Below are 57,671 nucleotides of genomic sequence, written 5' to 3' on the forward strand. Positions count from 1 at the left end.
TGGCGGCGACGCAGGTCAGCAGCCAGGTCAGCTCGGGGATCTCGGGGATATCCGACTGGCGGTAGAAGGTGACCTTGTCCGGGTCCAGGCCGCCGGCCAGCCAGGTGGCGGCGATTTCCAGGCGCGAGCGCTGGATGCGCAGCGGATCGTCGCACTTGATCAGGGCGTGGTAGTCGGCAAGGAAGTAGAACGAGTCGGCACCAGGCTGCTGGCTGGCGAGGATGGCCGGGCGGATGGCGCCGGCGTAGTTGCCCAGGTGCGGGGTGCCGGTGGTGGTGATACCGGTGAGGATGCGCGTGGTCATGGGTGTTCGCTTATTCAGGCTTGGCTCAGTTCGAAAGGCGCGGCAGCAGCAGATCCTTCAGATCGGTCAGCTTGCCATGGAAGAAGTGTCCGCATTCTGCCACTTTCAGCAGCTCATGGGGGCGCGACAGGGCGTCGGACCAGTCGTATACCAACTGTGGGTCGACGACTTCGTCGGTATCGGGTTGCACGATGGTCAGGGGAGCACGCTCGGGCAGCGGGAACTGCTCCGTCAGGCGCATCACCGCCGGGGCGATCATGAACAGGTGCTGCAGCGCAACGCCCCCGGCCTCCAGGCGGCCGGCCAGGCTGGTGGCGACGAAGCCACCGAAGGAGAAGCCCATCAGCACCAGCGGCAGCTCGGGATGCTGTTCACGCAGCCAGGCGGCAACCGCCTCGGCGTCAGCTACCTCGCCCGCGCCCATGTCGTGGCTGCCGGCGCTCTGGCCGACACCGCGGTAATTGAAACGCAAGGTCACATAACCCGCATCGCGGGCCGTGCGCTGCAGGGTCGAGACCACCTTGTTGAGCATGGTGCCGCCCTGGACCGGGTTGGGGTGGCAGATCAGCACCGCGCCACGGGCATCGGCCACGTCCAGGTACAAGGCTTCCAGCTGGCCGCAGGGGCCATCGATGAACAAGGGGGTTTCGCGGATAAGCAAGGCACTACTCCGTGACCTCGAGGAGGGTCGACTCGTCTAGCTGAGGAATTCTGTTCTGATTTGCGATCGCTCGCGGTATACAGCGCAGGTCTGAGCCGTTAACGTAAAGCAAAGCCGTTTATAGAGGAAGGACTCGTGGAACACTCGCTCCTTGTTTGGTTGCTGCCGACACTGGCCCTGGCTGTCGGCGTCGTCGTCGGTTTCGCGCTGGCCCGCCTGCTGCCCAATGCGGCACCGAGCAACACCCAACGCCAGCTGGATGACATCCAGCAGCGCTTCGACAATTACCAGAACGAAGTGGTCACCCACTTCAACAGCACCGCGTCGCTGGTACAGCGACTCACGCAGAGCTACCAGGACGTGCAGGATCACCTGGCCGACGGCGCCAACCGCCTGGCGCTCGACGAGCTGACCCGCCAGCGCCTGCTGGCCGCGCTGCACTCGGAAGCGGCGCAAGCGCCGCGTGATCGCCTGACGCCGCCGAAGGACACCGCCGAAGTGCCGCGCGACTATGCACCAAAGGCACCGAACTCGCCGGGCATGCTCGATGAGAGCTACGGCCTCAAGCGCTGATTCGCCGACATGAACAAGGCCTCGCAAGAGGCCTTTTTTGTGGGCGCGATTTTCCGGAAATACACCGTCTGTAGGAGCCAGCTTTACTGGCGAAGCAGGCAACGCGCTACTGACAGGCAAGGCTGCGCCTTGCATTCGCCGGCAAGCCGGCTCCTACAGGTATTGCGTGATCATCGATACCAGGACGCCGCATCTGTGAGGTGACATACCGCCTGTAGGAGCCAGCCTTGCTGGCGAACCATGCAACGCGATACTGGCAGGCAAGGCTACGCCTTGCATTCGCCGGCAAGACCGGCTCCTACAGGTTTTGCGTGATCCGCGATACCAGGGCGCCGCATCTGTGAAGTGACATACCGTCTGTAGGAGCCAGCTTTGCTGGCGAGGCAGGCAACGCGGTACTGACAGGCAAGGCTGCGCCTTGCATTCGCCGGCAAGCCGGCTCCTACAGGTATTGCGTGATCAGCGATTCCAGGGTGCCTCATCACTTCCGATCGGATAGCGCGCCCTGGCCTGGGCCAGCACCTCTGCCGACAACACGCCTTGCCGCACCAGGCTGTACAACGCCGCCATGACCACCGCATAGCGATCCACCTCAAAAAAGCGCCGCAGTTGCTGTCGCGTATCGCTGCGCCCGAAGCCATCGGTGCCCAGGGTGATATAGGGGGCCTCGACATACTCGGCAATCAGTTGCGGCCAGGCACGCACATAGTCACTGGCGGCGATCACCGGGGCATCCCCTGCCAGACAACGCCGCAGATGACTGTCCTCCTCCCCGCCAGTCATGGCCTGCCTTCGCGCATCCCGAGCTTCACGCGCGAGTTCGCTGAAACTTGTGACACTGAATACCTCGCTATCAATCTGCCACTCCGTCGCCAGCAACTCGCTGGCAGCGATCACTTCACGCAGGATCGCGCCCGATCCCAGCAATAGAACCCGCCCACGAGGTTTAAGGGCCTGCTGTACGACATAACGGTACATACCTAACAGCACATCGCCATGCATCGCCTCCGGCAGCGAGGGTTGTGGATAGTTTTCATTCATCACCGCCACGTAATGGAACTCGTCACATTGCTCCACCAGCATCCGCCGCGCTGCATGGTCGAGGATTACCGCCAGCTCACCGGCGAAACACGGATCCCAAGCCCGGCAATTGGGCACCATGGCGGCCATGACCAAGCTGGAGCCGTCCTGGTGCTGCAACCCTTCTCCGCCGAGCGTGGTACGCCCGGCAGTGGCGCCCAGCAACAGGCCGCGGGCGCGCTGGTCGGCGGCGGCCCAGATCAAGTCGCCGACCCGCTGGAAACCGAACATCGAGTAATAGATGTACACCGGCAGCATCGGCTCGCCGTGTACTGCGTAGGACGTCGCCGCCGCGACCCAGGACGAGATCGCCCCCGCCTCGGTGATGCCCTCCTCCAGCAACTGGCCGTCGCGCGCTTCCTTGTAGGCCAGCAACGAGCCGGCATCCTCGGGCTCGTAACATTGGCCTGCCGGCGAGTAGATACCGATCTGGCGGAACAGACTGGCCATGCCGAACGTACGTGCCTCGTCGGCGACGATCGGCACCACTCGCGGTCCAAGCCCCGGCACCTTCAGCCAATGGCCCAGCAAACGCACGGCGGCCATGGTGGTGGACATTTCCTTGCCATCGGCATGAAGGGCGAAGCCGGCGAATGCCTCAAGGCACGGCACCGGCAAGCTGGCGCAATCGCTGCGCCTGACCGGTAGCGGCCCACCCAACGCGGCGCGGCGCTGGCGCAGGTAGATCATTTCGGCGCTGTCTTCGGCCGGACGGTAGAAGCGCAGTTGCTCTACCGCCTCGTCGGACAACGGCAGGTGGAATCGATCTCGGAATGCCCGCAGCGCCTGCACATCCAGCTTCTTGGCCTGGTGGGCGGTCATTCGCGACTCACCCGCGCTGCTCATGCCGTAGCCTTTCTTGGTCTTGGCCAGGATCACCGTCGGCCGGCCCTTGCAGGCCTTGGCCGCAGCATAGGCGGCATGCAGCTTGCGAAAGTCATGGCCACCGCGTTTAAGAGTGTTGATCTCCTCGGTGCTCATGTGCGCGACCAGGCGCTGCAGCGCAGGGTCCTGATTGAAGAAGTGTTCCAGGTTGTAGCTGCCATCCTTGGCACCGAGGGTCTGGAATTGCCCGTCGGGTGTCGCTGCCAGCTGGCGCAACAACGCGTGCTCGTGGTCACGGGCGAACAACGCATCCCACTCCGAGCCCCACAACACCTTGATCACGTTCCAGCCGGCGCCGCTGAACAGCGCTTCGAGTTCCTGGATGATCTGGCCGTTGCCGCGTACCGGGCCATCCAGGCGTTGCAGGTTGCAGTTGACGATGAAGGTGAGGTTGTCAAGGCCTTCGCGAGCCGCCAGGGTGAGCCCTGCGGTCGACTCCGGCTCATCCATCTCGCCATCGCCGAACACGCCCCACACATGTCGACCCGACGTGTCGAGCAGGCCCCTATGCTGCAGGTAGCGCATGAAGCGGGCCTGGTAGATCGCATTGAGCGGGCCGATCCCCATGGATCCGGTTGGGAACTGCCAGAAGTCGGGCATCAACCAAGGGTGCGGGTAAGAGCACAGGCCATTGCCTGCGACTTCCTGTCGGTAGTTGGCCAGTTGCTGCTCGGTGAGCCGCCCTTCGAGGAAGGCGCGGGCGTAAATACCCGGCGCCGAATGTGGCTGGAAGAACACCAGGTCGCCCGTGCGCCGCTCGCCGCCGCTTTCGCCCCGAAAGAAGTGCTGGAAGCCCACTTCGAAAATTTCTGCTGCCGAGGCGTAGCTGGCGATATGCCCGCCCAGATCGCCATAGGCATGGTTGGCCCGCACCACCATGGCCAGGGCATTCCAGCGCAGGATGCCGGTGATGCGCTCGTCCAGTTCAAGATCACCGGGGTAGGCGCCCTGCTGCTCCACCGGCAAGGTGTTGCGGTAGGCGGAAAATGCCTGGGCCTCGCGCTCCAGCCCCAGTTCCAAGGCATGGGCCTGCAGTCGCTGCAATAAATAGCGCGCCCGCGCCGGGCCGCAATGGGCCAGGGTGGACTCCAGGGCTTGGCACCACTCGGCGGTTTCCACCGGGTCGTTGTCCAGGTTCACATCATGAGCGGTCAACGGCTCGTTCGGGTTCATCATTGCAACCATTGCGCAGGCCTCGTCCGTGGCGGTTCAGGCACAAGCCTTCAGGGCCTGGTCGATATCGGCCAGCAGGTCGTCGACGTCTTCGAGGCCCACCGACAACCGCACCAACCCTTCCGAGATGCCATGGTGCGCCCGCTCCTGCGGCGTATAGCTGGAGTGAGTCATGCTCGCCGGATGCTGGGCCAGCGACTCGGCGTCGCCCAGGCTCACCGCCCGGCTGAACAGCTGCAGCGCATTCATGAAGCGCCGCCCCGCCTCTATGCCACCCTTGAGCTCGAAGGCGATCATCCCGCCCGGCAGGCGCATCTGCCGCTGGGCCAGGGCATACTGGGCGAAGGATGGCAGCCCTGGATAGTTGATCAGTTCCACCTGCGGTTGCCGCGCCAGGTGCTCGGCCACCTGTTGTGCGTTGGCGCAATGGCGGTCCATGCGCAGGGCCAGGGTCTTTATGCCACGCATCAGCAGCGACGCGTCGTGGGGCGAGAGCACCGCGCCGGTCATGTCCTTGAGGCCTTCGAGGCGGATCCGGTCGATCAACGCCTTGCGCCCCACCACCAGCCCGGCGGTGATATCGCCATGCCCGGAGAGGTACTTGGTGGCCGAGTGCACGACCAGGTCGGCGCCAAGTTCCAGCGGCCGCTGCAGATAGGGCGTGCAGTAAGTATTGTCGACCACGATGTTCAGGTCATGGCCACGCGTCGCGTCGGCCACGGCGGCGATATCCACCAACTGCATGTTGGGGTTCGCCGGGGTTTCAAAATAAATCATCCGGGTTTTCGGGGTGAGCGCGGCTTTCAGCGCCTGCAGGTCGTTGAGGTCGACATGGCGGATCTTCACCCCGAATTCGCCGATGCCGTGGTGCAGGTAGGCGAAGGTGCAGCCATACAGCGTTCGGCCGACGATCAGTTCGTCGCCCGGGCGTAGCAGGGTCCATAGCGTGGAGGTGATGGCGCCCATGCCCGAGGCCAGGGCCAGCCCGGCTTCGCCCCCTTCGAGCGAGGCCATGCGTTGCTCCAGCAGAGCCAGCGTGGGGTTGGAGATGCGGCTGTAGAAGTGTCCGCCCTCTTCACCAGCAAAGCAGGCAGCGCCGTATTCGACGGTGGGAAACGCGTAGGTGGCAGTCTGGTAGACCGGTGGCACCAGCGCGCCGCCGTGTGACAGCGGGTCATAGCCATGGTGGATGGCCCGCGTGGAAAAACCGGTGTTGTTATTGGAGTCGCGCATGGCAACAGCCTCGGGTGGTTTGTTATAAGCTTATGCCACTGGGCTGGCGCAATTTTTCCAAACTAGCCCACCGTTCCTTGTGGTTTTTGAAAGAAAAACAATAAAAATCGAACCGGGAGGGCAAAACATGCCTTCGACCCTAGACCGTACCGACCGCGCCCTGCTGGCCGCCCTGCAGGACAACGCCCGCCTCACCGTTTCCGAACTCGCCGACCAGGTTGCCCTGACCACTTCGCCCTGCTGGCGACGGGTCAAGCTGCTGGAGGACAACGGCTACATCACTGGTTACCAGGCCATTCTCTCGCCCAAGTCGCTGGGTTTTGGCGTGACCGCTTTCGTCAGCATCATGATGGACTCGCACACCAAGGAGATGGCCCTGGCGTTCGAGCGCCGGCTGATGGAGATCCCCGAGATCGTGTCTTGCCACAACGTGTCAGGGCGCTATGACTTTCTGCTGGAAATCCTGGCGCGGGACCTGGAGTCGTTTGGGGAATTCACCCGGGAGGTGCTGCAGCGACTTCCTGGGGTGAAGGAGATCTATTCGAGCTTTTCGTACAAGGCGGTGAAGGAGCGGCGGGTGATTCCGGTGTCCGAGAAACATATCTAGGGCAGTTGTGGGAGCAACTGTCTTGTGCTGGCGGCACGGGCCCTTTCGCCGGCAAAGCCGGCTCCTACAGGTTTGGCGCTGATACCGCTGCACAGAAATGAAAAACCCCGCCGAGGCGGGGTTTTTCACATCAGGCCAGCGATCAGATCGCACCGCGCTGGCGCAGTACATCCAGCACCAACTTGACGCCTTCATCAACACTCAGCGACTGGGTATCGATCACCAGGTCGGCGTCCAGCGGCACATCGAACGGGAAGCTCTCGCCTGGGATGTTGTCGCCACCGGCTGCATACAAGCCCTGCGGATCGCGCTCGCGGCAGGCCAGCGGCGATGCCTGGACGTAGACGGTAATCAGACGCTCCTTGCCGATCAGCGCCTTGGCCTGTTCGCGGCCTTCGGCATCCGGGGCGACGAAGGCAGCCAGGGTGAGCAGGCCGGCTTCGTTGAACTGACGCGCCACATGGGCGGCACGGCGCCAGTTCTCGGTGCGCCCGGCACGGTCCTGCGGCAGGCCCTTGTTCAGGTCGTGGCGCAGGTTCTGGCCGTCAAGCACGTAGACCGCGCGGCCCATGTCGAACAGCTTGCGCTCCACGGCATAGGCCAGGGTGCTCTTGCCGGCGCCGGACAGGCCGCTGAACAGCACGGTGGCCGGCTGCTGGCCGAAACGCAGGGCACGCTCCTCGGTGGCGACGTGGGCCAGCTTGCCATGCTGGCCGGTGCTGCCGTGCGGCAGTACCGGCGGCGCGATGATCATGCCGGCACCCACGGTACCGTTGGTCAGGCGGTCGATGACGATGAACGCGCCAGTGGTGCGGTTGCTGTCGTAACCGTCCAGGGCGATGGCGCTGTCCAGCGCGACCTTGACCCGGCCGATCTCGTTGAGCTGCAACGCGCTGGCGGCGCCCTGCTCAAGGGTGTTCACATCCACTTTGTGGGTGATGCTGGCGATCGAGCCCGGCACATAGCTGGTGGCGCGCTTGATGTCGTACTTCTTGCCCGGAAGCATCGGCTCCTCGGCCATCCACACCAGCATGGCGTCGAACTGGTCGGTTACCGCCGGGACGTTGTCGGCATGCACCAGCAAGTCGCCACGGGAGATGTCGATCTCGTCTTCCATGGTCAGTGTGACCGCCTGGCCAGGGCCGGCGTTCTCCAGTTCACCTTCGTAAGTGACGATGGACTTGACCCGGCTGCTCTTACCCGACGGCAGCACGACGATTTCGTCGCCCTTGTGCACCACGCCACCGGCGATGGTGCCGGCGAAGCCGCGGAAGTTCAGGTTCGGGCGGTTGACGTACTGCACCGGGAAACGCAGGTCAGTGACGTTGCGGTCGGCAGCGATCTCGACGGTCTCGAGAATCTCCATCAGCGCAGGGCCCGTGTACCACGGCGAACGCTCGCTGCGGTTGACCACGTTGTCGCCCTTGAGCGCCGACATGGGCACGAAGTGCAGGCTCGACGGCTTGAGGTTGATGCCCTCGGCGAACTTCAGGTAGTCAGCCTTGATCGACTCGAAGACCTGCTCGTCGAAGCCCTTGAGGTCCATCTTGTTGACCGCGACGACGATGTGCTTGATGCCCAGCAACGAGGCGATGTAGCTGTGTCGACGGGTTTGCGTCTGCACGCCGTAGCGGGCATCGACCAGGATGATCGCCAGGTCGCAGGTCGAGGCGCCGGTGGCCATGTTGCGGGTGTACTGCTCGTGGCCCGGCGTGTCGGCGATGATGAACTTGCGCTTGGCGGTGGAGAAGTAGCGGTAGGCGACATCGATGGTGATGCCCTGCTCGCGCTCGGCCTGCAGGCCGTCGACCAGCAGCGCCAGGTCGACCTCTTCACCGGTGGTGCCGGATTTCTTCGAGTCGCGGGTGATGGCCTCGAGGTGGTCTTCGTAGATCATCTTCGAGTCGTGCAGCAGGCGCCCGATCAGGGTGCTCTTGCCGTCGTCCACGTTGCCGCAGGTGAGGAAACGCAGCAGTTCTTTGCGCTCATGCTGAGCCAGATAAGCGAGGATGTCTTCGCTGATCAAATCGGATTGGTGCGACATGGAGTAACCCTGAAAATTAGAAGTAGCCCTGACGTTTCTTGTCTTCCATGGAACCGGCGCCATCGTGGTCGATGACTCGGCCCTGGCGCTCGGAAGTGCGCGTCAGGAGCATTTCCTGAATGATGTCGGTCAGCGTTTCGGCTTCCGACTCGACAGCCCCCGTCAACGGGTAGCAGCCAAGGGTGCGGAAGCGCACTTTCTTCTTGACGATGCGCGCCTTCTCCTCGTCGCTGAGGTGCTCGAGGATGCGCTCGTCGTCGATCATGATCAGGGTGCCGTTCTTCTCGATCACTTCACGCTCGGCGGCGAAGTACAGCGGCACGATCGGGATGCCTTCGAGGTAGATGTACTGCCAGATGTCCAGCTCGGTCCAGTTCGACAGCGGGAACACGCGGATCGACTCGCCCTTGTTGACCTTGCCGTTGTAGATGTTCCACAGCTCCGGGCGCTGGTTCTTCGGGTCCCAGCGGTGCTTGCTGTCACGGAACGAGTAGACGCGCTCTTTGGCCCGCGACTTCTCTTCGTCGCGGCGCGCGCCACCGAAGGCGGCGTCGAAGCCATGCTTGTCCAGCGCCTGCTTCAGGCCCTGGGTCTTCATGATGTCGGTGTGCTTGGAGCTGCCATGGGTGAAGGGGTTGATGCCCTGCGCCACCCCTTCCGGGTTGACGTGGGTGATCAGCTCCAGGCCCATCTCTTCGACCATCTTGTCGCGGAAGCGGTACATCTCCTGGAACTTCCACTGGGTGTCGACGTGCATTACCGGGAACGGCAGCTTGCCCGGGAAGAACGCCTTGCGCGCCAGGTGCAGCATGACCGCGGAATCCTTGCCGATCGAGTACAGCATCACCGGGTTGTCGAACTCGGCGGCCACCTCGCGGATGATGTGGATGCTCTCCGCCTCCAGCTGTTTCAAGTGCGTCAGATTGTCGACCATGGCTACTCACGAAAAACGATCTTATGGACGGCCTGCGGGCCGTGTTCGAGCGAGCCACTTTATCACAGCGCCTGATTCTATTTAGGAGGCTGCCTAGATCGAAAAGGTCTAATGATATGACTGGGGGTTTGGGGCTTTGCGGCCGGTTCGCCGGCAAGCCGGCTCCTACAGGTACGGTACAAATCCCGTAGGAGCCGGCTTGCCGGCGAACTGCCCCAGACCGTCAGATCGGGTTCGGGCAATCGATGAACAGGTGCTCGACCGCGAACCGCCGCGCCAGGTAATCGCCCAGCGCCTGCACGCCATAGCGCTCGGTGGCGTGGTGCCCGGCAGCGATGAAACTGATGCCGTTCTCGCGGGCGCTGTGGAAGGTTTGCTCGGATGCCTCACCACTGATGAACAGGTCGACGCCGGCGGCGATGGCAGTGTCGATGTAGCCCTGCCCACCCCCGGTGCACCACCCCACCCGGCGAATCATCCGCTCGCCCTCGACCACCAGCGGCTCACGCCCGAGCGCCTCCTGCACGCGGCGTGCGAAGTCGCGCGCCGACAGCGGTTCGGCCAGTGAACCGACCAGGCCAACCACCTTGGGGTTGTTCGGGTCCAGTGGCCCCTCGACGGTGATGTCCAGCTGGCGCGCCAGCTGCACGTTGTTGCCCACCTCCGGGTGCACGTCCAGCGGCAGGTGGTAGGCCAGCAGGCTGATGTCGTGCTTGAGCAGGGTCTTCAGGCGGCGTTGCTTGATACCGGTAATGCACGGGTTCTCGCCTTTCCAGAAGTAGCCGTGGTGCACCAGCACCAGGTCGGCGTCGGCCTCCACGGCGGCGTCCAGCAGCGCCTGGCTGGCGGTGACGCCACTGACGATGCGGCTGACCTGGGGGCGGCCCTCGACTTGCAGGCCATTGGGGCAGTAGTCCTGGATCTTCGCGCTGGCCAGGTAGCGCTCGGCTTCCTCGACCAGGGTATTGAGGGCGACGGCCATGAAAAATCTCCTCGGATTCGGCGTTGCGGCTGGGCGCGAGGCCCTATAATGGCCGCCATTATGGGCCGTCGCCGGTTTCGGGGAAACCGGCGGCAGTTGCCTGGGGGCAGCCATTCGCGGTTTAAGCACGCACCGCGATTCCAGCCGTCGCCGATCGACTTTTTCAGGTGTATGATCGCGCGCGCTCGCCCCCGGGTCGTACTGACATGGCCCCCGCCCTACTCCCAGGATTCATTCATGTTCAAGGCTCTGCGTTACTTCGGCTGGCCCCTGCTCACCGGTGTGCTGATCGCGATGCTGATCATCCAGCGCTTCCCGCAATGGGTCGGCCTGCCCAGCCAGGACGTCAACCTGCAGCAGGCGCCGCAGACCTCGCGGATCATGCAGGGCCCGGTCTCCTATGCCGACGCCGTGACCCTCGCCGCCCCGGCAGTGGTCAACCTGTACACCACCAAGGTGGTGAACAAGAGCGCCCACCCGCTGTTCGAGGACCCGCAGTTCCGCCGCTTCTTCGGCGACAACCTGCCCAAACAGCGGCGCTGGGAGTCGAGCCTGGGTTCGGCGGTGATCATGAGCCCTGAAGGCTACCTGCTGACCAACAACCACGTCACCAGCGGCGCCGACCAGATCGTCGTGGCGCTCAAGGACGGCCGCGAAACCCTGGCGCGGGTGATCGGCAGCGACCCGGAAACCGACCTGGCAGTGCTGAAGATCGACCTGAAGAACCTGCCGGCGATCACCATCGGCCGCTCCGACAGCATCCATATCGGCGATGTCTGCCTGGCCATCGGCAACCCGTTCGGCGTCGGCCAGACCGTGACCATGGGCATCATCAGCGCCACCGGCCGCAACCAGCTGGGCCTGAACAACTACGAGGACTTCATCCAGACCGACGCGGCGATCAACCCTGGCAACTCCGGTGGCGCGCTGGTGGACGCCAACGGCAACCTGGTGGGTATCAACACGGCGATCTTCTCCAAGTCCGGCGGCTCCCAGGGCATCGGTTTCGCCATCCCGATCAAGCTGGCGCTGGAGGTGATGAAGTCGATCGTCGAGCATGGCCAGGTGATCCGTGGCTGGCTGGGCATCGAGGTGCAACCGCTGAGCCAGGAACTGGCCGAGTCGTTCGGCATGCAGGGTCACCCAGGCATCGTCGTGGCCGGGATCTTCCGTGACGGGCCGGCGGCGCGCGCGGGGCTGCAACTGGGTGACGTGATCCTGAGCATCAATGGCGAGCCGGCCGGCGACGGGCGCAAGTCGATGAACCAGGTGGCGCGAATCAAGCCCAACGAGAAGATCACCATCGAGGTGGTGCGTAACGGGCAGCAGTTGAAGCTGGTCGCCGAGGTGGGGCTGCGGCCGCCACCGGCGCCGGTGGCCACCAAAGAAGAGAATTGAAACCTGGGTTCGCCGGCAAGCCGGCTCCTACAATCCCGTAGGAGCCGGCTTGCCGGCGAACCTCTGTCACATCAATGCAGGATCTGGCTCAGGAACAGCTTGGTCCGATCACTGCGCGGCCGGTCGAAGAAATCATCCGGCGCGGCCTGCTCGACGATCTCGCCCTTGTCCATGAAGATCACCCGGTTCGCCACGGTCCGGGCAAAGCCCATTTCGTGGGTTACGCAGAGCATGGTCATGCCGTCCTCGGCCAGGCTGACCATGGTGTCGAGCACCTCCTTGACCATTTCCGGGTCCAGCGCCGACGTGGGTTCGTCGAACAGCATGATCTTCGGTTTCATGCACAGCGCCCGGGCAATCGCCACGCGCTGCTGCTGACCACCGGACAACTGCCCCGGGTACTTGTGCGCCTGCTCCGGAATGCGCACGCGTTCGAGAAAGTGCATGGCAATTTCCTCGGCCTTGCGCCGCGGCATCTTGCGCACCCACATCGGTGCCAGGGTGCAGTTCTCGAGAATGCTCAAGTGGGGGAACAGGTTGAAGTGCTGGAACACCATGCCCACCTCGCGGCGGATCGCCTCGATCTGCTTGAGGTCGTTGGTCAGCTCCACGCCATCGACGACGATGCGCCCCTGCTGGTGCTCCTCAAGGCGGTTGAGGCAACGGATGGTGGTCGACTTGCCCGAGCCGGACGGCCCGCACAGCACGATACGCTCGCCCTGACGCACGTTCAGGTTGATGTCCTTGAGCACATGGAACTGGCCATACCACTTGTTTACGCCCTGCATCTGGATGATGCCTTCGGGGCCAGCAGGCTGCTTGATCGCTTCACTCATTTCGAAACTCCTAACGCTTGTGGCCAGTGTCCAGCTTGCGCTCCAGGTGCATGGAGTAGCGGGACATACCGAAACAGAAAATCCAGAACACCAGGGCGGCGAACACGTAGCCCTCGGTGGCCATGCCCAGCCAGGTCGGGTCGGCCGCCGCCTGCTTGACGCTGTTGAGCAGGTCGAACAGGCCGATGATGATCACCAGGCTGGTGTCCTTGAACAGGGCGATGAAGGTGTTGACGATGCCGGGGATCACCAGCTTGAGCGCCTGGGGCAGGATCACCAGGCCCATCGCCCGCCAGTAGCCCAGGCCCATGGCCGCGGCGGCTTCGTACTGGCCCTTGGGGATGGCCTGCAGGCCGCCACGCACCACTTCGGCGATGTACGCCGACTGGAACAGGATCACGCCGATCATTGCCCGCAGCAGCTTGTCGAAGCTCATGCCTTCGGGCAGGAACAGCGGCAGCATCACCGACGACATGAACAGCACGGTGATCAACGGCACGCCGCGCCAGAACTCGATGAAGGTGACGCAGACCACCTTCACCGCCGGCATGTTCGAACGCCGCCCCAGTGCCAGCAGGATGCCCAGCGGCAGCGCGCCGACGATACCGACGGTGGCGATCACCAGGGTGAGCATCAGGCCGCCCCACTGGCTGGTCTGGACCGTGGCCAGGCCCAGGTAGCCGCCGTGCAGCAGGGTGTAGGCGAGCACCGGGTACAGGACCAGGAAGCCCAGGCCATACACGGCCTTGCGCGGGAAGCGCTTGATGAACAACGGTGCGGCGCCGAGCACGGCGAGCCAAACGGTCAGGTCGACACGCCAGCGCAGCTCCGTCGGGTAGTAGCCGTACATGAACTGGCCGAAACGCTGCTGGATGAACACCCAGCAGGCGCCTTCCTTGGTGCAGTCGGCGCGGGTGGTGCCGACCCAGTTGGCGTCGATGAACGCCCACTGCACCAGCGGTGGCACGATCAGCCACACCAGGTACAGGGCGAACAGCGTCAGCAGCGTGTTGAGCCAGCTGGAAAACAGGTTGGCCCGCATCCAGGCGAGCACGCCAACGGTCTTCACCGGTGGCGGCATGTCGGGTTTGAAAACATGGGCTGTCACGGAAGTACCCTCACCGCTCGATCAGCGCAATGCGCTTGTTGTACCAGTTCATCAGCAGCGAAATGCTGATGCTGATGGCGAGATAGACGCTCATGGTGATGGCGATCACCTCGATGGCCTGGCCGGTCTGGTTGAGCACGGTACCGGCGAACAGCGAGACCATTTCCGGGTAGCCGATACCGGCCGCCAGCGACGAGTTCTTCGCCAGGTTCAGGTACTGGCTGGTCAGCGGCGGAATGATCACCCGCAGCGCCTGGGGGATGATCACCTTGCGCAGCGTCGGGCCTTCGCGCAGGCCGAGCGAACGGGCCGCCTCGGTCTGGCCGTGGCTGACCGAGCGAATGCCGGAGCGCACGATCTCGGCGATGAACGCCGCGGTGTAGATGGTCAGCGCCAGGGTCAGCGCCAGCAGCTCGGGGATCAGCACCCAGCCACCGACGAAGTTGAAGCCCTTGAGCTGCGGCACCTCCCAGTGCACCGGGCTGCCGAACAGCAGCGCGCACACGCCGGGAATACCGATGAACAGCAACAGGCCGACCCAGAACTTGTGGAACGGCTCGCCGGTTTCATCGAAACGCTTGTTGGCGTGACGCACCATCAGCACGATGGCGACGATCGCCAGCCCCAGCGCCACGACGAACGGCCAGAAGCCTTCGGCGAGCGAGGCGCCGGGCATGTTCAGGCCACGGTTGCTGATGAAGAAGGTGTCCTGGATGTTGATGCTACCCCGTGGGCCCGGCAGGGTGAGGAACACCGCGAAGTACCAGAACAGGATTTGCAGCAGCGGCGGAATGTTGCGGAAGGTCTCCACATACACCGTCGCCAGCTTGTTGATCATCCAGTTCGGTGACAACCGCGCCACGCCGATGATGAAGCCCAGCAGCGTCGCCAGGACGATGCCGATGAAGGTCACCAGCAGCGTGTTGAGCAGGCCGATGACGAACACTCGCGCGTAGCTGTCCGATTCCACGTAGGGAATCAGGTGCTGGGCGATGCCGAAGCCGGCGCTGCGCTCAAGGAAGTCGAAGCCCGAGGTAATGCCCCGGTGCTCCAGGTTGGTCTGGGTGTTGTGGAACAGATACCAGCCCAGGCCCGCCACGAAGACCACCGTGAGGATCTGGAACAGCCACGCGCGCACACGTGGATCACTAAGGGAAAACCCTTTACGTGCGCCGATTTGATTTTGCATGAAGTGCCCCGAAAAGAAGGGATTCGAACGACCCGCGGCGGCTGGATGCCGCCGCGGGGTGCAACCATCAGCGCACCGGTGGCGCGTACTGGATGCCGCCGTTGTTCCACAGGGCGTTCATGCCACGGTCGATCTTCAGGTCGGTGCTCTGGCCCAGGTTCTTCTCGAACACTTCGCCATAGTTGCCGACTTGCTTGACGATCTGCACTACCCAGTCCTTGGGCAGCTTGAGGTCCTTGCCGTACTCGCCATCGGCGCCCAGCAGGCGGGCCACGTCAGGGTTCTTGGTGGACTTGGCCTCGGCCTCGACATTCTTCGAGGTGATGCCGGCCTCTTCAGCATTGAGCATGGCGAACAGGGTCCACTTGACGATGCTGAACCACTCCTCGTCGCCCTTGCGCACCACCGGGCCCAGCGGTTCCTTGGAGATGGTTTCCGGCAACACCACGTATTCGGTCGGCGCGGCCAGCTTGGAGCGTTGGGCGAACAGCTGCGACTTGTCGGAGGTCAGCACGTCGCAACGGCCGGATTCCAGCGACTTGGCGCTTTCGTCGGAGGTGTCGAAGGTGATCGGGGTGTACTTCAGCCCATTGGCGCGGAAGTAGTCGGAAACGTTCAGCTCGGTGGTGGTGCCGGCCTGGATGCAGATGGTCGCGCCGTCGAGTTCCTTGGCGCTGGAGACGCCGAGCTTCTTGTTGGCGAGGAAACCGACGCCGTCGTAGTAGGTGACACCGGCGAACACCAGGCCCATGCCGGCATCGCGCGAGCTGGTCCAGGTGGTGTTGCGCGACAGCACGTCGACTTCGCCGGACTGCAGTGCGGTGAAGCGCTCCTTGGCGTTGAGTTGGCTGAACTTGACCTTGGTCGCGTCGCCGAACACGGCGGCGGCTACGGCACGGCACACATCGGCGTCGATACCGACGATCTTGCCTTGCGCGTCCGGCACGGAGAAGCCTGGAAGACCATCGCTCACGCCACACTGGACGAAGCCCTTCTTCTTCACCGCGTCGAGGGTGGCGCCGGCCTGGGCGAAGCTGGTGGCGCCCAGCGCGGCGGCGGCGGTCAGGACTGCCAGGGTGGTTTTCAACATCTTCATCAACAACCTCCAAATCGCTCTTGTTGTACGAGCCGGAATTGCACCGCACCCTTATGAGGCGCATCCGACCCCTTGTTGGCTTGTTTTTGGGTCAATTGGCGCAATGGGCTGTTCTGTGACAGCCTTCAATCCACGCGGGGGTGTTACCGTTACCGGCCTATCCCCTCGCATCAGAGTAGACATAGCAAAGCGCGTACCACAGTCGTGGGCTTAAGCGATTAAGCGGTCGTCAAGTAGTAAAAGTTGTAGAGTTGCGACATCTTTTTCTGGCATTAACCAGCGCTGCCTTCTTTTTACGCACTCAAAATGCACGCACGCACAGATTCGGAGCAGTCCATGACCCACCCGCTGATCCTCGAACCCCAGAAGACCGCAGATGCCTGTGTGATCTGGTTGCACGGCCTGGGCGCCGATCGTTACGACTTCCTACCGGTGGCCGAGTTTCTCCAGGAGCGCCTGCTCAGTACCCGTTTCGTAATGCCCCAGGCCCCCACCCGCCCGGTGACAATCAACGGCGGCTATGAAATGCCCAGCTGGTACGACATCAAGGCCATGACCCCGGCGCGGGCCATCGACGAGGCGCAGCTGGATGAATCCGCCGAGCAGGTCATCGCCCTGGTCGAGGCCGAACGGGCCAAGGGCATCGACCTGTCGCGCATCGTCCTCGCCGGGTTTTCCCAGGGCGGCGCCGTGGTGCTGCACACCGCTTATATAAAGTGGCAGGAAGCCCTCGGTGGGGTGATCGCCCTGTCGACCTACGCCCCGACCTTCACCGACGGCCTGCAACTGAGCGCCTGCCAGCAACGCACCCCGGCCCTTTGCCTGCATGGCGTGCACGACCCGGTGGTGATCCCATCGATGGGGCGCACGGCGTTCGAGCACCTCAACACCTGGGGCGTGGCCGCCCGCTGGTACGAGTACCCAATGGAACACGAAGTGGTGGTCGAGGAGCTGAATGACATTCACGACTGGCTGAGCCGCCAGTTGCAGTGAGCCTGTAGCCCACCGAGCATTCCACTACGCCGCGCCCGATTCTTGCATTACACTGCCCGGCGTACATTCCTTAACCAGTTGACGAGACGACCGTGCTCAAGGCACTCAAGAAAATATTCGCCAAGGGAGACGCCGCGCCGCAGGCCGCCGAGCCCGTCGCCGCGCCCCAACCCGCCCCGGCCGTGCAACCAGCTGTCGCCCAGGCTCCGGCGCACAAGAGCCCCAGGCCCAAGCCTGCACCCAAGCCGAAGGCCGAGGCCCAGCCAGCTGACCAGCCTCGCGCCGAGCAGCCGGTCAAGGACAAGCCCCGCCGCGAGCGCAAGCCCAAGCCCCAGGCCAGCCTGTGGAAGCCCGAAGACTTCGTGGTCGAGCCACAGGAAGGCAAGACCCGCTTCCACGACTTCAAGCTCTCCAACGAGGTGATGCACGCCATCCATGACCTCGGCTTCCCCTACTGCACCCCGATCCAGGCCCAGGTCCTCGGCCACACGCTACGCGGCCAGGACGCCATCGGCCGGGCCCAGACCGGTACCGGCAAGACCGCCGCGTTCCTGATCTCGATCATCTCGCAGCTGCAGCAGGTGCCACCGCCCAAGGAACGCTACATGGGCGAGCCACGGGCGCTGATCATCGCCCCGACCCGGGAGCTGGTGGTGCAGATCGCCAAGGACGCAATGGCGCTGACCAAGTACAGCGGCCTGAACGTGATGAGCTTCGTCGGCGGCATGGACTTCGACAAGCAGCTCAAATCGCTGGAAGCGCGCCACTGCGACATCCTCGTGGCCACCCCGGGCCGTCTGCTGGACTTCAACCAGCGCGGCGAAGTGCACCTGGACATGGTCGAGGTGCTGGTGCTGGACGAGGCCGATCGCATGCTCGACATGGGCTTCATTCCCCAGGTCCGCCAGATCATCCGCCAGACCCCACCGAAGAGCGAGCGCCAGACGCTGCTGTTCTCCGCCACCTTCACCGACGACGTGATGAACCTGGCCAAGCAGTGGACCACCAACCCGGCCATCGTCGAGATCGAGCCGGAGAACGTCGCCAGCGAGACCGTCGAGCAGCACGTGTACGCCGTGGCCGGCAGCGACAAGTACAAGCTGCTGTACAACCTGGTCACGCAGAACAAGTGGGAACGGGTGATGGTGTTCGCCAACCGCAAGGACGAGGTGCGGCGCATCGAGGAAAAACTGGTGCGTGATGGCATCAACGCCGCCCAGCTGTCGGGCGACGTGCCACAGCACAAGCGCATCCGCACCCTGGAGAACTTCCGCGAGGGGCGTATCAGCGTGCTGGTGGCCACCGACGTGGCTGGGCGCGGCATCCACATCGACGGCATCAGCCATGTGATCAACTTCACCCTGCCGGAAGATCCGGACGACTACGTGCACCGTATCGGCCGTACCGGGCGGGCGGGAAGCAGTGGCGTGTCGATCAGCTTTGCCGGTGAGGACGATTCGTACCAGCTGCCGGCGATCGAGGAACTGCTGGGGCGCAAGATCAAGTGCGAGATGCCACCGGACGAGCTGTTGAAGCCCGTGCCGCGCAAGCACCATTGATATCCGCAGCCCTGTAGGAGCGGCTTTAGCCGCGATCACCCGCAAAGCGGGTGCCAGGCACCGCGGTGCCCACATCGCGGCTGAAGCCGCTCCTACAGGCGAACCGCGTTACCAGCGCTCTGCTGCATCCTGATCGCTCTGCTTCCCCTCGACCCAGCGCGGCCCATCCTGGGTGTTTTCCTTCTTCCAGAACGGCGCCCGGGTCTTCAGGTAGTCCATGATGAAGTTGCAGGCATCGAACGCCGCCTGCCGATGCGCGCTGGCCACCCCGACGAAGACGATCGGCTCGCCCGGTTCCAGCGCACCGATGCGGTGCAGTACCTCAACTTTCAGCAACGGCCAGCGCTGCTCGGCCTCGACCACGATCTTCTGCAACGCCTTCTCAGTCATCCCCGGATAGTGCTCGAGGAACATCCCCGCCACGTCCAGCCCGTCGTTGAAATCCCGCACATAGCCTACGAAACCGACCACCGCGCCCACGCCAACATTGGCGGCGTGCATTGCGTTGACCTCTACACCTGGATCGAACGCCGCCTCCTGTACCCGAACGCTCATGCTCAGCCTCCCGTCACCGGCGGGAAGAACGCCACGTCATCGCCGTCCTCCAGCGCCTCGCCGAGCTTGCACAGCTCTTCGTTGCGCGCGCACATCAGGTTCTGCTCGGCCAGCACGTCATACTTGCCACCTTTGGCCACCAGCGCCTGGCGCACGTCGTCCAGCACCCTGAAGTCGCCCTCCAGACGCTCGGCATCAACACCCAGCAGCTCTCGGTAACGGGCGAAATACATGACCTTGACCTTCATCACGCCTCCACCTTGTAGTGGCCGCTCTTGCCGCCGGTCTTCTCCAGCAGGCGCACCTGCTCGATGACCATACCCTTGTCCACCGCCTTGCACATGTCGTAGATCGTCAGTGCGGTGACGCTGGCGGCGGTCAGGGCTTCCATTTCGACACCGGTCTGCCCGGCCAGCTTGCACCGGGCGACGATGTGCACGACATCCTCGCCTTCGGCGGCCAGCTCGACCTTGACGCCAGTGAGCATCAGCGGGTGGCACAACGGGATCAGGTCGCTGGTTTTTTTCGCCGCCTGGATACCGGCGATGCGCGCCACGGCGAACACGTCGCCCTTGGGGTGCTGGCCATCGACGATCATGCGCAGCGTGTCGGGCAGCATGCGCACGCGCGCCTCGGCGATTGCCTCGCGAGCGGTCACGGCTTTTTCAGTGACGTCGACCATGTTGGCGCGCCCCTGGGAATCAAGATGGGTCAGCACTGCTCTGCTCCTGGGAAGGGAATACAGAGTGTAAACCCGCAGGTCAGCTTTGAGCAGAGGGTGAATCGACGCAGCCGCCGGTTCGCCGGCCCCTACAATGTAGGAGCCGGCTTGCCGGCGAACCGGCGGTTTACAGATGGGACTCGGCGTACTCGGCCAGCACCGAGCGTGGCACGCCCTGCAGGGTGATATGAACGCCGTGGGGGAAGTCCTTGAAGCGTTCGGTCAGGTACGTCAGCCCGGAGCTGGTGGCCGACAGGTAGGGGGTGTCGATCTGCGCCAGGTTACCCAGGCAGACCACCTTCGAGCCGTTGCCGGCACGGGTGATGATCGTCTTGATCTGGTGCGGCGTGAGGTTCTGGCACTCGTCGATGAGGATCAGGCTCTGCTGGAAGCTGCGGCCACGGATGTAGTTCAGCGACTTGAACTGCAGCGGTACCCGCTCGAGGATGTACTCGACGCTGCCGTGGGTGCTCTCGTCATCCATGTGCAAGGCTTCGAGGTTGTCGGTGATGGCCCCCAGCCAGGGTTCCATCTTCTCCGCCTCGGTGCCCGGCAGGAAGCCGATCTCCTGGTCCAGCCCCTGCACGCTGCGGGTGGCGATGATACGGCGGTAGCGCTTGCTGACCATGGTTTGCTCGATGGCCGCGGCCAGCGCCAGGATGGTCTTGCCGGAACCGGCGGCGCCGGTCAGGTTGACCAGGTGGATATCCGGGTCGAGCAAGGCGAACAGCGCCAGGCTCTGGTGAATGTCCCGCGGCTTGAGCCCCCAGGCTTCCTGGTGCAGCAAGGGTTCCTGGTGCAGGTCGAGCAACAGCAGCTCGTCGTTGCGGATGCCCTTGATCCAACCGACGAAGCCTTGTTCATCGATGATGAACTCGTTGATGTGCACCGCCGGCAGGTTGTCGATCAGTTGCACCCGGTGCCAGGTACGGCCGCGCTCCTGGCGGGTGTCGACCTTGCTCACGCGGTCCCAGAACGAGCCGGTGACCGAGTGGTAGCCCTTCGACAGCAAGGATACGTCGTCGACCAGCTGGTCGGTGCTGTAGTCCTCGGCGGCGATTCCACAAGCGCGCGCCTTCAGGCGCATGTTGATGTCTTTGGTGACCAGCACCACGTCCAGGTCCTTGCGCTTGGCGCGCAGGTCCAGGAGCTGGTTGATGATGATGTTGTCGGCGAGGTTTTCCGGGAGCAGGCGGTTGGGTTCGTTGCGCGTGCTCATGAGGATGGACAGGAAGCCCTTGGGCCCGCTCTTGCCGCGCTGGATCGGCACGCCCTGCTCGACATCGCTGGGGGATGCATCACCTAGCGTCTGGTCGATCAGGCGGATGGCCTGGCGACATTCGGCGGCGATGGTGTGCTTGCCGGTCTTGAGCTTGTCGAGTTCCTCCAGCACCGTCATCGGTATGGCGACGTGGTGCTCCTCGAAGTTGAGCAGGGCGTTGGGGTCGTGAATCAGGACGTTGGTATCGAGCACATACAGGATTGGCTGGTTGGAGGAAGGGTTGCGTCCTTGGTCATCCATACTCGGTCACCTTATGTGAAAGCCACACGGCGCGAACGGCTGCGCCGCAGAGTGACTGCCGTTTTCCCCGTATCCGCGTCGTTACGGGCGGGGAGCTCACCTGGCGAGGGGGCGTGGATGACGCCACCTGTGCTGCAGGGTTCGGCTGTCTGACTCCTTGATACCGCAAAAACCATGACCGAAAAAAGACTTTTTACGCTTGGGTGAAGTTTATTTTTCGGATTGACGAACAGGGCTTGGCGTGGGGGGCGCAGGGGACTACGCTCAGGGATCAGGTGGCTGTGGATAGGGGTCGGTTTCTTTAGGGTGGCCGCCAGGTGCCTGCCGAAACAGGTGCAGCGCCCTTGAGATCGAGCGCCGCCCGCGCGGCGCATCGCGGATGAATCCGCTCCTACACAAACGTGATCATGACCGACAGGCCATGGTTGCCCAACGCGAGCCGCCTTTCTTGCCTGTAGGAGCGGATTCATCCGCGATGCACCGCAAAAGCGGTGCTCGGCCCAGGAACACCAAAGCGTCGCCCGCCCTACTCCCGCCCCCCATACTCCCGGCAACCCTCCCAGCCGATCCCGCTCTGCGCCGTGTGCTGCAACAACCACTCCACCGCCGGCTGCGCCTTGGGCTGGTTGTCATGGAACTGGATCACCCCTTTGCGCCACAGCAGCATCAAGGTCAGCACCCGCTGCGCCGACGCCTCGGCGGTCAACGGCCCATCATCCTGCGCATCGATATCCCACAACGAAACCTGCAACTGCTGGCTGGCCATGAACCTCTCGCCATCGCCGCGCCGCTGCCCATAGGGCGGGCGGAACAACGGCACATATTGCTCCGGCAGGTCGGCCTGGACCCGTGCCTGGCTGCGCCGCAGCGAGTCCTGCCAGCCCTGCCACTGGGCATGGGAACGGTATTCCCAGCCCTGGATCCCCACGCACTGCCCCGCGTACAACTCAGCCACCGGGCCTGCGTCACGACGTTGCTGCAGGCGGTTGCCAAGCACGAAGAAGATGCCGTCGAGCTTCTGTCGGCGCAGGTAGTCGGTCATGACATCTGTGCTGCCGCCCTCGGGGCCGGGACCGCCCGCGAAGGTCAGCAGGAACATCCGATCATTGAGCTCGTCGCCATTGCGCTCCCGGCTGGAGAGCTTTTCCACCTCGCTGGAGGTCTGTGGAGACAATGCCGCCTTACGCAATTGCTCGTCCAGGTAGCGGGTATGGAACTGGCGGCTGGGCTCGATCCAACCGGTATAGAACGTGCCGACATCCCCTGCGAACGTGACGGCTTGCATACGCAAGTCAGCCATGGACTCCACCGGATAGCAGAACGACGCGTCCTGCTCGCAGCTCTGCTGCGCCTGCTGGTAGCCCTGCCACAACCGCTGCCACATGCGCGCCCGCACAGCACGAACGGTCGGCAGGTTGACCTGGCGCAGGCCCAGGCGCGCGGCCAGGGCGTTTTCGTCGAGCATTTCGTTTTCGTGCAGCACCCGGGCAAAGGACAGGATCTCGGCGCGCGACGCCACGTCGAACAGCACCGGGCTGTCCAACTGCTCCGGCCACAGGCCTCGGTCGAAACTGACGAAATCCGCAGGGGCAGCCTGGGCGCCCAGGCTCAACAGGCCGGCGAACAGGGCGAAAGCGATACGCACGATGAACGTTCTCCACGAATGCATGGCGCGCACTATAGCGCGGCGCCCGCCGATGTTCCGTGACTATCGTCGCCATAGTTTGGCGTTGCGCCACCAGCCCCGTAGAATTCGCCCGACGATTCCAGGAGCCGACCCGATGCTGACGGTGATTTCCCCCGCCAAGACCCTCGACTACGACACCCCGCCGGTCACCCAACGCCACACCCTGCCCCAGTACCTGGACGATTCCCAGGCACTGATCCTGCAGCTGCGTGAACTGTCGCCGGCGCAGATCAGCGAACTGATGCACCTGTCCGACAAGCTCGCCGGCCTCAACGCCGCGCGCTTTGGTAGCTGGACCCCGGACTTCACCCCGGCCAACGCCAAGCAGGCGCTGCTGGCCTTCAAGGGCGACGTGTACACCGGTCTCGACGCCGAGAGCCTGGGCGAGGACGACTTCACCTACGCCCAGGACCACCTGCGCATGCTGTCGGGCCTGTATGGCCTGCTGCGTCCGCTCGACCTGATGCAGCCCTACCGCCTGGAAATGGGCACCAAGCTGGCCAACGCCCGGGGCAAGGACCTCTATGCGTTCTGGGGCACACGCATCAGCGAGTGGCTGAACCAGGCCCTGGCCGACCAGGGCGACGACGTGTTGCTCAACCTGGCCAGCAACGAGTATTTCAGCGCGGTGAAGAAGAGCGCCCTGAAGGCGCGGGTGATCGATGTCGACTTCAAGGACCTGAAGAACGGCCAGTACAAGATCATCAGCTTCTACGCCAAGAAGGCCCGGGGGATGATGAGCCGCTTCGTGATCCAGGAGCGGATCAACGACCCCGAGCAGCTCAAGCGATTCGACGTGCAGGGCTACTACTACAGCCCCGAGCAGTCGAAGCCGGACCACCTGGTGTTCCTGCGCGATCACGCCGAGTAAACCCCTCCCCTCTCCCCCTCCCTTGTAGGAGCCAGCTTGCTGGCGAACAGCTGCGACGCGGTAGTGGCTGGTTCGCCAGCAAGCTGGCTCCTACAACGCAAAAACGCCAATACTTGGGCGCCATAAAACCAGCACGTCTTGACTTATCGCAAAACGCCATAAGACCGTTCGTAGTTTTTTGACGATTTCTGAAAAAAATTTCGCATGCTGGCCTAAGACCATCCCACCTCGACTTCCCCCTTTATATACGGGGGTGAAACTGTCTCGTGCTATCAGTTTGAAAGTATTCCCCCCTGAAGAAATATTTAGAAATCTTTCATCTCGGCGGAACTCACCCCGGAACTTCTACTGCGCTTCATCGCTCATAGCACCCGTAACGAGTTTCAAGCGCCTAGCGTAAGAGATGACTTACATATGACATCTGATCGGTACTACAGCCGATTAAAATGACTTCTGAGGTGGCAATGGATATGCCGTACAGCGAACGCCAGGAAGGCCAAGCGCAACCCTTTATGACCGTCCTAGTGGTTGATTTCAAAGGATTTATCCACTTGAAAAAACAAGCACAGCAGCGCGGAAAATAGCGCGCCGCAATAAAGACGGCTGCATTACAGGGCACGTCATTTAAATACTGGCCATTAACTGCCAACTTCGAGCGCACAACTTTCTGCGCTCCGGATTTATTCATGCCTGCGTTCGGTGAAGTGTCAATTCGCCATGAATCCGTTCGCCCAGTGATTATTGGTCAATCAACCCGATCGGCTCTTCCGCGAAGGGCTGGCGTGATAAACACACGAGGTGATTACGATGCGTATCAGCATCTTTGGTTTGGGTTATGTGGGTGCGGTCTGTGCAGGCTGCCTGTCGGCACGGGGCCATGACGTGATCGGTGTTGACGTGTCCAGCACCAAGATCGACCTGATCAACCAGGGCAAGTCGCCCATCGTCGAACCGGGCCTCGAAGCGCTGCTGCAACAGGGCATCGCCAACGGCCGCCTGCGTGGCACCACCGACTTCGCCGAAGCCATCCGCGCCAGCGATGTGTCGATGATCTGCGTGGGCACGCCAAGCAAGAAGAACGGCGACCTGGGCCTGGAATACATCGAGTCGGTGTGCCGCGAGATCGGCTTCGTGCTGCGCGACAGCACCCGCCGCCACACTATCGTCGTGCGCAGCACCGTGCTGCCGGGCACCGTCAAGAACGTAGTGATCCCGATCCTCGAGGACTGCTCGGGCAAGAAAGCCGGCGTCGACTTCGGCGTGGCGGTCAACCCCGAATTCCTGCGTGAAAGCACCGCGATCCAGGACTACGACCAGCCACCGATGACCGTCATCGGCGAACTGGACAGCGCCAGCGGCGACGTGCTGCAGGCCCTGTACCAGGAATTGGACGCGCCGATCATCCGCAAGCCGATCGAAGTGGCCGAGATGATCAAGTACACCTGCAACGTCTGGCACGCCACCAAGGTCACCTTCGCCAACGAGATCGGCAACATCGCCAAGGCGGTGGGCGTCGATGGCCGCGAGGTGATGGACGTGGTCTGCCAGGACAAGGCGCTGAACCTGTCCCAGTACTACATGCGCCCGGGCTTCGCCTTCGGCGGCTCGTGCCTGCCCAAGGACGTGCGCGCCCTCACCTACCGCGCCGCCAGCCTCGACGTGAAGGCGCCGCTGCTCGACTCGCTGATGCGCAGCAACGAATCCCAGGTGCAGAACGCCTTCGACATCATCGAAAGCCACGACAAGCGCAAGGTCGCCCTGCTGGGCCTGAGTTTCAAGGCCGGCACCGACGACCTGCGCGAAAGCCCGCTGGTGGAACTGGCCGAGCGCCTCATCGGCAAGGGCTACGAGCTGAACATCTACGACCAGAACGTCCAGTACGCCCGCGTCCACGGCGCCAACAAGGACTACATCGAGTCGAAGATCCCTCACGTCTCCTCGCTGCTCAACGCCGACTTCGACCAGGTGGTGAGCAACGCCGAGATCATCGTGCTGGGCAACCGTGACGAGCAGTTCCGCGCCCTCGCCCAGCAGGCGCCGGAAGGCAAGCAGGTGATCGACCTGGTCGGCTTCATGAGCAAGCCGACCTGCGCCACCAGCCGCACCGAAGGTATCTGCTGGTAAACCCGGCAGGGTGGCGCGTCCCTCCCCAGCGCGCCGCCCTCGCCCCCTGAATTCTCGACGGATGCCGAACATGCAAAGGCTTCAGACCCTGCTGCTGCAATGCGCCGGCTGGCTGCTCTACATGAGCCTGCTGATGCTGATCGCCCTGGCGTTGCCCAGCGACATCTTCGACTCGCAATCGAAGCATTTCATCTTCCTGGTCGGCGCCGTCGGCATCTGGCGCTACTCCATGGGCGCCACCCATTTCATCCGCGGCATGCTGTTCCTGTACATCGTCTACCCGTATCTGCGCCGCAAGGTGCAGAAGCTGGGCAAGGCCGCCGACCCGTCGCACGTGTACCTGATGGTCACCAGCTTTCGCATCGAGGCCCTGACCACCGCCCAGGTATACAGCTCGGTGATCCGCGAGGCGATCGACTGCGGCTACCCCACCACCGTAGTCTGTTCGCTGGTGGAAAAGTCCGACGAGCTGTTGGTGAAAAGCCTGTGGGCCAAGTACAACCCGCCCGCCCACGTCACCCTGGATATCGTGCGCATCGCCGGCACCGGCAAGCGCGACGGCCTGGCCTATGGCTTCCGCGCCATCTCGCGGATGCTGCCGGACGAAAACGCCGTGGTGGCGGTGATCGACGGCGACACCGTGCTGGCCGAAGGCGTGGTGCGCAAGACCGTGCCGTGGTTCCGCCTGTACCCCAACGTCGGTGGCCTGACCACCAACGAATTCTGCGAAGTGCGCGGCGGCTACATCATGAGCGAGTGGCACAAGCTGCGCTTCGCCCAGCGCCATATCAACATGTGCTCGATGGCCCTGAGCAAGCGCGTGCTGACCATGACCGGGCGCATGTCGATGTTCCGCGCAAGCGTGGTGACCAACCCCGAGTTCATCGCCGACGTCGAAAGCGACTCGCTGATGCACTGGCGCCTGGGCCGCTTCAAGTTCCTCACCGGCGACGACAAGTCCAGCTGGTTCAGCCTGATGCGCCTGGGCTACGACACCTTCTACGTGCCCGATGCCGCCATCAACACGGTGGAGCACCCGCCGGAGAAGAGCTTCGTCAAGGCCAGCCGCAAGCTGATGTACCGCTGGTACGGCAACAACCTGCGGCAGAACTCCCGCGCCCTGGGCCTGGGCCTCAAGCGCCTGGGGCTGTTCACCAGCATCGTGCTGCTCGACCAGCGCGTGTCGATGTGGACCAGCCTGCTGGGCTTGACCGTGGCGGTGATCGCCAGCTTCAAGTTCGGCCTGCAGTTCCTGCTGGTTTACCTGCTGTGGATCGGCATCACCCGCCTGATCCTCACCGTGATGCTGCTGTGCTCGGGCCACAACGTCGGCCCGGCCTACCCGCTGATTCTCTATTACAACCAGATCGTCGGCGCGGTGATGAAGATCTACGTGTTCTTCCGCCTCGACAAGCAGTCCTGGACCCGCCAGCCCACTGCCCTCAAGCGCGACCTGGCCAGCTTTCAACAATGGTTCAACACCTGGTCCTCGCGGACCATGACCTTCTCGGCCGCGAGCATCTTCGTCGCCGTGCTGTTCATGGTCGTGTGAGCCACCCCGGATCGGATAACAGGAACGAATATCGCCATGAATACCGCCGTGAACGTCAATGTCGTGCATGAGTCCGAAGCGCAGCGCCAGCACGCCCGGGTACGCATCCCCGCCAAGCTGCGCTACCTGGACGGCAACCGCGAGCCGCACGAAGTGAAGGTTGACGACCTGTCCGCCGGGGGCCTGTCCTTCCATGCGAAAAAAGCCCTGCCGGTGAACGAGGTGTTGCGCGGCCGCCTGCAATTCGTGGTCGACAACCTCGGGCTGTCGATGGATGTCGAAATCCTGGTGCGCACCAGCAACGTCGAGACCGGCCGCACCGGCGCCGAATTCCAGAACCTCGAGCCGCGCGACATCGCCACCCTGCGCCACATCATCACCAGCCACTTGTCTGGTGAACTGATCAGCGTCGGCGATGTGCTCAGTACCCTGCAGCGCGACAACTTCACCAAGGCGCGCAAGCAGAAGGACTCGGGCTCGGGCCTGTCGGCGTTCGGCCGCCTGCGCGCGGTCACCGTCACCGCCGGAGTGTTCGTGGTCGGCCTGGTGGCTTTCGGCTTCGTCGCCAAGTCGCTGTATGGCCTGTACTTCGTCAGCCATGCCGAGGCCGGCGTGGTCGCGGTGCCCACCACCAACGTCACCATGCCCCGCGACGGCAGCCTGCAGAGCCTGGTGGAAAGTGGCGCCACAGTGGCCAAGGGCGCGCCGCTGGCGACCTTCAACACCAGCATGCTCGACTTGCTCAAGGGCCATCTCGATGACTCGCAGCTGGAACCGGCCAAGGTCGAGGAGCTGTTCGGCAAGCAGCTCTCCGGCACCCTCACTAGCCCCTGCGACTGCGTGGTGTCACGCCAGCTGGTGGACGACGGCCAATACGCCAGCAAGGGCCAGCCGGTGTTCGCGCTGATCCCGCGCACCACCATCCCGACCGTGGAGGCGCGCTTCAGCTATCGCCAGTTCGACGAGGTGAAGCCGGGTACCCGGGTCAACTTCCAGGTGGCCGGCGAAGACGAAGTGCGCACTGGCCGGATCGTCGGCAGCAGCAGCCTGGACACCGACAACCTGGCTTCCGATATCCGCGTGCAGATCAAGCCCGACGAAAGCCTGCCGGCCGAGCTCGCCGGCCGCCCGGCTGCGGTCAACAGCGACCGTGGGCCGTCGCTGAACTGGCTGATCGACAAGGCCGTGGCCCGCGGGCTGTAAGAGGAGCGGATCATGAAACCTTTCAATCGTGATTCTGCCGTGGGGTCGGTGCCGCCTGTGTTGCGAGGGCTGCGCCCTCAATCGCGGCTGAAGGCCGCTCCTACAGAGTCCGCGCCTGACCTGATCGACTCGATCCCAGTAGGAGCGGCCTTCAGCCGCGATCGGGTGCGCAGCACCCGCCCGTTGGCATGGTGTGCCCTGGCCGCCGCCATCACCCTGGCAGGCTGCGCCGGCCTGCCCGACCAGCGCCTGGCCAACGAAGCCCTGAAGCGCGGCGACACCGCCACCGCCGAGCGCAACTTCAAAGCCCTGGCCGACCTCGGCTACAGCGACGCGCAAGTCGGCCTGGCCGATCTCAACGTCGCCACCCGTGACCCGGCCAAACTCAAGGAGGCCGAAGCCACTTACCGCGCCGCCGCCGCCACTTCGCCCCGCGCCCAGGCCCGCCTCGGCCGCCTGCTGGTGGCCAAGCCCGACAGCACCCAGGCCGAACGCGAAGAAGCCGAGACCCTGCTCAAGCGCGCGGCGCAACAAGGCGAGGGCAACACCCTGATCCCGCTGGCGATGCTCTACCTGCAATACCCGCAGAGCTTCCCCAACATCAACGCCCAGCAGCAGATCGACCAGTGGCGCGCCGCCGGCAGCCCCGAGGCGGGCCTGGCCCAGGTGCTGCTCTACCGCACCCAGGGCACCTACGACCAGCACCTGGATGACGTGGAAAAGATCTGCAAGGCGGCCCTGACCACCACCGACATCTGCTACGTCGAACTGGCCACCGTCTACCAGAAACGCGCCCAACCCGAGCAGCAGGCCGTGCTGCTGGAGCAGCTCAAGGCCGCCCATGCCCGTGGCACGGTGCCGGCCACCCGGGTCGACAGCGTCGCCCGCGTGCTGGCCGACCGCAGCCTGGGGCAGACCGACGAAAAGACCGCCAAAGACCTACTGGAGCACATCGCCCCGGCCAACCCGGCCTCCTGGGTCAGCCTGGCCCAACTGCTCTACGACTTCCCCGAGCTGGGCGACACCGACCAACTGATGGCCTACATCGACAAAGGCCGCGAGGCTGAACAGCCCCGCGCCGAGCTGCTGCTGGGCCGCCTCTACTACGAAGGCAAGACCGTGCCGGCCGACGCGCAGAAAGCCGAGCAACACCTGCAGGCCGCCGCCGACGCCGGCGAGATCAGCGCCGATTACTACCTCGGCCAGCTCTATCGCCGCGGCTACCTGGGCAACGTCGAACCGCAGAAAGCCGTCGACCACCTGCTCAGCGCCGCCCGTGGCGGCCAGCTCAGCGCCGACTACGCCCTGGCCCAGCTGTTCAGCGAAGGTCACGGCATCCGCACCGAGCCGGCCAACGCCTGGGTGTTCGCCCAACTGGCCCAGGCCAACCCGTCCGAGCAGTCCAGCGCGCTGCTGCAACAGCTCGACCAGCAACTGACGCCCGCCCAACGCAGCCAGGCGCAAAACCTGCTGGCCCAGGAAAAGCAGGCCCGCGCCGGCATGCTCCAGCGTGCCAGCAGCCCTCTGGCCATCGAAGCACTCCAAGACGACAACGACGACGTAGACGCCGAGGATTCGCTATGACGCTCAACCCCTTCGTGAAAGCCGGCATCGGCCTGGGCTTCGCCCTGCTGTGGTCGATGCCGACCCTCGCCCAGGAAACCGCGCAGAAGAACTTCGGCCTGGATGTGAAGATCACCGGCCAGTCCGAGGACGACCGCGACCTGGGCACCCGCTCCGGCGGCGACGTCAACGGCCTGGGCCTGGACCTGCGGCCCTGGGTGTACGGCGAGCGCGGCAACTGGAGCGCCTACGCCATGGGCCAGGCGGTGGCGGCCACCGACATCATCGAGACCGACACCCTGCGCGCCTCCGACACCGGCGCCGCCATCGACACCGGCGACGACAGCCGCAAGCCGGACAAAAGCTACCTGGCCATGCGCGAATTCTGGGTCGGCTACAGCGGCTTCACGCCCTACCCCGGCGAGCAGCTGCGCTTCGGCCGCCAGCGCCTGCGCAGCGACGACGGCATGTGGCGCGACACCAACATCGAAGCGCTGAACTGGACCTTCGACACCACCCTGCTCAAGGCCGACCTGGGCGTGGCCCAGCGCTTCAGCGAGTACCGCACCGACCTCACCGAACTGGCCCCGGAAGACAAGGACCGCACCCATGTCTACGGCAACGTCGCCACGCAGTGGACGCCCGGCCACTGGGTCGGCCTGCGCGCCCACCACAGCCACGACGGCGGCAGCCTGAAGAACCCCGGCGAAACCGTCGACGCCCTCGACAAGACCCGCACCGGCGACCTCACCTGGCTGGGCCTGGAAGCCAACAGCGACGCCTACAACTGGCGCAACGAGCACACCGTCAACTACTGGGGCAGCGTCACCTGGCTGACCGGTGACCGCGATACGCTGAGCAGCCAGGCCATCGGCAACGAGCAGGTCGCCACCGGCAAGCAGAGCGGCGACGTCAACGCCTGGGGCACCGACCTGGGCATCCGCCTGCGCCTGGACCCGCAATGGCAGGTTGGCGCGGCCTATGCCCGGGGCAGCGGCGGCGGTGGCAGCGATGGCTCGAACAACTTCGAGCAGACGGGCCTGGAGAGCAACCGCTCCAACTTCACCGGCACCCGCTCGCGCGTGCACCGCTTCGGCGAAGCCTTCCGCGGTGAGCTGGGCAACCTGCAGGCGGCCACCCTGTTCGCCTCCTGGCAGCTGCGCGACGACTACGACGCCAGCTTCATCTACCACAAGTTCTGGCGTGTCGACGGCAAGCAGAACATCGGCTCCAGCGGCATCAACGCGGTGGTCGACGACGGCGGCGTGAATCGCCCGCTGGTACAGGGCGAGAAAGACCTCGGCCAGGAAATGGACGTGGTGGTGACCAAGTACTTCAAGCAGGGCCTGCTGCCGGCCTCGCTGAGCCAGTCGGTCGACGAGCCGTCGGCCCTGGTGCGCCTGCGCGCCGGTGTGTTCAAGCCGGGCGACGCCTATGGCAAAGAGGCCGACTCGTACATGCACCGCGCCTTCGTCGACGTGATCTGGCGCTACTGAGGCCGGGAGAGGAAGCCATGAACCTGCACCCGAACCTTCGCCACAGCCTGCTCGCCAGCGCCCTGCTGCTGGCCGCCGGCCTCGCCCAGGCCGCCGAGCCCGAGATGGCCAAAGGGCTGCAACAGGCCAAGACCTACACCGTCGCCAGCGCGCCGATCGAGCCGCTGCTGATGGACCCACCCAAGCTGCCCGACCTGTCCGGCTACACCGCCCAGGCCGTGCAGCAGAAGATCGACCGCGCCCGCAAGGGCAAGGTAAGCGTGCGCCGCATGCTCCAGGAAGACACCCTCAAGGAGTTCGTCGGCGGCGACAACAAGGGCGCCGAATGGGTGCGCCGCCAGCATGGGATTCCCCAGGCGATCTTCATCGACGACGGGCATGTCGACCTGGTCGAACTCAGCAAGCAAGTGCCCGGCCAGTACCTGCGCGAAACCGCGCCGGGCGTCTACCTTGCCCGCCTGCCGATCGTGGTCGGGCACAAGGGCGTGCTGGAGGTCGACGGCAAGGTCAAGGAGCTGCGCCTGTCCGAGGAAGGCGGCGCGTTCATCGTCAACGACGGCAAGCTGTTCGTCACCGACACCAAGGTCACCGGCTGGCGTGAAAAGGCCAATGGGCCTGCCACCTTCCAGAAGCCCGACGCGTTCCGCCCGTTCCTGCTCAGCTGGGGCGGCACCGAGACCTACATCGTCAACAGCAAGCTGGCCAGCTTCGGTTACTCGAAGTCCAAGTCCTACGGCGTGAGCATTTCGCAATACACGCCGAACATGGCCAAGCAGATGGGCCGCGCCGAACCCACCGGCTGGATCATCGGCTCCGAGTTCAGCGACATGTGGTACGGCTTCTACTGCTACGAGACCCAGGACTTCGTGGTCAAGGATTCGGTGTACCGCGACAACATCGTCTACGGCATCGACCCCCACGACCGCTCGCACCGCCTGATCATCGCCGGCAACACCGTATACGGCACCAGGAAGAAGCACGGGATCATCGTCTCGCGCGAGGTCAACGACAGCTGGATCATCAACAACAAGAGTTATGACAACAAGCTCTCGGGCGTGGTGATCGACCGCAACAGCGTCAACAACCTGATCGCCTACAACGAGATCTACCGCAACCACACCGACGGCATCACCTTGTACGAGAGCGGCGACAACCTGATCTGGGGCAACAAGCTGATCAACAACCGCCGCCACGGCATCCGCGTGCGCAACAGCGTGAACATCCGCCTGTACGAGAACGTCGCCATGGCCAACGGCCTGGTGGGCGTGTACGGGCACATCAAGGACCTCTCCGACACCGACCGCGACATCGCCCTCGACCCGTTCGACACCAAGGTGTCGCTGATCGTGGTCGGCGGCGAGCTGGCGGCCAACGGCTCCGGCCCGCTATCGATCGACTCGCCGCTGTCGGTGGAGCTGTACAAGGTGTCGATGCTGATGCCACGCAAGGCCAACGGCATCAGCTTCAACGGCGTGCTCGGCGAGCGCCAGGACGAAATCCTCGACCTGCTGGTGCGCCAGCAGAAAGCCGTGCTGATCGACCCGGTCGAGCGCCAGACCGAAATGATCGACTAAGGAAGCCCAGACCATGACTCCACACCTGATGAAACTGCTGGGCCTGTCCGCCGCCCTCCTGGCCATCAGCCAGGGCGTGCGCGCCGAGGACGCCAAGGCACCGACCTTCACCGCCGCGCCGTGCTGCCAGCTGTGCCCCGAGGCCCATGACGCTCGCCGCTACACCACGCGCTACCAGCAGAACTTCACCACCCTGGTGCAGGCCCAGGGCGACTGGCTGTTCCGTACCCGCGAAGACCTGCGCACCGAGTTCGACACCACCCCGGGCGGCTACAAGCGCCTGCAGCAGGTGCACGACGCGTTCAAGAAGCGCGGCGTCGAACTGGTGGTGGTGTACCAGCCGACCCGTGGCCTGGTGAACCGCAACATGCTCAAGCCTGAAGAGAAGGCCGCCTTCGACTACCAGAAGGCTCTGGGCAACTACCAGGCCATGCTCCAGCGCTTCGCCAAAATGGGCTACAACGTGCCCGACCTGTCGCCGCTGACCAATGAACAACTGGCCGCGGCCGACCAGGGCAAGGACTTCTACTTCCGCGGCGACCAGCACTGGACGCCCTACGGCGCCGAGCGCGCGGCGAAGATCGTCGCCGACACCGTGCACAAGATGCCGGCCTTCGAAGGCATCCCACGCAAAGAATTCGAGACGAAGAAATCCGGGCGCATGGGCAAGACCGGCACCCTGCACAACGTCGCCGGCCAGCTGTGCGGCACCAGCTACGCGGTGCAGTACATGGACCAGTTCGCCACCGAGCCGAAAGGCGCCAGTGGCGGCGACGACCTGTTCGGCGACTCGGGCAATGCGCAGATCACCCTGGTCGGCACCAGCCACAGCGGCAAGAACTACAACTTCTCCGGTTTCCTGGAGCAGTACATCGGCGCCGACGTGCTCAACGTCGCCTTCCCCGGCGGCGGCCTGGAAGGCTCGATGATCCAGTACCTGGGCAGCGAAGAATTCCAGAAAAACCCACCGAAGATCCTGATCTGGGAGTTCTCCCCGCTCTACCGCCTGGACCAGGAAACCATCTGGCGGCAGATCCTCGGCCTGCTCGACGACGGCTGCGACGACCGCCCCGCGCAGATGAGCGCCAGCGCCACCCTCAAGCCCGGCAAGAACGAGCTGATGGTCAACGGCAAGGGCGGCGTGATCAAGGACCTGGTCAACCGCAACCACCAGTTCGACATCCGTTTCGAGGACACCTCGGTGAAGGTGCTGCAGGCCACCCTCTGGTACCTGAACGGCCGCCACGAGGACATCAAGATCGAGAAGCCCGAGACCTCCGACACCGACGGCCGCTTCGTCTTCCAGATGCGCGAGGACGAGGACTGGGCCGGGCAGAACCTGCTCGCCCTGGAAGTCCAGGGGCCGGAAAGCGGCACCCAGAAAGTCGAAGCGAAACTGTGCAAACGCAACAACTTCGCCGGCAATGCGCAGCACACCGCGCACGCTGGCCAGTGAGGCGACCATGACCATCATCAACCGCAAGACCGCCCCCGCCCTGCTCGCCCTCGCCCTGTTCGGCGGTGCGGCGCAGGCCGCGCTGGTACCGCCCCAGGGTTACTACGAGGGTATCGAGAAGCTCAAAAGCAGCGACGGCGACTTCCGTTGCGAAGCCGCGCCCCGGCCCTACACCGGCTCATTACGCTTTCGCAGCAAGTACGAGGGCTCGGACAAGGCCCGGGCGACGCTCAACGTCGCCTCGGAAAAGGCCTTCCGCGCCTCGACCAAGGACATCACCACCCTGGAGAAGGGCGTCAGCAAGATGGTCGGCCAGTACATGCGCGACGGCCGCCCGGCGCAGCTCGACTGCGCGCTGACCTGGCTGGGTACCTGGGCCCGCGCCGATGCGCTGATGTCCAGCGACTACAACCATACCGGCAAGTCCATGCGCAAATGGGCGCTGGGCAGCATGAGCGGGTCGTGGTTGCGCCTGAAGTTCTCCAACTCGCAGCCGCTGGCCGCGCACCAGGCCGAGGCCGAGCAGATCGAGAAATGGTTCGCCCGCCTGGCCCAGCAGACCGTGCGCGACTGGAGCGGCCTGCCCCTGGAGAAGATCAACAACCACAGCTACTGGGCGGCCTGGTCGGTGATGGCCACTGCCGTCGCGACGGACCGCCGCGACCTGTTCGACTGGGCGGTGAAGGAATACAAGGTCGGCGCCAACCAGGTCGACGAGCAGGGCTTCCTGCCCAACGAGCTCAAGCGACGCCAGCGCGCCCTGGCCTACCACAACTACGCCTTGCCGCCGCTGGCGATGATCGCCAGCTTCGCCCAGGCCAATGGCGTGGACCTGCGCAAGGAAAACAACTTCGCCCTGCAACGCCTGGGTGAGGGCGTGCTGGCTGGGGCGCGCGACCCAAGCCAGTTCACCGCCCACGCCGGCGTGAAGCAGGACCTGCACGACCTGAAGATCGACAGCAAGTACGCCTGGCTCGAGCCCTGGTGCGCGCTGTACCACTGCGTCGGTGACACCTTGGAACGCAAGCACGACATGCAGCCGTTCGACAGCTTCAGGCTGGGCGGGGATGTGACCCGGGTCTACGACCCAGGCGCGGAATCGAAGAAGTAAATCAAATCCTTGTAGGAGCGGATTCATCCGCGATGGCGTCGGCAGGCCCACAACCGCTGCCATGACGACCGCAATCGCGGATGAATCCGCTCCTACAAGGGCCTGGTGCCTCCTGCATGTTCGTGGGGGGTTTGGGGGGCGCTGTGCCCCGGATGCTGTGAACAACAAGGAGAACCGGGATGGTCTTCTCGTCCAATGTGTTCCTGTTCCTGTTCCTGCCGGTTTTCCTCGGCTTGTACTACTTGAGCGGGCAACGCTATCGCAACCTGCTGCTGCTGGTGGCCAGCTACATCTTCTACGCCTGGTGGCGGGTGGACTTCCTCGCCCTGTTCGCCGGGGTCACCCTGTGGAACTACTGGATCGGCTTGAAAGTCGGCGCCGCCGGCGTGCGCACCAAGCCCGCGCAGCGCTGGCTGCTGCTGGGGGTGGCGGTCGACCTGTCGATCCTCGGCTACTTCAAGTACGCCAACTTCGGCGTCGACAGCCTCAACGCCATCATCACCTCGTTCGGGCTGGAGCCGTTCATCCTCACCCACGTGCTGCTGCCGATCGGCATCTCGTTCTACATCTTCGAGTCGATCAGCTACATCATCGACGTGTACCGCGGCGACACCCCGGCCACCCGCAACCTGATCGACTTCGCGGCGTTCGTGGCGATCTTCCCGCACCTGATCGCCGGCCCCGTGCTGCGCTTCAAGGACCTGGTCGACCAGTTCAACAACCGCACCCACACCCTCGACAAGTTCTCCGAAGGCTGCACGCGGTTCATGCAGGGCTTCATCAAGAAGGTGTTCATCGCCGACACCCTGGCGGTGGTGGCCGACCACTGCTTCGCCCTGCAGAACCCGACCACGGGCGATGCCTGGCTCGGCGCGCTGGCCTACACCGCACAGCTGTACTTCGACTTCTCCGGCTACAGCGACATGGCCATCGGTCTCGGCCTGATGATGGGCTTCCGCTTCATGGAGAACTTCAAGCAGCCGTACATCAGCCAGTCGATCACCGAATTCTGGCGGCGCTGGCACATCAGCCTGTCGACCTGGCTGCGCGACTACCTGTACATCACCCTGGGCGGCAACCGCAAAGGCACCTTCAACACCTACCGCAACCTGTTCCTGACCATGCTGCTGGGCGGGCTGTGGCACGGCGCCAACTTCACCTACATCCTCTGGGGCGCCTGGCACGGCATGTGGCTGGCCATCGAACGGGCGCTGGGCATCGACACCAACCCGCAGCGCTTCAACCCGGTGAAGTGGGCCTTCACCTTCCTGCTGGTGGTGGTCGGCTGGGTGATCTTCCGCGCCGAGAACCTGCACGTGGCCGCACGCATGTACGGCGCCATGTTCAGCTTCGGCGAGTGGCAGCTGTCGGAGCTCAACCGCGCCAACCTCACCGGCCTGCAAGTGGCCACACTGGTAGTCGCCTACCTGACCCTGGCGTTCTTCGGCCTGCGCGACTTCTACCGCCATGCCAAGCCGACCCCGAGCGCCACACCGGTGCAGGTCAATGCCGACGGCTCGGTGGGCCTGGACTGGACGCGGATCATGACCCGCGCCCTGGTGCTGCTGCTGTTCGTCGCCTCGGTGCTCAAGCTCTCGGCGCAGAGCTACTCGCCGTTCCTCTACTTCCAGTTCTGAGGCCCTGATCATGAACCGGACACTTCGCATCACTTACTCGCTGTCGTTCATGGGCCTGCTGGTCGGGCTGGGCGCCTGGTCGGTCGGCGGGCTGGACAGCTTCACCCGCACCGGGCAGATGACCCTGCTCGACGGCAAGCTGGCCAAGGCCGCCGAAACCCACTACGACGAGCAGTTCCCGATCAAGCGCGTCGGCACCAACCTGTGGGCCGCGCTGGACTACAAGCTGTTCAACGAAGGCCGCCCCGGCGTGGTGCTGGGCCGCGACCAGTGGCTGTTCAGCGACGAGGAGTTCAAGCCCACCGCCGGCGCCGAACAACAGATGCAGGACAACCTGGCACTGGTGCGCGGCATCCGCGACGCCCTGCAGCGCCAAGGCACCGAGCTGGTGCTGGCGATCGTGCCGGCCAAGGCGCGCCTGTATTCCGAGTACATCGGCAAGGAGACACCGGCCAGCCTGCACGACGAGCTGTTCAACCAGTTCCACGCCCAGGCGCGCCAGGCCAATGTATTCGCCCCCGACCTGCTGGCGCCGCTGGAACAAGCCAAGGCCCGTGGCCAGGTGTTCCTGCGCACCGACACCCACTGGACGCCAATGGGCGCCGAGGTGGTGGCACAGGCCATCGCCGAAGCGGTCAACCGCCAGCAGTTGCTCAGTGGCGAGCCCCAGGCCTTCATCACCGAAGCTGGCGCCACCGCGCCGTACAAAGGCGACCTGACCAACTTCCTGCCACTCGACCCGCTGTTCAGCAACCTGTTGCCGACCCCGGACAACCTGCAGCAGCGCAAGACCCACCCGGTGCAGACCGAAGGCGAAAGCGGCGACGCCCTGTTCGCCGACAGCCGGATCCCGGTGGCGCTGGTGGGCACCAGCTACAGCGCCAACCCGCACTGGAACTTCCTCGGCGCCTTGCAGCAGGCGCTGCGCAGCGACGTCGCCAACTACGCCGAGGACGGCCACGGCCCGCTGCTGCCGATGCTCAAGTACCTGCAAAGCGACGCCTTCAAGCACACCCCGCCACAAGTCGTGGTGTGGGAATTCCCCGAACGTTATCTGCCAATGAAGAGCGATCTCGGCGCGTTCGATCCGCAGTGGATCGCACAGCTGAAGAACGCCAGCAAGTCCGAAGCCAACCTGGCCCTGTCGTCCAACCGGACCGACCACTGAAGATAGAGAGGAACACGCACATGACTACCAAGACTCAGATTGCCAAAGCCCTCACCCTCGCGGCGGGCCTGTCCCTGGCCTCGCTGCAGGCCTTCGCCGGCGCCGACGCCGCCCTTTATGGCCCAAGCGCGCCGAAGGGCTCGACCTTCGTACGCTTGTACAACGCCGCCAGCGCCCCCGCTGCCGCCTCCGTGGGCAACACCCAGATCAAGCAGGTCGGTGCCCAGGCCAGCAGCGACTTCAGCTTCCTGCCCGGTGGCGACTACACCGCCCAGGTGGGTGGCAAGAGCGTCCCGGTGAAACTTGCCGCCGACAAGTACTACACCCTGGTCAACAGCGGCGGCGGCAACCCGCAACTGATCGAGGAGCCGCCGTTCAAGAACAAGCAGAAGGCCCTGGTGCGCGTGCAGAACCTCAGCGACCAGCCACTGACCCTGAAGACCGCCGACGGCAAGACCGAAGTGGTCAGCCCGGTGGCCGCCAACGGCCGTGGCGAGCGTGAGATCAACCCGGTCAAGGTCAACCTGGCCCTGTATCAAGGCGACAAGAAAGTCGGCGACGTCAAACCCGTCGCCCTGGCGCGCGGTGAAGCCGCCGTGCTGTACGTCACCGGCTCCGGCAGCAGCCTGTCGCCGGTGTGGGTCACCCGCCCGGTAGCCACCAACTGATTCCTGCCTCTTACGACCTTATTGGAGAAACGACATGATCCCGGTAATTCTTTCTGGTGGTAGCGGTTCCCGTCTGTGGCCGCTGTCGCGCAAGCAGTTCCCCAAGCAGTTCCTGGCCCTGACCGGCGAGCACACGCTGTTCCAGCAGACCATCGAGCGCCTGGTGTTCGAAGGCATGGACACCCCCATCGTGGTCTGCAACAAGGACCACAAGTTCATCGTCCAGGAACAGCTGAACGCGCTGAAGCTGGAAACCCAGGCGATCCTCATGGAGCCGTTCGGCCGCAACACCGCGCCGGCGGTGGCCATGACCGCGATGAAACTGGTCAACGAAGGCCGTGACGAGCTGATGCTGGTGCTGCCGGCCGACCACGTGATCGAGGACCAGAAGGCCCTGCAACGCGCCCTGGCCCTGGCCACCGTGGCCGCCGAGCGCGGCGAGATGGTGCTGTTCGGCGTGCCGGCGACCAAGCCCGAGACCGGCTACGGCTACATCCGCTCCAGCCAGGACGCGCTGCTGCCCGAGGGCGTGGCGCGGGTTGCGCAGTTCGTCGAGAAGCCTGACGAGAAGCGTGCCAACGAGTTCGTCCACGCCGGTGGCTACTTCTGGAACAGCGGCATGTTCCTGTTCCGCGCCAGCCGCTTCCTCGAAGAGCTGAAGAAGCACGACCCGGACATCTACGACACCTGCCTGCTGGCCCTGGAGCGCAGCGACGAGGCCGGCGATGTGCTGAGCATCGACGAAGCCACCTTCGCCTGCTGCCCCGACAACTCCATCGACTACGCGGTGATGGAGAAGACCCAGCGCGCCTGCGTGGTGCCGCTGTCGGCCGGCTGGAGCGACGTGGGCTGCTGGTCGTCGCTGTGGGATGTGCATGAGAAAGATGACAACGGCAACGTCACCAAGGGCGACGTGGTGGTGCAGGACAGCCGCAACTGCATGATCCACGGCAACGGCAAGCTGGTGTCGGTGATCGGTTTGGAGAACATCGTGGTGGTCGAGACCAAGGACGCCATGATGATCGCCCACAAAGACAAGGTTCAGGGGGTCAAGCAACTGGTCAGCACCCTCGACGCCCAGGGCCGTTCGGAAACCCAGAACCACCTGGAGGTGTACCGCCCGTGGGGCTCGTACGACTCGGTGGACATGGGCGGGCGCTTCCAGGTCAAGCACATCACCGTCAAGCCCGGCGCCAGCCTGTCGCTGCAGATGCACCACCACAGGGCCGAGCACTGGATCGTGGTGAGCGGCACCGCGGAGGTGACCTGCGACGAGAACGTGTTCCTGCTCACCGAGAACCAGTCGACCTACATTCCCATCGCCTCGGTGCACCGCCTGCGCAACCCGGGCAAGATCCCGCTGGAGATCATCGAGGTACAGTCCGGGAGCTACCTGGGCGAGGATGATATCGAGCGCTTCGAGGATGTGTATGGGCGCACTTCGACGCCGGTGGAGCGTGGGGTATCGGTGAAGACCATCGCGCAGTGAGGCATCGGGACCGCTTTGCGGTCCATCGCGGCACAAGGCCGCTCCTACAGGGTATTGCGTTCCCCTGTAGGAGCGGCCTTGTGCCGCGAAAGGAGGGCAAAGCCCTCCCGCTTTTGAGACATCCCCCATTTCCCGCTAGGATGAGCAGATCATTGCCATCAAGGCCTGCCCCACCATGATCATCGGCGCCCTGCTCGTCCTCACCTGGCTGGTCCTGCTGTTGCGCTACCCCTCCAAAGCCTTGCCCATCTCGCTAGCGGCTGTGTGCGGCCTGGGCCTGGTGGCCCTCGGGGTGGCCTGGCAGGACACCCGCGAGGCCTCGCAACTGGCCCGCCTGGACATCCGCCTCAGCTACGCCCCCGACCAGTGCCCCGCCGACCGCGCCTTGCAAGTGCACATGAAGAACGGCAACCAGGCCCCGCTCACCGAACTGCGCTGGCGCGTCGGCGCCTATGCGCCGGGCGACACCGTGAACCTGGCCGAGAATGCCTACAGCGCCCCGCGTTATCGCGGGCCAGGCGACCTGCAGCCGGGCGGCGAGTGGCGCGACTGCCTGCCACTGCCACCGCTGCGTTCAGGTTATCGACCGCAGAATCTGGAGTTCCGTGCAGAGCACTTACAAGGCACATTCGCCAACTGACCGATGACGGTGCCGGCTGCCCCGAAAGATACACTCGTTCCCACCGTCAGGTGCATGCTGTGGATAATGCTCAGTTATCGCGTCAGGGGCGTTTAAAGAAACTGCCTTTAACCGTGTCCGTACTGTTCACTCTCTCACTTATGAAGTCAAAATCCCCTTCAGCAATGCCCTTATTGTGATCATCTCTACGCAAGATATTAATATTACCATCGAAGGCAAGCTCGCCACCTGAAACACCACCGAAGAACTGTGCCCTAACGTCAGCCTCATTAGCCGATTCAATTTTGAATCGTCCAGTCTTGATAGTTTTCTTGAAACGAAGAGATAGCATATCTCCATTTACTTCATCATCATTATTGAATGCAAAAACCCAGTAATGTTCATGATCGATATTTTCATCAAAAAAATAAAACTGACCGCCTTCGAATACAGAGCTCCCATTATTATTATTGATCGTCGCGCTGACCCTGCACAGTTTAACTTTTTCTCCGCCGCCGAACTTTTTCAGCATTTCTTCCCTTTTCATATCTTCATCCTCATAGGACAGCTCAGACTGATCTATCTAAAGACGCTGATAGATCTACGAACACCCAAGATCAGGGTTGTGTTTGCTATCACCGATCACAACCCATATCGGTGCATACCTGGCCAGCATAGAGATGATGCCTCGCAACCGAAACTGACAAAATTACCAGTATGTTCATGTCTAGAATGTCCAATTTCGACCCGGCACCACGCTTCACATCCCGTTCGAAAAGCGCTGTAAACGTGTATGTTCATTCGGTTTCACCCACCTTTGGCGTTAGAGACCGGCGACCCACTGCAACACTTTTCTCCTTTACGGGGGAAAGGCTTAAACCTTAATACCCGTTCCTTGTCCAATCGAAAACACTCCCCTGGCAACCTCGAATTCCACCAAAGGAAAGCCTTCAACCTTACCGTTAAAAACAAACTTTCCGGAGAGGTGTTTTTCCGCCTTATTCCATACCAATTCTTTAATATCCCCCGACAATGCATACCCCGTGCGAAGGCTGACCAGATAGGCCCAAGCCTTATCCTCGGCATATGGCAGAATTTTATGATCCGAACCTGAAAAATCCGAAGGCAGCGATATGAGTATGCTCTGTATTTTTTCACCAACACTCTCGAAATAGCCAACTACAGTCACTCGACTTTCCGTTTCCGAATATTCCACGAAGCTCTGCGTAAAATCGAAACCCTCCCTGAACGGCTCGGGGAAGTTGACCCTCGCGCTCATTGTGCCCGTCCCGATACTCATACCTGTTGAGTGCAATCCAGCTTTTTTCATAATTCACCCCGGCGATGATCACAGAGAGACGCGGATAACAGGATGAAAATCTAAGCCCCACTCATGGAACTTACAACTGACAAAAATACCAGTTGAATTACAGCTCCCCCATCCCCACCAGGGCGCTGCAAATATGCCGCACACGGCAATCGTGCGCCTCGAGGTACCCATGGCATACTTTCCCACCCCACTGGATCAAAGGTTGCCCCATGCCCACCGTCCTGATCACCGGTTGTTCCAGCGGCATCGGCCGCGCCCTGGCCGACGCCTTCCGCGATGCCGGCCATGAAGTCTGGGCCACCGCCCGCAAAGCCCAGGATGTCGAACAACTGGCCGCCGCCGGCTTCAATGCCCGGCAACTGGACGTAAACGACTCCACTGCCCTCGCCCGCCTGGCCGAGGAGCTGCAGAACCTCGACATCCTGATCAACAACGCCGGCTACGGCGCCATGGGCCCGCTGCTGGACGGTGGCGTCGAAGCCATGCGCCAACAGTTCGAGACCAACGTCTTCGCCGTGGTCGGCGTGACCCGCGCGCTGTTCCCGCTGCTGCGCCGTTCCCGTGGGCTGGTGGTAAATATCGGCAGTGTCTCCGGCGTGCTGGTGACGCCGTTCGCCGGCGCCTACTGCGCTTCAAAAGCCGCCGTGCATGGGCTGAGTGACGCCTTGCGCCTGGAGCTGTCGCCGTTTGGCATCCGGGTGATGGAAGTGCAGCCGGGTGCAATTGCCTCGCAGTTCGCCAGCAATGCGCAACAGCAGGCCGAGCAGGTGCTGGCGGCCGACTCGCCGTGGTGGCCGTTGCGCGAACAGGTGCAGGCGCGGGCACGGGCGTCGCAGGATCGCCCGACGCCTGCGGCGGTGTTTGCCCAGGGGTTGCTGGCCGCGACGCGCAAGTCGCCAACGCCCGCCTTGGTGCGACTGGGGAATGGCAGCACGGCCTTGCCTTTGATGGCCCGACTGTTGCCGCAGCGCCTGCTGGATTGGGTGTTGCGCAAGCGCTTCGGATTGTTGCGTCCGTTGTAATCTGTAGGAGCGGCTTTAGCCGCGATGAGGGCAGCACGGTGCCTGGCACCCGCTTCGCGGGTGATCGCGGCTGAAGCCGCTCCTACAGAGGTCGTATCAAGCCCGCTTAAACCTGGTCGAAGGCCTGCCAGCCGCCACCCAGCGCCTTGTAAAGCCCCACCAGCGCCTGCGACACCGCCGCCGAGCTGTCGATCCACTGCTCCTCGCTGGCCAGCAGCGCCGACTGCACCGTCAGCACGTTGAGAAAGTCCACCGCCCCTTCCATGTACTGGCGCTGCGCGGTCTCCAGCGCAATGCGGTTCTGCCGCACCGCCTCGGCCAGGTGATCCCGACGCAACTGGCTGGCGTTGTACAGCCGCAGCACATCGTCGATTTCATGCCAGGCGCCGAGCACCACCTTGCGGTAGTTCAGTGCCGCCTCCTGCTGCTGCGCCTCGCGCAACTCCAGCGTGCCCTTGAGCCGCCCGCCTTCGAAGATCGGCAGCGACAGCTGCGGCCCGAAGGCGAACCTTCGCGAATCCCAGGCGCCGAAATCGGACAACTGCATGGCCTGGAAACCAACGCTGCCGGACAACCGGATGCTCGGGTAGAAATCAGCCTTGGCCACGCCGATGCTGGCCGTGGCCGCGTGCAACCGCGCCTCGGCCTGGCGGATATCCGGCCGGCGTTCGGCCAGTTCCGAGGGCACGCCAATGGCGAACCGCTGCCGAGGCGCAGGCAACTCGCCTGTCGGCAGCAACTCACCCTGCAAGCTGCGTGGCGGTTCGGCGGCCAGCAGGCTCAACGCGTTGATCAGGTCATCGCGGCGGGCTTCGAGCGTCGGCAGGCGCGACTCGATCGAGGCCACCTGGGCGCTGGCCTGGGCCACATCCAAGCGCGTGGCAACGCCTTCGGCCTGACGATCCTCGGACAGTTTCAGGCTGTGCCGGGCGACCTTGAGGTTGTCCTGGGTCACGTCCAGCGTGTGCTGCACCGCACGCAGCTGGATGTAGTTGCCTGCCGTCTCCGACAGCAACGCCAGCAGCACGCCGCGACGGTCGTTCTCGGCGACCTCGACGGTGGCGTCGGCGGCTTCGACCTGACGGCGCACGCGCCCCCACAGGTCCAGCTCCCAGCCGGCCACCAGGTCGCCCTGCCACAGGTTGTACGCCGACTTGCCCGCCTTGCCCGAGGGGTCGTTCAACCCTTCGGCACTGTTGCGCGCACGGCTGTAGCCGGCGTTCGCATCCACCGATGGCGCCTCGTCGGCGGCCACGGTGCTGCGCAGGGCGCGGCTCTGCAGCAGGCGCGCGCTGGCCATGCGCAGGTCGAGGTTGCGCTCGGTGACTTTCTGGATCAGTGCGCTCAGCCGTGGGTCGTGAAAACTGTCCCACCAGCGTAGCTCCAACGGCTCGGCTACCGGCTGACTGGCCGCAGCCTCGCCTTGCAGCGAGGCCCAGTCCTGAGGCGCTTCGCTGGCCGGGCTCTGGAAGTCCGGTCCGAGGGTGCAGCCCGCAAGCAATACGGCCAACAACACGGGACTCAGGCGTATAGCTGGGGCCGCTGCGCGCCCCTTTCGCGACACAAGGCCGCTCCTACAGGTAACCGCGATCCTCTGTGGGAGCGGCCTTGTGTCGCGAAAGGGCTGCGCAGCAGCCCCAACGGTCTCAGGATGTTCAGACGCTCCGACAAGTTGGGCATTCATCGCGCAGTCACCTCTTTACCGGCCAGCCTATCGCCCTGGGTGTCGATGGTCGCCTCCACCGACATGCCCACGCGCAGGCGTTCGCGCAGCGGCTGGCCGTCATCGAAGACGATCTTCACCGGAATGCGCTGCACCACCTTGGTGAAGTTGCCGGTGGCGTTGTCCGGTTTCACCGCGGCAAAGGTCACGCCGGTAGCCGGGGCGATACTCTCGACATGCCCCTGGAGTTTCTCGCCGGAGAAGGTATCGACCGTGATGCTCACCGGCTGGCCCGGCTGCACATGGGTCAGCTGGGTTTCCTGGAAGTTGCCGACGATGTAGGCGCGGGCCAGCGGCACCACCGACAACAGGCGCGCCCCCGGATTGACGTAGGCACCGACGCGCAAGGCGCGCTCGCCGACCATGCCGTCCACCGGTGCGGTGATGCGGGTGTAGGAAAGGTCCAGCTGGGCTTTTTCCAACCCCGCCTCGGCCCGCTTGAGCTGCCCGTCGGCGCTGGCCACCTGCGCCTGGAGAATGTCCACCTGCTTGCGCGTGGCCACCAGCGCCGCCTGGGTGTTGGCCAGGCGCGCGCGGGCCTGGTCGACCCGGCTGCGCGCCTGCTGGGCGTTCTGCACGGTGCCGGCGCCCTGCTCGGCCAGGCGGCTGTAGCGGGTCACCTCGTGGTCGGCGAAGGCCGCCTCGGCCTGGGCCGCCTTCACCGCGGCCTCGGCCTGGGCGATCAGCGCGGCCTGGCGCTCGAGGGTGGCGCGGGCATCCAGGCTCTGGGCCTTGGCCACCAGCAACTGGGCCTGGGCGGCGTCGAGGGCGGCCTGGTAGTCGCGCGCATCGATGGTCGCCAGCAATTGGCCAGCCTTCACCTGCTGGTTGTCTTCCACCAGCACTTCCTTGACGAAGCCGGCGACTTTGGGCGCGACCACGGTGTAGTCAGCAGTCACGTAGGCGTCGTTGGTGCTTTGCCGATGATCGCTGCCGAACAGCCAGGGCCCGAGGGTGGCGGCCAGCACGGCCACGGCGAGCACCGAGCCGATGAGGAGTGTCTTGCGCTTGTTGGTCATTTTCGGTTTCTCGAATTCAGCCACGGGCTCAGGCCACCGCGCGCGGTGGGTAGATCCGGGTAGGCACGAAGGGGATCAGGCAGATCAGGGCGATGGCGAAGCACGCCATCACCAGGTACAGGTCGGCCGAGGTCAGCACCAGGGCCTGTTCATGAATGCGCTTGGCCAGGCCAGCGGCGTTGTCGTCGACCAAGGGCGCGTTGCCCAGGCTGTCGACCAGGTGGTTGGAATGGAAATGCCGGCGCACGGTGCCCAGGGCATCGAGCAGGCCACCGGCGATCACCGCCGACAGGCCCTTGACCGTGTTGAACCAGGCGGAGGCGAACGGGCCTTCCTGCGGGGTCATGCCGTTGGTGGAGAGCATCAGCAGCGGCAGCACCGCCATCGGCTGGCCGAATACCTGCAGCAGGTAGAACGGGTAGAAATCGCCACGGATCCACTGCGAGGTCAGCAGGCTGCTGCCCACGCACGAGGCCGCCAGCATCGCCAGGCCGCAGGCCAGCACCCAGCGGCAGTCCACCGCGCGGATGTTGCATAGCGCCGCGGTCAACGGCAAAGCAATCAGCTGCGGCATGGCCACCAGCATCATCAGCGGGCTGGTCTGCGCCGGACGATAGCCCTGGATCTGCGCCAGGTACGCCGAAGGGATGCTGCCCACACCCGACAGCACGATCAGCACGCCGGCCAGGGTCAGCAGGGCGAAGCTCAAGTTGCGCCGGGTCAGCATGCGCAGTTGGAAGAACGGCAGCGGCTCGGACCATTCGTTGTACAGGAACAGCACCAGCAACAGCAGGCCACCGCCGAGCAGCCAGCAGATCAATGGCGAGTCGAACCAGCCCCAGCGGTCACCCAGCGACAGCCCGAGGACGATGCCGCTGATCGCCGGCAGGCCGAGCAGCACGCCACGCCAGTCGAACTGCTGGAAGCGCTCCAGGCGCAGCGGGTCCTGGGGCAGGCCCCAGCCGACGCAGAAAATCGCCAGCAGCGACGGCAGGATGATCTGCCAGAACGCCCACTGCCAACCGACGTACTCGGTCCAAAGGCCCGCCAGCGGCGTGCCCAGGTTGGGCCCGAAGGTGGCGGTCAGGGCATAGCAGGCCAGGCCGTAGACCTTGATGCCTGGTGGCAGGAAACGCAGCGCCACGCTCATCAGCATGGGTGGCAGGGCGCCCGAGGCGAAGCCTTGCAGCACGCGCAGCAGCATCAGGCTGTGCAGGTCGGGGGCGAACGGCTGGATCAGGCCCAGCACGGCGAACAGGCCAACGGCGCTCATGGTGAAGCGGCGCAGCGAGAAGGTGGTGGCCAGCCAGGGGGCGAAGGCCATGGCCGAGACCGAGGCGGCGCTGTACACCGCCAGCAGCCAGGCGCCCTCGTCGGCGCCGATGCCCATGGCGCCACGGATGTCGCCCAGGGAAATCTTGGTCACCGCCTCGTTGAGCCCGGCGCACAGCACCGCCAGCAGCACGCCGAACAGCCCGACCACCACCCGCAGGCCGAATGCCGTCTGCGCAGGGGCGGCCGGCGCGGGGGCGGCGGCCAGCGCGGCGGAAGGCGCGGTCAGGGAACTCATGGATAGACATCTCCAGCAACAAATTCAGGGCTGGGGAAAGTCTAAGAAGGTCGAATGCTGACGAAAACTGACTTGTTGGCAGGTTTATGTTGCGTCAGACGCAATCATCAGGCTATCTGCGGTGCCTTGCACGATCCCTGTAGGAGCGGTTTTAGCCGCGAAAGGGCCGCAACGCGGCCCCGGAGATCTTTGCATCAACGCTGAAATCCTGGGGCTGCTATGCAGCCCTTTCGCGGCTAAAACCGCTCCTACAGGGCCCTGCAAGTCTCAAGTGATACGTTAAGGCTCACCCGCGCAGCAGGCGCGCATGGTCTGGCGCAACCAGCGGTGCGCCGGGTCGTTGTCGAAGCGCGGGTGCCAGGCCTGCATCACCCGCACCCTCTCCAACGGCACCGGAATCTCGAACGCGCGCAGCGGCAGGCCGAACTTGGTCACGCTGCCGAGGATGTTCGCTGGCATCGGCAGGATCAGATCCGACTCGGGCAGCGAGAACATCGCCGAGTGGAAACTCGGCGTGATCAACGCCACCCGCCGCTGCACGCCATGGCTGCCCAGCTCCACGTCGATCGGCCCGTTGGCCCGTCCCCGGCGCGACACGCTGATCTGGGGGTACCGGGCAAAACGCTCTGGGGTGATGGCGTCGTCGAAGATCGGGTGGTCCGCCCGTGCCAGCCCGACGAACCAGGTGTCGAACAAGCTCTGCACCTTGATTTCCGGCCCCAGCTCGACGCTCGAACTGACCACCAGGTCGATCTGGCCATGGCGCAATACCAGGTCGTCGTCGCCCTGGTGCTCGGGGACGAAGCGCAGCACGGTATTCGGTGCCTGGGCCAGCATCATGTGCAGCAGGCGAGCGCCGTAGAGGGCGATGAACAGATCGTTGGTGCGGATGTTGAAAGCGCGGTCGAGGTTGGGCAGGTCGACCTCGTCGCCGCTGCGAAACACCAAACCTGCCTGCTCCACCAACGCCCGCACCTGATCGCGCAGGGCCAGCGCCCGGGGCGTCGGCACCAGGCCCCGGCCGGCACGCACCAGGATCGGGTCGCCCATGGCCTCGCGGATGCGCCCGAGGGTGCGGCTCATGGCCGCCGGGCTCAGGTTCATGCGCTGGGCGGCGCCGACCACGCTGCCCTCGTCGAGCAGGGCATCGAGGGCGACGAGCAGGTTCATGTCCGGGAGTTGCATGGCCGTTTTCCGTGACAGCTGTGGGAAACGCGATGGTATCAGGTTGGTGGATTGCGTCAGACGCAATGGCACCGTGCGTGGAGGGCCATTTATTCGAGCGTGGAATGCATCAAGAATGGCGTAGCCCTTCAAGGGCAAGCCCGCCAGCCCTGTTCAAGGAACCCCCATGCCCCGCCCGGTCCTGATCGCCATCGACGCCTCTCCCACCAGCCACACCCTGCTTGACCTCGCCCGCCGCTACTGCCGCCCGGGCGAACACACCCTGCACGTGCTGCTGGCCATCGACGCGACCTTCGCCGTGCACGACCACCCCAGTGCCTATACCGAAGAGGAGCAGGAAGAGTACCCCGCCGCCTGCGATGAACAGCAACTGGCCGAACGCGCGGTGGCAAGCGCCGTGCACTCCCTGCGCGAAGCCGGGTTCGACAGCCTGGGCTGCCTGGTTGCCGCTCAGCCGGTGGAGGCCATTGTCGCCAAGGCGCGGGAGCTGGAGTGCGAGCTGGTCATCATGGGCCACCGCCACCTGTCGCGGCTGGGGCGGCTGCTGGATCCATCGATCAGTGCCAAGGTAATCGACCGGGTCGATGTACCCGTGTTGGTAGGTGCCGCCATTCGCGCCTGACCACGATCCCTGTAGGAGCCAGCTTGCTGGCGAACAGCCCGCGCACAGATCCATGGCCTGCATTGGCCCGGGTTCGCCAGCAAGCTGGCTCCTACAGGGGATCGCGGTCGGCATCAGCCCTCGCTTGGCTTGACTACCACCGTGCAGGTGGTCCCGGCCGCGAGCAGGAACCCCTCCGGCACCTCGTCGATGTGAATCCGCACCGGCACCCGCTGCGCCAGCCGCACCCAGTTGAAGGTCGGGTTAACATCGGCGATCAGCTCGCGGCTCTGCGGGTTGTCGCGGTCATAGATGCCCCGGGCGATGCTCTCCACATGCCCCTTGATCCGCTCGCCGCTCATCATCTGCAACTCGGCCACATCACCCACTTTCACATGGGGCAACTTGGTCTCTTCGAAGAAGCCATACACCCAGAACGACTGTTCATCCACCACCGCCATCACCGCCTCGCCGGTGCGGGCGTAATCGCCCTTGTGGATGTTCAGGTTGGTTACATAACCATCGACGGTAGCGACGATCTGCGTGCGCTTGAGGTTCAGCTCGGCGGCGGCCAGCTGGGCCTGGGCGTGCTGGTAGTCGGCCAACGCCGAATCGGCGATGTTGCTGGCGTCGTCGCGGTTCTCTTTCGAGATCACCAGGTTGTCCATATCGGCGCGGCGCTTGGCGTTGACCTTGCGCATCTCCCAGGAGGCCTTGCGCGAGGCCACCAGCGCCTTGGCCTGGTCCACCGCCAGCTGGTAGTGCTCGGGGTCGATGCGGATCAGCACGTCGCCCTTCTTCACCCGCTGGTTGTCCTTGACCGGCACATCCACCACGTAGCCCGGCACATCGGCGGCCACGTTGATGATGTCAGCGCGCACCCGGCCGTCGCGGGTCCACGGCGTGGTCATGTAGTGCAGCCACAACTGGCGGCCGATCACCACGGCAGCGGTGAGCACCAGCAAGGTGGCAATCAGGCTGAAGAACTTTTTCATCGAGGGTTTCTCACCAGTAGAGCGACAGCGCCAAGGCGCCGAACAGGCAGACAAACAGGCTCAGGCGCAGCAGCGCCGGGTGCCAGAAGAAGCGGTAGCCATCATGGCTGGCGATGAACCGGTCCAGGCCCCAGGCCAGGCCCAGGGCGAACAGGAACATCAAGGTCATGGTGGGCATGTACACGCCATGGAAGGCGATCTCACGGGGCATGGTTTCACGGAGCATCGTGTAATCCTTTCGCCGGTGCCAGCGGCGACTGTGGGTCAAGCAGGGAGGAACGGATGAAGTGCAGGTAGCTCTGCGCCCGGCGCAGCACCGAGGTGTCGAAGTGCCGGGCGAACGGTTCGTCGGTGGCCTGCACGCGGCTGATGGCGTGGTCCACCGCCACCAGGGCGCGCTCGTGGTTGCTGGCGCTGGGTTGCAGGAACAATCGCGCCAGGGCCCGGCCCATTACGCGGATGGCCTGGCGCCACGGCTGCGACTCGGCGTAGGCCGGGTGCACCGGCGCACGGGCCTGCTCCTTGCGCAGCTCGATGATGGCGTGGCCGATCTCCAGCACGGTGAACATCCAGCCCATCAGCTCGCTCTGCACCTGCGGCTTGCCGGCAGCCAGGCCATAGGCCTGGTGCAGCAGGTCGCGGGTACGGCTCTCGAAGGCCGAGCCCAGCCCACGCAAGCGCCCGCCGATGGCGAACAGCACCTGCTCGCGCAGTTCCTGCTCCAGGCGGCTCCACAGCCAGCGGCTGTTCGGCGGCAGGATGATCGCCCCGGCCGCGGCGCAGACGAACATGCCGATGACCATGCCGATGTAGTCGTTGATGAAGGTGTAGGGGTCGTAGACCGTCAGGTTGTTCGGCACCGAACCGATGGCGAAGAACACCAGCAGGCCCAGGCCGTAGCCGGCATAGGCCGGGCGCGAGGCGAGAAACGCGCCGAGCACGAACACCGGCGCCAGCACCATGCACAGCAGCGGGAAGCCGTCGATCCAGGGGAACACGAAGAAGGTCTCGAAGAACCCGATGAACGCGCCGATCGCCGTGCCGCAGGCCATCTGGAACGACATGCGCTTGGGGTTCGGCGAGGCCGCCGACAGGCCCACGGTGACCGTGGCGATCAGGGTCATCATGGCGCCGCTGGGCCAGTCGCTGAGCAGCCAGTAGCTGCCCAGCAACAGCAGCACCGCCGAGGCGCGCACGCCGGCGGCCAGCGGCACCAACCAGCTGGTCTGGGCCACGTAGGGTTCGTCCCACTGTTCGCGCTCGTGCTTGTGCACGGCCAGCGAGGCATGGGTCTCGGCGTAGCTGTACATCTCGTCGACGAAGCGATAGAGCAGCTCGAAGGCGGTGTGGAAATCGAGCAGGTCGGACTCGCTCGGGTTGGTCTCCAGGTACTCGGCGCGCAGGCTGCGCACCTGGGCCTGCAGGCCTTCCTTGTAGGTGCCCAGCTCCAGCGCCAGGCGCAAGGCGTCGGCATCGGTCAAGGCCCGGCCCACGTAGGGCTGCAGCAACTGCGCCAGGGTTTCCAGGCCAGGCTCGATGGCGCCGACGATCTGCAACGGGCCACGGGCGCGCAGGCGTTCGAGCAACCGGTGCAAGGCGTTGAAGCGCGTGGTGATGGCCATGAACTCGCTGTTCATGCGCACCAGGCGGCCGGAGCGCCGGCGCATGTGCGGGTCTTCGAAGGCAGTGACGTTGCGCAGGCTCTCCAGGCCCACCGCCTCGGCGACGAAGCGCACGTTGCTGGTCTCGAAGCGGTCGCGCTGGCTGTCGCCGCGCAGGGCCTCGACCACCACCCCGGCGAACACGCCGAAGCGCTGGTACAGGGCATTGCGCATGGCGGCACTGGCCGACTGCGGCAGGATCGAGGCGCTGACGAAGGTCGAGACCAGAATCCCCAGGGCGATCTCCAGCACCCGCCACACCGCCGCCATGAACGCCTGGTCGGGGTGCTGCAGCACCGGCAGGCCGATCATCGCCGCCGTATAACCCGCCAGCACGAAGCCATAGGCGCGGAAGGTGCGGTAGCGCATGGCCCCCGCCGAACACAAGCCCACCCACAGCGCCAGGCTGGGCAGGAACAGCTCGGTGTTCTGCGGGAAGATGGCGATCAGCGCGATCATCATCGCCGAGCCGGCCAGGGTGCCCAGCACCCGGTAGAAGCTCTTGGCGAACACATGGCCGCTCTGCGGCTGCATGACGATGAACACAGTGATCATCGCTGTGCGCGGCTGCGGCAGTTCCAGGCGCATGGCCAGCCACAGGGTGATGAACGCTGCGGCCAGCACCTTGAAGATATAGACCCAGGTGACCCCATCGGTGCGCGCCCAGGCGAAGAAGCCCCGGCGCCATTCCAGGCTCTGCAGCCAGCGCAGGGGCAAGCTCAGTGTGCTCATTCGGCGTGGTCCGGCTGGTCGAAGATGGCCAGGGTGGCCGGTGTTTTCGGTGCGGCCTGGCGGTCTTCGTCCGGCACATCCTTGCCCGCCTCCAGGCCGCCGCCCAGAGCGGTGACCAGCTCGGCGTGGGCGGTCAGGCGCGCGGCCTGCACCTGTTGCTGCACTTGCTGTTGGCGGAACAGCAGGGTCTGGGCATTGAGCACGTTGAGGTAGTCGGTCAGCCCACGCTGGAAGGCGACGGTGGCGATGTCGTAGGTCTTCTGCGCGGCGGCCACGCTTTCAGCGGCGAAGTGCGCCTGCTCCTTCATCGACTCGCGGCGGATCAACTGGTCGGAGATGTTCTTCAGCGCGCCGATCACCGTCTGGTTGTAGCGCGCCACGGCCACGTCATAGCCGGCCGAGGCCACGCCCAATTGCGAGCGCAGGCGACCGCCGTCGAAGATCGGCAGGCTGATGGCCGGCCCCACGTTGTAGTTGAACTTGCGCCCGGTGAGGAACTCCAGCGGGCCGCCGCCAGTGGCCATGAAGCCGAGGCTGCCGACCAGGTCGACGTTGGGGAAGAAGCCGGCGTGGGCCACATCGATGCCACGGGCCTGGGCCGCCACCTGCCAGCGGCTGGCGACCACGTCCGGGCGCTGGCCGACCAGTTCGGCGGGCAGGTTCGACGGCAGCGCAAGCGGCGCGCCGAGGGTCAGGGTCGGGCGTTGCAGCTTCGCGCCCTCCCCCGGCCCCTTGCCGGCCAGGGCCGCCAGCTGGTTGCGGGTCAGGGCGATCTCTTCGTTGAGGCTGTCGATCTGCCGGTGGGTTTCCGGCAGCGGTGCCTCGGCCTGGCTGACTTCGAAATGGGTACCGATGCCACCGTCGAGGCGGCGCTTGGCCAGGGCGACGATCTGCTCCTGCTGCGCAAGCTCGGCCTGGACGATATCGCGCCGGGCGTAATGCAGGCTGAGCTGGATGTAGGCGCGCACCACATTGTTCTCAAGCTCCAGCTGGGCCTGGCGCGCCTCGGCGACGCTCATGTGCGCCTGGTCCACGGCCTGCTCGCTGGCATTGCGCTCGCGGCCCCACAGGTCCAGCGCGTAGCTGAAGCCAATGGCGGCGTTGTTGTCCCAGGTGTTGGCGCCGGACAGCGCGCCGGGGCCGTAGAACTGATCCTCCGGCCAGTTGTGGCGCTTGAGCGTGGCATTGCCGTTGGCCTGGAGCTTTTCCGCCGACTCGACCACGCCGGCCATCGCCTTGGCTTCACGCACCCGCGCGGCGGCCATGGCCAGGCTCGGGCTGCCGGCCAGCGCCTGGGCGACCCAGGCGTCGAGCTGCGGGTCGCCATAGGCGCGCCACCATTGCTGGGCCGGCCAGTGGGCGTCGCGCGCGGCCTCGCGGATCGCGTCGTCGGTGGTCAGTTGGTTGGCTTGGAGTGTCTTGCTTTGCGGGGCGATGCCCCAGGTTCCGATACAGCCGCTCAAGGTGAGACAAAGGGCACAGGCACTGAACGCATGGAGCGCTCTGATGTGGCGACGCGGCACAGCTGCGATTTCCCGAGGAAGAGGTGGAGGGGCCGGGCAATTCTAGGGGCGGGTTTCATTGGCGATAAGCGTATATTCCTGCGAATCTTTGTTACCAAAACAGCGATAATCCGGCTTTAGTCGGAGGCGAAACTCCGTTACTTCATGTCACAATTTTGTCCTCTAAACCGAGAGTGACCCATGGACACCCTGCAAAACATGCGTGCTTTCAGTTGCGTGGCCCAGCTCGGCAGCTTCACCGCTGCCGCGGCGCAACTGGACACCACCACCGCGAACGTGTCGCGGGCGGTCTCCAACCTGGAAGCCCATCTGCAAACCCGCCTGCTCAACCGCACCACCCGGCGCATCGCGCTGACCGAGGCCGGCAAGCGCTACCTGATGCGCTGTGAACAGATTCTTACCTACGTGGAAGAAGCCGAGGCCGAGGCCAGCGACGCCCACGCCCGCCCTGCCGGGCAGTTGAAGGTGCATTCGATGACCGGCGTCGGCCAGCACTTCGTGGTCGACGCCATCGCCCGCTACCGCGAGTCGCACCCGGACGTCACCTTCGACCTGACCATGGCCAACCGCGTGCCCGACCTGCTGGACGAGGGCTACGACGTGTCCATTGTGCTGGCCAGCGAACTGCCTGACTCGGGCTTCGTCTCCCAGCGCCTGGGCATCACCTACAGCATCGTCTGCGCCTCGCCCGAGTACGTGGCCCGCCACGGCACCGCGCACAAGCCGGCCGATCTGCTCAAGCACGCCTGCCTGCGCATGGTCAGCCCGGTGATCCCGCTGGAGAAGTGGCTGTTCGACGGGCCGGAAGGCCAGGAGATGGTCAACATCACCAGCTCGCCGTTCCAGGTGAACTCGGCGGACGCGATGAAGACCGCGATTCGCAGCAGCATGGGGGTCGGTGTGCTGCCGATCTACTCGGCCATCGACGGCCTGCGCGACGGCAGCCTGGTGCGGATCATGCCGGAGTACCGCCTGCAGGAGCTGAACCTGTATGCGATCTACCCGTCGCGCCAGTACCTGGATGCCAAGATCAAGACCTGGGTCGAGTACCTGCGCAACTCGCTACCGGAGATTCTTGCCGCCCATGAGGCGGACTTGAAGACCCATCAGGTGCTGATCGCCAACTGAAAAAAGCGGCTGCATTGGGGGTGGGGACAATGGTAGGTTGCTAACCATTGAATCCAGCGTCTGGCAGACAGGGCCATGGGAGGGCTTCGCCCTCCATCGCGGATAAATCCGCTCCTACAGGGGTCGTGCACTTTCTGTAGGAGCGGATTTATCCGCGATGGGCCGCAACGCGGCCCCCTCTGCGCCCGACTCCGTCCTCCCGCCTTGCAGAGAAGCAGCCCGATGAAAAAAACCGTCCTGGCCTTCAGCCGCATCACCCAGGCCTCAGCCGAACGCCTGCAGCAAGACTTCAACGTGATCGTGCCGAACCCCAAGCTCGGCGACATCAACGCCCAGTTCAACGAAGCCCTGCCCGAGGCCCACGGCCTGATCGGCGTGGGCCGCAAGCTCGGCCGCGCGCAGCTCGAAGGCGCGGGCAAGCTGGAGGTGGTGTCCAGCGTCTCGGTGGGCTACGACAATTATGACCTGGACTACTTCAACGAACGCGGCATCGCCCTGACCAACACCCCCGACGTGCTCACCGAAAGCACCGCCGACCTGGGCTTCGCCCTGATCATGGGCTGCGCCCGGCGCACCGCCGAGCTGGACGCCTGGACCAAGGCCGGCCAGTGGCAGGCCACCGTCGGCCCGGCGCACTTCGGCAGCGACGTGCACGGCAAGACCCTGGGCATCGTCGGCCTGGGCAACATCGGCGCGGCCATCGCCCGCCGTGGCCGTTTCGGTTTCAACATGCAGGTGCTGTACACCGGCAACAGCCGCAAGGCCGCGCTGGAGGAGGAGCTGGGCGCGCAGTTCCGCAGCCTGGACGAGTTGCTGGGCGAAGCTGATTTCGTCTGCCTGGTGGTGCCGCTGTCCGACGCCACCCGCAAGCTGATCGGTGCTCGTGAACTGAAGCTGATGAAGCCCAGCGCGTTCCTGGTCAACGTTGCTCGCGGGCCAGTGGTGGACGAGGCGGCGCTGGTCGAGGCGCTACAGAACGGCACGATTCGCGGTGCCGGGCTGGATGTGTACGAGAAGGAGCCGCTGAGCGATTCGCCGCTGTTCAAGCTGCCCAACGCCCTGACCCTGCCGCACATCGGCTCGGCCACCGCCGAGACCCGCGAGGCCATGGCCAACCGGGCGCTGGACAACCTGCGCGCGGCGCTGCTCGGTGAGCGGCCACGGGACCTGGTGAACCCGCAGGTGTGGAAGCACTGAAGCGCGTTCGCCGGCATCTACCGGTTGGCGCGAACTTGTAGGAGCCAGCTTCGCTGGCGAACCGGGGCCAATGCAGGCCTCGGATCTGTGCGCGGCACTGTTCGCCAGCAAAGCTGGCGCCTACAGGGGTATTGCGGTTGACCGGGAGATAGCGATCAGCAGGGCTGCCGTCGGTGCTTGGTCTCCTGGTAGATCCGCCCGATGCACTCGTCCAGGGTGCCATCCGTCATTCAACGTGCCAACGCCACGGCCTCAGTCCTGACCTTGGGCTTGCGAAACACCAGCACATTCCCCGCCATCACCGCCACCAGCCC

Annotated in this window: 50 protein-coding genes (2 of these 50 running past the window's edge); 23 read left to right on the forward strand and 27 right to left on the reverse strand. The window is 64.4% G+C overall.

Annotated features, from left to right (window positions below; all coding sequences use genetic code 11):
• On the reverse strand, window positions 1-304 hold the 5' portion of the coding sequence (locus PSEEN_RS20915) for a tryptophan--tRNA ligase (protein ID WP_011535561.1). The gene continues 1,046 nt to the left of window position 1, outside the view; the window shows 304 of its 1,350 coding nt (coding positions 1-304); its start codon is at window positions 302-304; its stop codon lies off the left edge, out of view.
• A gap of 25 nt (window positions 305-329) precedes the next feature.
• Window positions 330-965 (reverse strand): alpha/beta hydrolase, encoded by a 636-nt coding sequence (locus PSEEN_RS20920; protein ID WP_011535562.1) that lies wholly within the window; start codon window positions 963-965, stop codon window positions 330-332.
• A 135-nt stretch (window positions 966-1,100) separates the two neighbouring features.
• Between PSEEN_RS20920 and PSEEN_RS20925 the strand changes: the two genes are divergently transcribed.
• The gene (locus tag PSEEN_RS20925; RefSeq protein ID WP_011535563.1) at window positions 1,101-1,538 is read left to right on the forward strand and encodes a Z-ring associated ZapG family protein; all 438 of its coding nucleotides are present in this window, start codon (window positions 1,101-1,103) and stop codon (window positions 1,536-1,538) included.
• 459 nt (window positions 1,539-1,997) lie between these two features.
• On the opposite strand, the gene mdeB is transcribed toward PSEEN_RS20925, so the two are convergent.
• Together mdeB and PSEEN_RS20935 are read right to left on the reverse strand one after the other, a co-directional pair.
• On the reverse strand, window positions 1,998-4,679 hold the full coding sequence (mdeB, locus tag PSEEN_RS20930) for an alpha-ketoglutarate dehydrogenase (RefSeq protein ID WP_167535668.1): 2,682 nt from the start codon (window positions 4,677-4,679) through the stop codon (window positions 1,998-2,000).
• Window positions 4,680-4,712: 33 nt separating this feature from the next.
• Window positions 4,713-5,909, reverse strand: a complete 1,197-nt coding sequence (locus PSEEN_RS20935) for a methionine gamma-lyase (protein ID WP_011535565.1) — start codon at window positions 5,907-5,909, stop codon at window positions 4,713-4,715.
• 127 nt (window positions 5,910-6,036) lie between these two features.
• Here PSEEN_RS20935 and PSEEN_RS20940 point away from each other — a divergent pair, with 127 nt between their 5' ends.
• Window positions 6,037-6,516 (forward strand): Lrp/AsnC family transcriptional regulator, encoded by a 480-nt coding sequence (locus PSEEN_RS20940; protein ID WP_011535566.1) that lies wholly within the window; start codon window positions 6,037-6,039, stop codon window positions 6,514-6,516.
• A 142-nt stretch (window positions 6,517-6,658) separates the two neighbouring features.
• Here the strand turns inward: PSEEN_RS20940 and cysN are convergent, their stop codons facing one another.
• From cysN to PSEEN_RS20955, 3 genes are all read right to left on the reverse strand, one after another.
• A complete protein-coding gene (cysN, locus tag PSEEN_RS20945) occupies window positions 6,659-8,560 on the reverse strand; it encodes a sulfate adenylyltransferase subunit CysN (protein ID WP_011535567.1) in 1,902 nt (633 codons plus the stop codon).
• Window positions 8,561-8,576: 16 nt separating this feature from the next.
• Window positions 8,577-9,494 (reverse strand): sulfate adenylyltransferase subunit CysD, encoded by a 918-nt coding sequence (gene cysD, locus PSEEN_RS20950; protein WP_011535568.1) that lies wholly within the window; start codon window positions 9,492-9,494, stop codon window positions 8,577-8,579.
• 223 nt (window positions 9,495-9,717) lie between these two features.
• Window positions 9,718-10,476: a Nif3-like dinuclear metal center hexameric protein gene (locus PSEEN_RS20955; RefSeq protein ID WP_011535569.1), complete on the reverse strand. Its 759-nt coding sequence runs from the start codon at window positions 10,474-10,476 to the stop codon at window positions 9,718-9,720.
• A gap of 237 nt (window positions 10,477-10,713) precedes the next feature.
• Between PSEEN_RS20955 and algW the strand changes: the two genes are divergently transcribed.
• Window positions 10,714-11,874, forward strand: coding sequence for a Do family serine endopeptidase AlgW (gene algW, locus PSEEN_RS20960; protein WP_011535570.1), 1,161 nt, complete (start codon window positions 10,714-10,716; stop codon window positions 11,872-11,874).
• Between the two features lie 71 nt (window positions 11,875-11,945).
• Here the strand turns inward: algW and PSEEN_RS20965 are convergent, their stop codons facing one another.
• From PSEEN_RS20965 to PSEEN_RS20980, 4 genes are all read right to left on the reverse strand, one after another.
• Window positions 11,946-12,710, reverse strand: a complete 765-nt coding sequence (locus PSEEN_RS20965) for an amino acid ABC transporter ATP-binding protein (RefSeq protein ID WP_011535571.1) — start codon at window positions 12,708-12,710, stop codon at window positions 11,946-11,948.
• Between the two features lie 10 nt (window positions 12,711-12,720).
• The gene (locus tag PSEEN_RS20970; RefSeq protein WP_011535572.1) at window positions 12,721-13,818 is read right to left on the reverse strand and encodes an amino acid ABC transporter permease; all 1,098 of its coding nucleotides are present in this window, start codon (window positions 13,816-13,818) and stop codon (window positions 12,721-12,723) included.
• A gap of 10 nt (window positions 13,819-13,828) precedes the next feature.
• Window positions 13,829-15,007 carry an amino acid ABC transporter permease gene (locus PSEEN_RS20975; RefSeq protein ID WP_011535573.1) on the reverse strand — a complete coding sequence of 393 codons (1,179 nt, stop codon included), beginning with the start codon at window positions 15,005-15,007 and terminating at the stop codon, window positions 13,829-13,831.
• A gap of 67 nt (window positions 15,008-15,074) precedes the next feature.
• A complete protein-coding gene (locus PSEEN_RS20980; RefSeq protein ID WP_011535574.1) occupies window positions 15,075-16,103 on the reverse strand; it encodes an amino acid ABC transporter substrate-binding protein in 1,029 nt (342 codons plus the stop codon).
• A gap of 336 nt (window positions 16,104-16,439) precedes the next feature.
• Here PSEEN_RS20980 and PSEEN_RS20985 point away from each other — a divergent pair, with 336 nt between their 5' ends.
• On the forward strand, window positions 16,440-17,096 hold the full coding sequence (locus PSEEN_RS20985; protein ID WP_011535575.1) for an alpha/beta hydrolase: 657 nt from the start codon (window positions 16,440-16,442) through the stop codon (window positions 17,094-17,096).
• Between the two features lie 92 nt (window positions 17,097-17,188).
• Window positions 17,189-18,655, forward strand: coding sequence for an ATP-dependent RNA helicase RhlB (gene rhlB / locus PSEEN_RS20990; RefSeq protein WP_011535576.1), 1,467 nt, complete (start codon window positions 17,189-17,191; stop codon window positions 18,653-18,655).
• 108 nt (window positions 18,656-18,763) lie between these two features.
• Here rhlB and moaE read toward each other — a convergent pair whose 3' ends face one another.
• The 5 genes from moaE to PSEEN_RS21015 all read right to left on the reverse strand — a co-directional run bounded on the left by moaE (window position 18,764) and on the right by PSEEN_RS21015 (window position 23,098).
• Window positions 18,764-19,210: a molybdopterin synthase catalytic subunit MoaE gene (gene moaE / locus PSEEN_RS20995; RefSeq protein ID WP_011535577.1), complete on the reverse strand. Its 447-nt coding sequence runs from the start codon at window positions 19,208-19,210 to the stop codon at window positions 18,764-18,766.
• A 2-nt stretch (window positions 19,211-19,212) separates the two neighbouring features.
• The gene (locus tag PSEEN_RS21000) at window positions 19,213-19,458 is read right to left on the reverse strand and encodes a MoaD/ThiS family protein (protein WP_011535578.1); all 246 of its coding nucleotides are present in this window, start codon (window positions 19,456-19,458) and stop codon (window positions 19,213-19,215) included.
• Window positions 19,458-19,928, reverse strand: coding sequence for a cyclic pyranopterin monophosphate synthase MoaC (gene moaC, locus PSEEN_RS21005; protein ID WP_011535579.1), 471 nt, complete (start codon window positions 19,926-19,928; stop codon window positions 19,458-19,460). Before moaC ends, PSEEN_RS21000 begins: the two co-directional genes overlap by 1 nt.
• Window positions 19,929-20,058: 130 nt before the next feature.
• Window positions 20,059-21,453 carry a PhoH family protein gene (locus PSEEN_RS21010; RefSeq protein WP_011535580.1) on the reverse strand — a complete coding sequence of 465 codons (1,395 nt, stop codon included), beginning with the start codon at window positions 21,451-21,453 and terminating at the stop codon, window positions 20,059-20,061.
• 526 nt (window positions 21,454-21,979) lie between these two features.
• A complete protein-coding gene (locus tag PSEEN_RS21015; RefSeq protein ID WP_011535581.1) occupies window positions 21,980-23,098 on the reverse strand; it encodes a polysaccharide deacetylase family protein in 1,119 nt (372 codons plus the stop codon).
• 136 nt (window positions 23,099-23,234) lie between these two features.
• Here PSEEN_RS21015 and yaaA point away from each other — a divergent pair, with 136 nt between their 5' ends.
• From yaaA to PSEEN_RS21085, 14 genes are all read left to right on the forward strand, one after another.
• Window positions 23,235-24,011: a peroxide stress protein YaaA gene (yaaA, locus tag PSEEN_RS21020; protein ID WP_011535582.1), complete on the forward strand. Its 777-nt coding sequence runs from the start codon at window positions 23,235-23,237 to the stop codon at window positions 24,009-24,011.
• Window positions 24,012-24,818: 807 nt separating this feature from the next.
• Complete coding sequence (locus PSEEN_RS21025) at window positions 24,819-26,135, forward strand: nucleotide sugar dehydrogenase (RefSeq protein ID WP_011535583.1); 1,317 nt, start codon at window positions 24,819-24,821, stop codon at window positions 26,133-26,135.
• A 70-nt stretch (window positions 26,136-26,205) separates the two neighbouring features.
• The gene (locus PSEEN_RS21030) at window positions 26,206-27,687 is read left to right on the forward strand and encodes a glycosyltransferase family 2 protein (RefSeq protein WP_162042931.1); all 1,482 of its coding nucleotides are present in this window, start codon (window positions 26,206-26,208) and stop codon (window positions 27,685-27,687) included.
• 36 nt (window positions 27,688-27,723) lie between these two features.
• Window positions 27,724-28,890 carry an alginate biosynthesis protein Alg44 gene (locus PSEEN_RS21035; protein WP_011535585.1) on the forward strand — a complete coding sequence of 389 codons (1,167 nt, stop codon included), beginning with the start codon at window positions 27,724-27,726 and terminating at the stop codon, window positions 28,888-28,890.
• Window positions 28,891-28,902: 12 nt separating this feature from the next.
• Window positions 28,903-30,474, forward strand: coding sequence for an alginate biosynthesis TPR repeat lipoprotein AlgK (gene algK / locus PSEEN_RS21040; protein WP_011535586.1), 1,572 nt, complete (start codon window positions 28,903-28,905; stop codon window positions 30,472-30,474).
• Entirely contained in the window at window positions 30,471-31,949 is a 1,479-nt protein-coding gene (locus tag PSEEN_RS21045; protein WP_011535587.1) for an alginate export family protein, read from the forward strand. The genes algK and PSEEN_RS21045 overlap by 4 nt, the downstream gene beginning before the upstream one ends.
• Before the next feature lie 17 nt (window positions 31,950-31,966).
• On the forward strand, window positions 31,967-33,523 hold the full coding sequence (algG, locus tag PSEEN_RS21050) for a mannuronan 5-epimerase AlgG (RefSeq protein ID WP_011535588.1): 1,557 nt from the start codon (window positions 31,967-31,969) through the stop codon (window positions 33,521-33,523).
• A 13-nt stretch (window positions 33,524-33,536) separates the two neighbouring features.
• A complete protein-coding gene (locus tag PSEEN_RS21055) occupies window positions 33,537-34,979 on the forward strand; it encodes an alginate O-acetyltransferase (RefSeq protein ID WP_011535589.1) in 1,443 nt (480 codons plus the stop codon).
• 7 nt (window positions 34,980-34,986) lie between these two features.
• On the forward strand, window positions 34,987-36,090 hold the full coding sequence (locus PSEEN_RS21060; RefSeq protein WP_011535590.1) for a mannuronate-specific alginate lyase: 1,104 nt from the start codon (window positions 34,987-34,989) through the stop codon (window positions 36,088-36,090).
• A gap of 179 nt (window positions 36,091-36,269) precedes the next feature.
• A complete protein-coding gene (locus tag PSEEN_RS21065) occupies window positions 36,270-37,727 on the forward strand; it encodes an MBOAT family O-acyltransferase (protein WP_011535591.1) in 1,458 nt (485 codons plus the stop codon).
• 10 nt (window positions 37,728-37,737) lie between these two features.
• Window positions 37,738-38,895, forward strand: a complete 1,158-nt coding sequence (locus PSEEN_RS21070; RefSeq protein ID WP_011535592.1) for an alginate O-acetyltransferase — start codon at window positions 37,738-37,740, stop codon at window positions 38,893-38,895.
• A gap of 20 nt (window positions 38,896-38,915) precedes the next feature.
• A complete protein-coding gene (locus PSEEN_RS21075; RefSeq protein WP_011535593.1) occupies window positions 38,916-39,563 on the forward strand; it encodes an alginate O-acetyltransferase AlgF in 648 nt (215 codons plus the stop codon).
• 34 nt (window positions 39,564-39,597) lie between these two features.
• Entirely contained in the window at window positions 39,598-41,052 is a 1,455-nt protein-coding gene (locus PSEEN_RS21080; protein ID WP_011535594.1) for a mannose-1-phosphate guanylyltransferase/mannose-6-phosphate isomerase, read from the forward strand.
• A 175-nt stretch (window positions 41,053-41,227) separates the two neighbouring features.
• Window positions 41,228-41,692 carry a hypothetical protein gene (locus PSEEN_RS21085; RefSeq protein ID WP_011535595.1) on the forward strand — a complete coding sequence of 155 codons (465 nt, stop codon included), beginning with the start codon at window positions 41,228-41,230 and terminating at the stop codon, window positions 41,690-41,692.
• An 82-nt stretch (window positions 41,693-41,774) separates the two neighbouring features.
• On the opposite strand, the gene PSEEN_RS21090 is transcribed toward PSEEN_RS21085, so the two are convergent.
• The gene (locus PSEEN_RS21090) at window positions 41,775-42,218 is read right to left on the reverse strand and encodes a hypothetical protein (RefSeq protein WP_011535596.1); all 444 of its coding nucleotides are present in this window, start codon (window positions 42,216-42,218) and stop codon (window positions 41,775-41,777) included.
• A 327-nt stretch (window positions 42,219-42,545) separates the two neighbouring features.
• Window positions 42,546-43,001: a hypothetical protein gene (locus PSEEN_RS21095; RefSeq protein WP_011535598.1), complete on the reverse strand. Its 456-nt coding sequence runs from the start codon at window positions 42,999-43,001 to the stop codon at window positions 42,546-42,548.
• Window positions 43,002-43,210: 209 nt separating this feature from the next.
• Here PSEEN_RS21095 and PSEEN_RS21100 point away from each other — a divergent pair, with 209 nt between their 5' ends.
• Window positions 43,211-44,023: an SDR family oxidoreductase gene (locus PSEEN_RS21100; RefSeq protein ID WP_011535599.1), complete on the forward strand. Its 813-nt coding sequence runs from the start codon at window positions 43,211-43,213 to the stop codon at window positions 44,021-44,023.
• A 106-nt stretch (window positions 44,024-44,129) separates the two neighbouring features.
• On the opposite strand, the gene PSEEN_RS21105 is transcribed toward PSEEN_RS21100, so the two are convergent.
• The 4 genes from PSEEN_RS21105 to PSEEN_RS21120 all read right to left on the reverse strand — a co-directional run bounded on the left by PSEEN_RS21105 (window position 44,130) and on the right by PSEEN_RS21120 (window position 49,520).
• Complete coding sequence (locus PSEEN_RS21105) at window positions 44,130-45,587, reverse strand: efflux transporter outer membrane subunit (protein ID WP_011535600.1); 1,458 nt, start codon at window positions 45,585-45,587, stop codon at window positions 44,130-44,132.
• A gap of 116 nt (window positions 45,588-45,703) precedes the next feature.
• On the reverse strand, window positions 45,704-46,765 hold the full coding sequence (locus PSEEN_RS21110; RefSeq protein ID WP_011535601.1) for an HlyD family secretion protein: 1,062 nt from the start codon (window positions 46,763-46,765) through the stop codon (window positions 45,704-45,706).
• Between the two features lie 28 nt (window positions 46,766-46,793).
• Complete coding sequence (locus tag PSEEN_RS21115; protein WP_011535602.1) at window positions 46,794-48,335, reverse strand: MFS transporter; 1,542 nt, start codon at window positions 48,333-48,335, stop codon at window positions 46,794-46,796.
• Between the two features lie 279 nt (window positions 48,336-48,614).
• A complete protein-coding gene (locus PSEEN_RS21120) occupies window positions 48,615-49,520 on the reverse strand; it encodes a LysR family transcriptional regulator (protein ID WP_011535603.1) in 906 nt (301 codons plus the stop codon).
• Between the two features lie 166 nt (window positions 49,521-49,686).
• On the opposite strand from PSEEN_RS21120, the gene PSEEN_RS21125 reads away from it, so the two are divergent.
• Window positions 49,687-50,142 (forward strand): universal stress protein, encoded by a 456-nt coding sequence (locus PSEEN_RS21125; protein ID WP_011535604.1) that lies wholly within the window; start codon window positions 49,687-49,689, stop codon window positions 50,140-50,142.
• Between the two features lie 113 nt (window positions 50,143-50,255).
• Here the strand turns inward: PSEEN_RS21125 and PSEEN_RS21130 are convergent, their stop codons facing one another.
• From PSEEN_RS21130 to PSEEN_RS21145, 4 genes are read right to left on the reverse strand one after another with little or no spacing between them, the layout of a single operon-like run.
• Entirely contained in the window at window positions 50,256-51,116 is an 861-nt protein-coding gene (locus PSEEN_RS21130) for an efflux RND transporter periplasmic adaptor subunit (RefSeq protein ID WP_011535605.1), read from the reverse strand.
• A 10-nt stretch (window positions 51,117-51,126) separates the two neighbouring features.
• Window positions 51,127-51,327 carry a DUF1656 domain-containing protein gene (locus PSEEN_RS21135; protein ID WP_008097766.1) on the reverse strand — a complete coding sequence of 67 codons (201 nt, stop codon included), beginning with the start codon at window positions 51,325-51,327 and terminating at the stop codon, window positions 51,127-51,129.
• A 4-nt stretch (window positions 51,328-51,331) separates the two neighbouring features.
• Window positions 51,332-53,509 carry an FUSC family protein gene (locus PSEEN_RS21140; protein ID WP_044488446.1) on the reverse strand — a complete coding sequence of 726 codons (2,178 nt, stop codon included), beginning with the start codon at window positions 53,507-53,509 and terminating at the stop codon, window positions 51,332-51,334.
• Window positions 53,506-55,032: an efflux transporter outer membrane subunit gene (locus tag PSEEN_RS21145; RefSeq protein WP_011535607.1), complete on the reverse strand. Its 1,527-nt coding sequence runs from the start codon at window positions 55,030-55,032 to the stop codon at window positions 53,506-53,508. The genes PSEEN_RS21140 and PSEEN_RS21145 overlap by 4 nt, the downstream gene beginning before the upstream one ends.
• Before the next feature lie 180 nt (window positions 55,033-55,212).
• Between PSEEN_RS21145 and PSEEN_RS21150 the strand changes: the two genes are divergently transcribed.
• Together PSEEN_RS21150 and PSEEN_RS21155 are read left to right on the forward strand one after the other, a co-directional pair.
• A complete protein-coding gene (locus PSEEN_RS21150; protein WP_011535608.1) occupies window positions 55,213-56,160 on the forward strand; it encodes a LysR family transcriptional regulator in 948 nt (315 codons plus the stop codon).
• A 222-nt stretch (window positions 56,161-56,382) separates the two neighbouring features.
• Window positions 56,383-57,357, forward strand: coding sequence for a 2-hydroxyacid dehydrogenase (locus PSEEN_RS21155; protein WP_011535609.1), 975 nt, complete (start codon window positions 56,383-56,385; stop codon window positions 57,355-57,357).
• A gap of 230 nt (window positions 57,358-57,587) precedes the next feature.
• On the opposite strand, the gene PSEEN_RS21160 is transcribed toward PSEEN_RS21155, so the two are convergent.
• On the reverse strand, window positions 57,588-57,671 hold the 3' end of the coding sequence (locus PSEEN_RS21160; RefSeq protein WP_011535610.1) for a DMT family transporter. Its footprint extends 816 nt past the window's final position; only the last 84 of its 900 coding nucleotides appear in the window; the start codon falls outside the window, past its right edge — the gene reads right to left on this strand; it ends in the stop codon at window positions 57,588-57,590.

Origin of the sequence: Pseudomonas entomophila L48 (genome assembly GCF_000026105.1) — a bacterium.
Taxonomy (GTDB): Bacteria; Pseudomonadota; Gammaproteobacteria; order Pseudomonadales; family Pseudomonadaceae; genus Aquipseudomonas; species Aquipseudomonas entomophila.

Bases quoted from the DNA above. Each gene is read 5' to 3' on its own strand.
- PSEEN_RS20935 (WP_011535565.1), bottom strand. From the start codon at position 5,909: ATGCGCGACTCCAATAACAACACCGGTTTTTCCACGCGGGCCATCCAC.
- PSEEN_RS20965 (WP_011535571.1), bottom strand. From the start codon at position 12,710: ATGAGTGAAGCGATCAAGCAGCCTGCTGGCCCCGAAGGCATCATCCAG.
- PSEEN_RS21120 (WP_011535603.1), bottom strand. From the start codon at position 49,520: ATGCAACTCCCGGACATGAACCTGCTCGTCGCCCTCGATGCCCTGCTC.
- PSEEN_RS21060 (WP_011535590.1), top strand. From the start codon at position 34,987: ATGACCATCATCAACCGCAAGACCGCCCCCGCCCTGCTCGCCCTCGCC.
- PSEEN_RS21140 (WP_044488446.1), bottom strand. From the start codon at position 53,509: ATGAGCACACTGAGCTTGCCCCTGCGCTGGCTGCAGAGCCTGGAATGG.
- PSEEN_RS21065 (WP_011535591.1), top strand. From the start codon at position 36,270: ATGGTCTTCTCGTCCAATGTGTTCCTGTTCCTGTTCCTGCCGGTTTTC.
- PSEEN_RS20985 (WP_011535575.1), top strand. From the start codon at position 16,440: ATGACCCACCCGCTGATCCTCGAACCCCAGAAGACCGCAGATGCCTGT.
- PSEEN_RS21085 (WP_011535595.1), top strand. From the start codon at position 41,228: ATGATCATCGGCGCCCTGCTCGTCCTCACCTGGCTGGTCCTGCTGTTG.
- PSEEN_RS21030 (WP_162042931.1), top strand. From the start codon at position 26,206: ATGCAAAGGCTTCAGACCCTGCTGCTGCAATGCGCCGGCTGGCTGCTC.
- PSEEN_RS21150 (WP_011535608.1), top strand. From the start codon at position 55,213: ATGGACACCCTGCAAAACATGCGTGCTTTCAGTTGCGTGGCCCAGCTC.
- PSEEN_RS21100 (WP_011535599.1), top strand. From the start codon at position 43,211: ATGCCCACCGTCCTGATCACCGGTTGTTCCAGCGGCATCGGCCGCGCC.
- PSEEN_RS21045 (WP_011535587.1), top strand. From the start codon at position 30,471: ATGACGCTCAACCCCTTCGTGAAAGCCGGCATCGGCCTGGGCTTCGCC.
- PSEEN_RS21125 (WP_011535604.1), top strand. From the start codon at position 49,687: ATGCCCCGCCCGGTCCTGATCGCCATCGACGCCTCTCCCACCAGCCAC.
- PSEEN_RS21010 (WP_011535580.1), bottom strand. From the start codon at position 21,453: ATGGATGACCAAGGACGCAACCCTTCCTCCAACCAGCCAATCCTGTAT.
- PSEEN_RS21035 (WP_011535585.1), top strand. From the start codon at position 27,724: ATGAATACCGCCGTGAACGTCAATGTCGTGCATGAGTCCGAAGCGCAG.
- PSEEN_RS21025 (WP_011535583.1), top strand. From the start codon at position 24,819: ATGCGTATCAGCATCTTTGGTTTGGGTTATGTGGGTGCGGTCTGTGCA.
- PSEEN_RS21000 (WP_011535578.1), bottom strand. From the start codon at position 19,458: ATGAAGGTCAAGGTCATGTATTTCGCCCGTTACCGAGAGCTGCTGGGT.
- PSEEN_RS21075 (WP_011535593.1), top strand. From the start codon at position 38,916: ATGACTACCAAGACTCAGATTGCCAAAGCCCTCACCCTCGCGGCGGGC.
- PSEEN_RS21130 (WP_011535605.1), bottom strand. From the start codon at position 51,116: ATGAAAAAGTTCTTCAGCCTGATTGCCACCTTGCTGGTGCTCACCGCT.
- PSEEN_RS21080 (WP_011535594.1), top strand. From the start codon at position 39,598: ATGATCCCGGTAATTCTTTCTGGTGGTAGCGGTTCCCGTCTGTGGCCG.
- cysN (WP_011535567.1), bottom strand. From the start codon at position 8,560: ATGTCGCACCAATCCGATTTGATCAGCGAAGACATCCTCGCTTATCTG.
- algW (WP_011535570.1), top strand. From the start codon at position 10,714: ATGTTCAAGGCTCTGCGTTACTTCGGCTGGCCCCTGCTCACCGGTGTG.
- PSEEN_RS20975 (WP_011535573.1), bottom strand. From the start codon at position 15,007: ATGCAAAATCAAATCGGCGCACGTAAAGGGTTTTCCCTTAGTGATCCA.
- PSEEN_RS20940 (WP_011535566.1), top strand. From the start codon at position 6,037: ATGCCTTCGACCCTAGACCGTACCGACCGCGCCCTGCTGGCCGCCCTG.
- PSEEN_RS21115 (WP_011535602.1), bottom strand. From the start codon at position 48,335: ATGAGTTCCCTGACCGCGCCTTCCGCCGCGCTGGCCGCCGCCCCCGCG.
- PSEEN_RS20980 (WP_011535574.1), bottom strand. From the start codon at position 16,103: ATGAAGATGTTGAAAACCACCCTGGCAGTCCTGACCGCCGCCGCCGCG.
- PSEEN_RS21090 (WP_011535596.1), bottom strand. From the start codon at position 42,218: ATGAAAAGGGAAGAAATGCTGAAAAAGTTCGGCGGCGGAGAAAAAGTT.
- moaE (WP_011535577.1), bottom strand. From the start codon at position 19,210: ATGAGCGTTCGGGTACAGGAGGCGGCGTTCGATCCAGGTGTAGAGGTC.
- PSEEN_RS21135 (WP_008097766.1), bottom strand. From the start codon at position 51,327: ATGCCCCGTGAGATCGCCTTCCATGGCGTGTACATGCCCACCATGACC.
- algG (WP_011535588.1), top strand. From the start codon at position 31,967: ATGAACCTGCACCCGAACCTTCGCCACAGCCTGCTCGCCAGCGCCCTG.
- yaaA (WP_011535582.1), top strand. From the start codon at position 23,235: ATGCTGACGGTGATTTCCCCCGCCAAGACCCTCGACTACGACACCCCG.
- cysD (WP_011535568.1), bottom strand. From the start codon at position 9,494: ATGGTCGACAATCTGACGCACTTGAAACAGCTGGAGGCGGAGAGCATC.
- mdeB (WP_167535668.1), bottom strand. From the start codon at position 4,679: ATGATGAACCCGAACGAGCCGTTGACCGCTCATGATGTGAACCTGGAC.
- PSEEN_RS21070 (WP_011535592.1), top strand. From the start codon at position 37,738: ATGAACCGGACACTTCGCATCACTTACTCGCTGTCGTTCATGGGCCTG.
- PSEEN_RS21095 (WP_011535598.1), bottom strand. From the start codon at position 43,001: ATGAAAAAAGCTGGATTGCACTCAACAGGTATGAGTATCGGGACGGGC.
- PSEEN_RS21110 (WP_011535601.1), bottom strand. From the start codon at position 46,765: ATGACCAACAAGCGCAAGACACTCCTCATCGGCTCGGTGCTCGCCGTG.
- PSEEN_RS21155 (WP_011535609.1), top strand. From the start codon at position 56,383: ATGAAAAAAACCGTCCTGGCCTTCAGCCGCATCACCCAGGCCTCAGCC.
- algK (WP_011535586.1), top strand. From the start codon at position 28,903: ATGAAACCTTTCAATCGTGATTCTGCCGTGGGGTCGGTGCCGCCTGTG.
- PSEEN_RS20955 (WP_011535569.1), bottom strand. From the start codon at position 10,476: ATGGCCGTCGCCCTCAATACCCTGGTCGAGGAAGCCGAGCGCTACCTG.
- PSEEN_RS21055 (WP_011535589.1), top strand. From the start codon at position 33,537: ATGACTCCACACCTGATGAAACTGCTGGGCCTGTCCGCCGCCCTCCTG.